Consider the following 57,671-nt stretch of genomic DNA (forward strand, 5'->3'; position numbering starts at 1 on the left):
TATGAAAAAACAACTTATTCGCCTGACGACTATCTCGATACTGTAGCGGTCTTTGGGGGAGTGAAGAAAAATATCGTATCCCGTAATTTTAAGGAAGGGGATGTGACGACGATTATGGGGGGAGTGGAGCTTAACTTTATTCAAGCTGATATCCAGGGAACAGCCATCCTTGATGTAACTCAGTTGTTCGGCGGGACCAAAATTATAGTTCCTCAACAATGGAAAATTGCCTCAGAGATGGTCGCAGTTTTTGGAGGAGTGGAAGATAAGCGGCCAATTGTTCACGGAGCTATCCCTTCAGAGGAGAAGATATTGATCATTAAGGGTACCTCCATATTTGGAGGTATTGATATCAGAAGTTATTAATAACTGAAATTTAACTTAGCTTGGCAGTTTCACCATTTTCCTCAAACCGGATCCTAAGTGTCTTTGCAATTGCATGGATATTTTGGGTGCTTATGCATGCGGCAACCTTGTACTGGTTAGGTTTTGAGGTAGGCATGGCAGCGGTTGATGCTGGAGTATCCTGTACGCTACTTTTACTTGCATCGCTCGTTGTAAGCAATACGCTACGCTTTTATACCCCCGGCAAGGAGAGCTATTTTAATATTGTTGCATGGTGCTTCCTGTTAACTCTTATAGCTGTTTTTGTAAGTCGCTTTCTTCTTCTTTATTTATATTCTGATGATAAGATCTATGCCAGGGTAGTAGAAAAGTCATTGATCATAAGAGCTTGTGTTGGTTTTCTTCTCATTACAGGTACAGCCGTGCTTAGTATTTTATGGAACACCCTACAGGATCAGAAGGAGAATGAGAAGCGAAAGACAGAAGCTGAGAGGCTGGCCCGGGAAGCCGAATTATATAATCTGCGCCAGCAATTACAGCCTCACTTTCTTTTTAACAGCTTAAATTCCATCAGTGCTTTAATTGGACGAAGACCGGAGGAAGCAAGGAAAATGATCTATCAGCTATCTGATTTCTTGAGAGGCACCTTACGGAAGGAGGAGAATGAATTTGTAACCCTGGAGGATGAATTGAATCATTTACAACTGTACCTCGATATTGAGAGGGTTCGTTTCGGACATAGGTTGGCCACTGAAATTACCAAGGAGGATTCCTGCGATACGTTAAGACTACCCGCCATGTTACTGCAACCCATTGTGGAGAACGCGATAAAGTTCGGTTTGTATGATACTGTAGGGCAGGTTTCAATTACTGTCGTTGCCCGCTGTATTCAGAATTACCTTGAGTTGCGCATCCAGAATCCCTACGACCCCGACTCGTCTCTTCCCAAAAGTGGAACCGGGTTTGGACTAACGGGCATTAAAAGACGCTTATATTTATTATTTGCTCGTACAGATTTAATTGAAACACGCGGAGAAAATAATATTTTTACGACTATAGTTCGAATTCCTCAATGATGACAAGGGCAATTTTAATAGACGATGAACCTCTGGCGAGAGAAGTTGTAAGAGAATATCTAGAAGATTTTCCGGAAATAGAAGTTGTGGCAGAATGTAATGATGGTTTTGAAGGAGTTAAAGCCGTAGCACTGCATAAGCCAGATCTGATATTTCTGGATATTCAAATGCCCAAAATAACAGGGTTCGAGATGTTAGAATTGCTGGAAGAGCGACCAGCCGTGATATTCACTTCCGCTTTTGATGAGTTTGCTATTAAAGCTTTTGAGGCCCACGCTATAGATTATTTATTGAAGCCCTTTGCCAGGGACCGGTTTAAGAAAGCGGTAGAAAAATGGTTGGAGCAGAAAAACCTTACGGAAGCCAAACTCCAAGTTCAATCATTGCTTGAAAGCTCAAATCCCGCTCCAGGGAAGACGGAGCGTATTGTTGTTAAGTCGGGAAGTTCTATTAAGATAATACCCGCCGCGGAAGTAAGATTTCTGGAAGCCTATGATGACTATGTTAAGATACATACTCCGGAGGGTGTATTCCTTAAAAACAAGACAATGGCTTTTTTTGAAAATAACCTTGATGAAAAGCAGTTTGTCAGGGTCCATCGTTCTTTCATTGTTCAGGTCTCTCAGATAACCGGCCTTACTCCTTACGAAAAGGACTCTTATAAAGTCCAGTTAAAGACAGGCGATAGCTTGCCTGTTAGTAAAACCGGCTATGGCAAACTGAAGCAATTGCTGCAGATTTAGTGGTGTAGCATTCGAAGTGGGGCATAAGACGAGTTAAGTAAAGTTGCAAAAGAAGAGCAACCTAAAACTCGATGAACTGTTTAATCTGTTGATTGGTGTATTTCACGGTATCTTCCTTAAACAATTCTCCCTCCTCATTGAATTCTTTATGAATATGGGGAATATGGAGTTTTAACGGAAGTACATGCATATTAATGTAGTGACAAACTCCAGTAAAATGTTCCACCCCTCTTATGTTCCCATATTTTCCTGTAGAAACGCCAACAAGGGCAGATTTCTTTCCTGCGAAGCTTTCAGGAAATTTACAGGCATCAATAAACAATTTAAGAATGCCTGGATAACTACCGTTATATTCGGGAATAATGAAAACGAATTTTTTCGATCTTGATACTAATTCCTGCACTGGCTCCCAAGTGGGAAGCTTGTGGTTTTCATACATCTCAGGGTGAACTAAACCTTCAGGAAGGTTTTCAAGGGAGAGGATTTCAGCAAGCTGTTCCTGCTCATAAAACTTCTTCAAATAGTATTCAGCAAGCTTCAAAGTATAGCTTCCAGGGCGGTTAGTGCTGGCAACGATGGTTATCATTTGTGGATAATATGTGTAAAACCCGTAACAGGCTCTCCGATTAAATAGTTTAAAGTTTGTATCTTAGTCGATTGTTAAAAAGTATTCGAAGACGCAAAAATAGCATTTTAATTGAGCGTTTTGGATGAATAAGATTGACAAGAATCCGTAAAATATTAGGTAAGGAATGAGTAAGATTATTGCGATTGCAAATCAAAAGGGCGGAGTTGGAAAAACCACCTCATCTATCAACCTTGCGGCAAGTTTAGCCGTTCTGGAATATCGCACATTGTTGGTAGATGCGGATCCTCAAGCGAATTCAACATCAGGTATCGGTTTTGATCCCAGGGCTATAAAAGAGAGCATTTACGAATGCATTATCAATGATGTTGATCCGCGCGACGCTATACAAAAAACAGAAACCCCAAATTTAGATCTCCTTCCGGCTCACATCGATCTGGTCGGTGCTGAGATCGAGATGATCAATCTAAATGAACGCGAGTATAAAATGCGCGCGGTATTAGATAAGGTTAGAGATGATTATGATTTTATTATTATCGATTGCTCTCCTTCTCTAGGTTTGATCACAATCAATGCTTTAACTGCTGCTAATTCTGTAATTATTCCTGTTCAGTGCGAGTATTTCGCCCTGGAAGGTTTAGGCAAGTTGTTGAATACGATAAAGATTGTTCAGAGTAGGCTAAATACCAACCTCGACATAGAGGGTATTCTTTTAACGATGTACGATGTACGCCTTCGCCTTTCAAATCAAGTTGTTGAGGAGGTAAAAACGCATTTCCAGGAGCTGGTATTCGAAACAATTATACAGAGGAATACACGTTTAAGTGAAGCACCAAGTTATGGTGTATCTGTGATTATGCACGATGCCAACTGTAAGGGATCAATTAATTATTTGAATTTGGCAAGGGAAATTATCCGTAAGAACGGATTAGTTAGAGAAGAAGAAAGTAATAAAGCAATAGTTAATTCATGACATATCAGAAAAAAACAGGATTAGGCAGAGGATTAAGTGCATTGCTTAATGATTCTGAGCCTGCTCCTGCTGCTCCTTCAAAACCTCAGTCTCAGTCTCAAGCTCCTGCTCCTAAGGAAGATAATACGTCTCCCGGAAATATCAGTTTTATCAAGCTGACTGAAATTGAAGTTAACCCTTTTCAACCAAGAACAGAGTTTGACCCCGTTGCATTAAATGAATTAGCGGAGTCAATTCAGGTTCAGGGCCTAATTCAGCCTATAACTGTCAGGAAAGTATCCGACAATAGTTATCAGTTAATCTCGGGTGAAAGAAGGTTAAGAGCATCAAAAATTGCAGGAATTGATGAAATTCCAGCTTATATTCGTACAGCGAATGACCAGCAGATGCTGGAGATGGCGCTTATTGAGAACATCCAGCGAGAAAACCTTAACTCTATTGAGGTTGCTTTAAGTTTTCAAAGGATGATCGACGAGTGCAGCCTTAAGCAGGAAGAACTTGGAGATCGCGTTAGTAAAAACCGCTCTACAGTTACAAATTATTTACGTCTATTAAAACTTCCCCCCGCTATTCAGGCTTCTATTAGAGATAATCAGATTTCTATGGGGCACGCCAAGGCTATTTTGGGTCTGGATGATGTAGATAAGCAGTTATTTATTCATGACGAAATTGTTAAGGGCGGACTTTCCGTTCGTAAAGCTGAAGAACTTGTTCGTGATATACAGCAGGAAAAGAAAAAGAAAGGACCTGCCCAAAGGCAACTTTTCGCTCCGGAGTATCGTAAGATTGAGGACGACCTCGCTTCCAAATTTGCTACCAGAGTTAAATTAAAGGTTCAGGGAAAAGGAAAGGGCGCCATAGAAATACCATTTTTGTCTGAGGATGATCTTAGCCGTATCCTTGAATTATTAGATTGGTAATGCAGCATTTTAGAGTTCTTTTACTACTGGTATTTTTTTCTGTTACTTCAACCACCTTTGGTCAGACAGATCCAAAGGTGGTGCGCGTAGATTCTACTTTAACTAATCCTGATGCAAAAAAGGACTCTGTTTTCGCCAAGAAAAAAGACTCAGTAGTAAATTTGCGTTCTGCAAATAAGCTTGAGGAAAAGCCAGCTGTAGTGAAAGATTCTGCACGACTGGCTTTAGAACGTCTTTCTAAACTATCCACCCGCCGTTCAATGATCGTTCCTGGTTGGGGGCAGATCACCAACAAGAGATGGTGGAAAGTACCTATCCTTTACGCGGGTTTTGTTGGACTGGGCTTGGTAATTGATTTTAACCAGCGGAATTATAAGGAGTTGCTGAAGGAGTTGCGTTATAATGATAGTGTCAAAGGCGATACGAGCAAGCCACAGTGGCTAAATCCTGCTTTTGCAAATTACAACTACAATAATATTATTGACGCCAAGGATTACTATCGTCGTAACCGCGACTTGTCTTTTCTTCTTATAGGAGCCTTGTATGCCGTTAACGTGATTGACGCTTATGTTGATGCAACCTTTTTCAGATTTGATGTGAGTAAAGATCTTTCGCTAAAACTTACTCCATCTTTTAACCCTTCCTACGCCTTATCGTCCGGTCCGTCCCTTTCGCCTGCCATTAAGCTTCAGCTTTCTTTCAGGAGCAGAAAAAACGATAACTACAATTGAATTTTTTGTAGCATCTTTAATGCGAATATATGTCTTCATATGGACTTGTCTTGCCTGCATCATGGTAGCAAGGACTTTTGAAGAAACAGAAAGTAAGGTTCTATCACCTGACAGATTAAACGAAAATTTAGTAAAATGAGAATAGCCCTTCTAGGTTATGGTAAAATGGGTCGCATTATTGAGAAGTTCGCTTTGGAACGCGGCCATGAAATTGTTCTTAAGATCGACGAAACCAATCTCGATCAGTTGACTACAGAAAATCTTCAAAAAGCTGATGCTGCCATCGATTTCAGTACCCCTCATTCTGTTATGGGGAATATAGATGCTTGTTTTATGGCAGGAACACCCCTTGTTGTTGGTACTACTGGCTGGTATGAACAGATGGAAAGCGTTAAGGAAAGATGTGAGGGGAGTAACAATACGCTCTTATGGGGCTCTAACTTTAGCATTGGCGTTAACGTGTTCTTTTTTGTGAATAAAATGCTTGCTAAGATCATGAATCGTTACCCTCAGTATGATGTTCAGGTAGAAGAGATCCACCATATCCATAAATTGGATTCTCCGAGTGGTACTGCCATTACTATTGCTGAAGGTATTTTAGAGGGTGTTGCTTCTAAAAAAGAATGGGTTAATAGCCTAGTAGGCGGGGCAGAGGAAGTTGTTGCAAAGCAGGAACAGCTTCTGATCGAGTCACACAGGATTGAGGAAGTTCCCGGAACGCATACTGTGATCTACAGTTCCGAAGTAGACGATATCGAATTTAAGCATACAGCTCATAGTCGCGCGGGATTTGCTTTAGGTGCAGTTATCGCTGCCGAGTGGCTGAAAGACAAAAAAGGATTTTATTCCGTTAAAGATATATTTGATTTCAATATTTAAAAAAAGCTAGATGGCATCTGATTCTTTTGGCTGGTTATTATACCTCCTGCCAATTTTAGTGTTATTTCACATTGGTTTGTGGAAGCTGTTCGAGAAGGCCGGCAGAAAAGGCTGGGAAGCTTTAATTCCGTTTTACAATGCCTATGTAATGATCGAACTTGCGGGTCGGCCTAAATGGTGGATCGTTCTTTTTTTCATTCCTGTAATTAATATTATTGCAGCTATTGCATTAATGTTAGACTTCGCGAAATGTTACGGGAAGTTCGACTTTATAGAACATGCAGGCGTTATCATAGTGCCTTTTATTATGTTCCCTATCTGGGGCTTTGATAAGAATACCCGATATTTTGGAAAGTCTTTAACAGAAGATTTTAGAAAGAAACACCCTTTTAAAAAGTCAGCAGGCAGGGAATGGGCAGATGCGATTGTGTTTGCTGTTGTTGCGGCTACCTTGATTCGTAGTTTCCTTCTGGAAGCTTACACCATTCCTACAGGCTCAATGGAAAAATCATTATTAATAGGTGATTTTCTTTTTGTAAGTAAGGTTAATTATGGCGGAAGAGTTCCAATGACACCCGTAGCTTTTCCTTTTGCTCATCACACTATGCCTGGTACTACAAACGTGAAGGCTTATTGGGATGGCATTGAGTTGAAGTACCGCCGTTTGCCTGGTTTCGAGAGTGTTGAGAGAGGAGACGTGGTCGTGTTTAATTATCCGGAAGGCGATACTGTGGTTGTTGAAACTCAGGCTGAAGCTAGTTATTATCAGTTGGTAAGGCAATTAGGTAGGGATGCTGTACGCTCAAATCCTAATTTTACTATCGTGGTAAGGCCTGTGGATAAGCGAGAGAATTATATTAAACGTTGTCTTGCAATCGGGGGTGATACACTGAAGATTGTTAATGCCCAGGTTTTTGTTAATGGCAAGCCGGCTGAAAATCCTTCTCAGGGCCAAAAGGCTTATTACGTTAAGTCAAATGGCACAGACTTCAATCCGCAAACTCTGACGGACATGAACATCTCAGTTAGCCAGGCAACCGCAGATGAGTACTATTTTAATATGACGAAGGATGAATCGGAGCAGATCAAACGCTGGTCTAATGTTAAGGAGGTTCATCCAATCGTTAAATTAGAGGGTGATTATGATCCTATGGTCTTTCCACACAACCCATCTTTCAAATGGAATCAGGACAATTTCGGGCCCTTAATAGTTCCCAAAAAAGGTTGGACAGTTAAGCTTGACAGCCTTACGATTCCAGTTTATAAAAGGGCAATACAGGTATATGAAGGAAATCAGGTTGATGAGCAAAACGGTCGGTTAATTATCAACGGTAAGCCTTCCGATTCATATACTTTTAAAATGAACTATTATTGGATGATGGGTGATAACAGGGATAACTCTTTGGACTCCCGTTTTTGGGGATTTGTACCTGAAGACCATGTGGTAGGGAAAGCATTGTTTATCTGGATGAGCTTAAATGAGAATGGTAGCTTCCTGGGTAAAGTAAGGTGGAACAGGTTATTCAAAGGAATTCATTAAATAAAAGTCTTAAACAAAAAAGCCCGGTTCAGAACGAACCGGGCTTTTTTGTTTTTATCGACTAATTCTGTCTGTCTTCCAACCATTTTCTCGCATTGGTAAAGGCTTCCATCCATGGAGAAACTTCATCCTGACGACCTGCAGGGTAATTAGCCCATTGCCATTGAAGTAATGAACGCTCAATATGTGGCATCGTTACCAGGTGGCGACCAGTTTCATCACAAAGCATAGCGGTATTGTAATCAGAGCCATTTGGGCAAGCAGGATAAGTCTCATAATGATACTTGCCTACGATCTGATATCTGTCTTCCGTATGAGGTAAGCTAAAGCGACCTTCTCCGTGCGATACCCATACCCCGAGTGTAGAACCAGCAAGGCTTGAAAGCATGACTGATTTATTTTCCTGAATAGTAAGGGCCGTAAAAATGCTTTCGTGTTTGTGGCTCACGTTATGCATCATTTTTGGCTTCTGATCATGATCCATGTTGATCAATCCCAGCTCTACAAATAACTGGCATCCGTTACAAATTCCTACAGACAGAGTATCCTCGCGCTTGAAGAAATTTTCAAGTGCAACTCTTGCTTTCTCATTGTACATAAATGCTCCGGCCCAGCCTTTTGCAGAACCAAGAACGTCTGAATTAGAGAAGCCACCAACTGCACCGATAAATTGAATATCTTCTAATGTTTCCCTGCCTGAAATCAGATCTGTCATGTGTACATCTTTCACCTCGAAACCTGCCATATAAAGTGCATTTGCTAGTTCGCGTTCGGAGTTACTTCCTTTTTCACGAATTATAGCCGCTTTAATTTTGGGCTTTCCAGATTCAATAACAGGTTTTTGGCCATTAAAGTCAGACGGGAAATTATATTTTAGTAAGTGGTTTTTGTAATTATCGTACCGTTCTCTTGCACTGGTAGCACCACTTTGTTTGATATCAAGAAGGTAAGATGTTTTAAACCAAACGTCTCTTAACTCAGCAATATCGAAGCTGTAATCTTCCTCTCCGTTCTTCAATTGAAGTTTACCTTCAGTTGTGCTTGTACCCAAAAGGTAATAAGGAACATCACTTGCTTCCAGGATGCTTTCCACCTCTGATGAGGCCTGAAATACGAGACCTATATTTTCAGCAAAAAGCACTTTGATAGTGTCTGATTCAGCTAAAGGACTTAGGTCGATATTGGCACCAAGACCATTATCTGCAAAGCACATTTCGAGCAATGTAGTAATCAAACCTCCACTTCCAATATCATGTCCTGCCTGGATCTTACCCTCTTTAATCAGCTGTTGAACTGTATTGAAAGCATTTTTGAAAGCTGCAGCATCTTTAATGTCCGGAGTTTCATTTCCTATCCTGTTTATAACTTGAGCAAATGATGATCCACCAAGCTTATAGGTATCATTAGAAAGGTTGATATAGTAAATGTTTCCTCCGTCTTTCTGTAACACCGGTTCAGTCACTTTTTGAATATCAGAGCAATTGGCTCCAGCAGAAATAATAACAGTACCGGGAGCAATAACATCCTCATCCTTGTATTTCTGCTTCATCGAAAGTGAATCTTTTCCAGTAGGAATATTGATACCTAAGTCGATAGCAAAGTTTGAACAAGCTTCTACGGCTTCATATAAACGTGCATCTTCTCCCTCGTTTTTACAAGCCCACATCCAGTTAGCTGAGAGAGAGACACTTTTTAGTCCGTCTTTAAGTGGAGCCCAAACGATGTTTGATAGGGCCTCTCCGATAGCATTACGACTCCCGGCAGCAGGATTTATAAGTGCTGAGACTGGGGCATGACCAACAGAAGTTGCTATTCCTTCTTTGCCCTGAAAATCTAGTGCCATTACACCGCAATTATTCAGAGGCAATTGTAGAGGACCAGCGCACTGTTGCTTAGCAACCCGACCACCAACACAACGGTCAACCTTATTTGTCAGCCAATCTTTACAGGCAACCGCCTCCAGTTGCAAAACTTGCTCCAGATAAGACTGCAGCTGTGTTTTATCATAAGTTACTGCCCGATAGCTGCGGTTTACAGACCTATCTTCCATTACCACTTTTGGTGAACTTCCAAACATATCCGATAGCGCCAAGTCCATCGGCTTTGCACCTGTGGTAGATGATTGGAAGGTGAAACGATGGTCTCCTGTAACGTCTCCAACGGTATACATAGGGGAGCGTTCGCGGTCAGCTATTTTTTGTAAAGTTTCAATGTCTTGTTCTCCGATCACTAAACCCATACGTTCCTGAGACTCGTTACCGATGATCTCTTTCGCTGAAAGAGTTGGATCTCCGACGGGCAGCTTATCCAAATCTATTTTTCCGCCAGTTTCTTCCACCAGTTCCGACAAACAGTTCAAATGGCCGCCAGCCCCGTGGTCATGAATGGAAACAATGAGATTATTATCACTTTCTACCATTCCTCGAATAGCGTTAGCTGCTCTCTTTTGCATCTCGGGATTAGAACGCTGCACGGCATTAAGTTCTATTCCTGTACCATGCTCTCCGGTATCAGCAGAAGAAACTGCGGCTCCTCCCATTCCAATCCGATAATTTTCACCACCAAGGATTACTATCTTGTCTCCTGTTTTAGGTTTTTGTTTCTGAGCTTGACTAGCCTTTCCGTATCCAATACCTCCAGCCAGCATTATAACTTTATCATACCCAAGCTTTCTAGGAGATTCAATGCCATCAGCTTTCTCGTCATGCTCGAAAGTAAGTACAGATCCTGTAATAAGGGGTTGTCCGAATTTGTTACCGAAATCAGTAGCTCCGTTAGAAGCCTTGATTAAAATATCCATCGGTGTCTGGTAGAGCCATTTTCTTTCCTGGGTTGCCTGCTCCCATGGGCGGTTTTTCTCAAGGCGGGATAAAGCAGTCATATAAACCGCGGTTCCCGCAAGAGGAAGCGCTCCCTGGCCCCCGGCTAACCTGTCTCTGATCTCACCCCCCGAACCTGTAGCAGCACCATTGAAAGGCTCAACAGTTGTAGGGAAATTATGAGTTTCTGCCTTCACAGAAATAACCGATTCAAATTCCTTGACTTCGTAAAAGTCCGGTACATCCGCACGCTTAGGAGCAAATTGCTGAACTACTGGTCCTTTGATAAAGGCCACATTGTCCTTGTATGCAGAAACGATATCGTTAGGGTTAGCTTCAGAAGTCTTACGAATTAGTTTGAATAGAGAGGTTGGCTTTTCTTCACCGTCAATAATAAACTTGCCGTTAAAGATTTTATGACGACAGTGTTCTGAATTAACCTGGGAAAATCCGAATACCTCGGAGTCGGTAAGGGAGCGACCAAGGCGCTTTGAAAGTTGATTCAGGTATTCAACCTCTTCATCACTTAAAGATAAACCTTCCTGTTTATTATAAGCAGCTATATCCGTTACGGGTAAAACTGCTTCCGGATTAATATTGATAGTAAAAAGATCCTGGTTAAGATCACTATACTTTTGAGAAAGCATTGGGTCGAAATCCGTGAAATCCTCTTTCACAATTTTAAACTCTTCAATCCTGATAATACCCGTAATGTCCATATTCTGGGTGATCTCAACAGCGTTAGTACTCCATGGCGTTATCATTGCAGCCCGTGGTCCAACAAAATAGCCAGCAAGTGTGCTATCAAGCTGAAGCTTGGCATTGCCAAAAAGCCATTCAAGTTTAGTAATGTCTGTGGAGGTAAGTTCCCGCTCAATTTGTACTGCGAAAACTGTATCAGGCTGATTTAAAAAGAAATGAAGCATGCTTATTTTCCTGAATCTTGATTGTTTACTGTGTAGCCACAAAGAACCTGCTTTTACATTAATATCCCTGTTATGGCATCTGCTTATGCAGGTTTTTTGAAGCGGCAAAGTTAGCGTTAAAAATCGAAAAATGCGGGTAAAAAGGTCTATAATCTGAGGGTTTTCTGGTGTGTATCTGCACCTTCGGATGTTTTGCTTAAGCTTAACAAAATAAGTAGGAGCAATAATTTAGTTCTTTTCTTTGGTGTTTCTTTGATTAGTGGTAACGAGAATTATTCTGATTCGGCAACTAAGTTTAAAATCCTAAGTTTGTAGTATGAAAAACGAAAGACCTACTATTTTGGTGGTTAATGACGACGGGATTGATGCACCGGGAATTCAAACTTTATTGCATGCAATGAAAGAGTTGGGTAATGTAGTGGTGGTAGCGCCAGATGGACCGCAGTCTGGAATGGGCCATGCTATTACTATTAGTCGTCCGCTGCGTTTAGACCGGGTTCATATTTATCCGGATGTAGAAATGTACAAAACCTCAGGTACCCCGGCGGATTGTGTAAAACTCGCTGTTAATAAGGTTCTTCAGGGTAAGAAACCCGATCTATGTGTTTCTGGTATTAATCATGGCTTAAATCATTCCATCAACGTGATCTACTCCGGAACTATGTCTGCCGCGGTCGAAGGAGCTATAGAAAGTATCCCATCAATCGGTTTTTCATATGATGATTTTACATATGATGCAGATTTTAGAAGCTGTGTGCCCTATGTTAAGGCTATTGCTAAGCAGGTGCTGGAGCATGGTTTGCCACAGGGTACCTTATTAAACGTAAATTTCCCTAAAACTAATAAGATAAAGGGGCTGAAGATCTGCCGGCAAGCGAACGCTAAGTATGCCGAAGAATTTGATGAACGTTTGGATCCACATAAGCGTAACTATTACTGGTTGACCGGTGTTTTTCAGCATAACGATAAAGGTGAGGACACTGATGTGTGGGCTTTAGAGAATGGTTATGCTTCTTTGGTTCCCGTACAATTTGATCTTACCGCACACCACGCAATTCCTTATTTAAATACCTGGAATATTAATGTTGAATCGTGATAATGTTTGGTTAGGTACCGTTTTGGGACTGGTCCTGCCGGGAATAGCTTTTTTGATAGTGGAAGTTTTAAAAATGAATGTAAACTTTCTTAAGAAGGCTGATCTGTTATATATTGGGTGCGTAGCCTTGAACCTTCTAATTATGAAGTATTACGCTAACCGATATATGGAATCAACGGCAAGAGGGATTATAGGATCTACCTTTATCTGCGCCTTCATCTTCTTTTTTTATAAAATGCAATTATGAGGTATTATCTTATTGCCGGGGAAGCATCAGGGGACCTTCATGGTGCTAACTTGATGCGTGCACTGAAGGCAGAAGACCTCAACGCTGAATTTAGATTTCTCGGAGGGGATCTCATGACTGCTCAGGGTGGAGAAATTGTTAAGCATTATAGCGACATGTCATATATGGGCTTTGCTGAAGTTGTTCTTAATCTACGAACTATACTGAGGAATATGAAGCAGGCAAAAGCAGATTTGCTGCAGTACAATCCCGACGCTTTAATTCTTATTGATTTTCCCGGCTTCAATCTTAAAATTGCCGAGTTTGCTAAGCAGCATGGTATAAATGTTTATTACTATATATCTCCGAAAGTATGGGCATGGAACCAGAAACGGGTGTTGAAGATTAAAAAGGTGGTCGACAAGCTTTTTTGTATCCTTCCTTTTGAGGTTGACTTCTATAACGGCTGGGGAATGAAGGTTGACTATGTTGGAAATCCTCTGCTCGATGCTATAGCTGCTTTTACTCCTGACAAGCAGTTCAGAGGCAGACATAACTTGACGGGAAAAAAGATAATAGCACTTCTGCCTGGAAGCAGAAAACAGGAGATTACCAAGATTCTACCTGAGATGCTGGAAACTGCCTCCCGCTTTCCTGAATATCAATTTGTTATAGCCGGAGCACCGAGCTTTAATGTAGCTTTCTATGACAAGTTTATTTTGGGGAGAAATATTCCTGTGGTTTTTAATAGCACTTACGATTTGCTAAAAAATGCAGATGCTGCCATTGTAACCTCGGGAACTGCTACTTTAGAAACTGCATTATTTCATGTTCCTGAAGTTGTTGTTTACAAAACCAGTGCTGTTTCTGTCGCTATTGCCCGAATGGTTATTAAGATCAGGTTCATTTCGCTTGTTAATTTAATAATGGACAGACTGATAGTAAAGGAGTTAATTCAGGAGGATTGTAATTCTGAAAAGATAGGTGAGGAGTTAGAGCTTTTGTTGGGGGGAAGTTACAGGGAAGAAATGTTAAAGAATTATCAGGAGCTTTCCGATCGGATGGGAGATCCGGGTGCTTCTGAGAAGACAGCACGGCTTATAGTAAAAAGCCTCGGAGAAACATAGTTCACCGAGGCTTTTTCTAATGACTTCAGGTTAAATTAACACAAATCAAAACATATCAACCTAACAAAATCTAACCACTTTATCTATCAAACAACAAATCAACCTAATTCACCTGAAGTCAACTATTTATTTCTGGAGCCTGTTTCCGCTTTGATTTCTAACCGGTACCAGGGCAGGTGTTTTCTTTCTCAAACCATTCACAAAGTCAGAAACCAATTCTTTTAATCTTTCAAACATATTAACCCCTTTTCTTAGTAATTGTAAACTTAATTAATTACGAGCCGAATTCAAAAATATTGTTCATTGCCAGATATTTAATTGATTTCTCAAGGCTTACAATACTGTTACGAACAGTGATTGTTAAAGGTTCGCTGAAAATAGAATTATTGTTCAACGTCGTCCCAGTTAAATGCCGGATTTTCTGAGGTAGTTTTTGACTTCTTCATAAGAGATTTCAGCTCCTGTACCTTCGCATAGTTTGTTGAAGCAATATTATTTTTTTCACCAACATCGCTTCTTAAGTTATATAACTCTAACACCTCTGGTTTCCCTTTGTCTTTATATCGAATCAGCTTCCAGTTTCCTTGTAAAAGCGCCTCTTTGAACCCTTTCTCGCTGAATTGCCAGTAAAGGTATTCGTGTTGTTTCTGAGTATTACCAGACAGGGCGTTTACGAAGGAAATACCGTCAATATTGCCGGGAACGGTGGTTGATGTGAGTTGGCCGATTGTTGGCATCATATCCCAAAAAGCCCATGCATCTTCCCTTGTTTTTCCTGCAGGAACTCTTCCTGGAGCTCTTACGATAAGAGGAACACGAATTCCTCCTTCATACAGGTCTCTTTTTACTCCTCTTAAGGGGCCGCTGCTATTAAAGTAAGCAGGATCTCCGCCGCCTTCTTCATGAGGCCCATTGTCGCTGGTGAAAATAATATAGGTGTCGTTTTCTAAACCGAGGTTTTTGACTTGTTTGACAATGTTGGCCACATCCTGATCAAGCCTGTACATCATTGCTGCAAAGGCTGCATGAGGCTGAGGTTGACTATGGTAGGATGCGCCGTTCTGATAATAAGGCTTTTCTGGAGGATACTTGCTGCTACCATCATCGTTCTGAAACTTCTTCATCAAATTCTCAGGTACTTTAAGCTCTGCATGAGGAAGTGTTGTTGAAAGGTATAGAAAAAAGGGCTTATTTTTGTTTTCTTTTATAAAGCCTAAAGCATGATCGAGAATTAGGTCGGGTACATATTGGGCAGAGTCTATATTCACCTTACTTAATTCCCGGTTCTTAACCTCAAATAGATGGTCTGTATAATAATGATGAGCATGTCTTTGTAAAAGATATCCATAAAAGCTATCGAAGCCTTTCAAATGCGGAGCTCCTGGTTCGTTTTCTAATCCTAGTCCCCATTTTCCAAACATTCCTGTTACATAACCATTATTTTGCAGGTGTTGAGCTAAGGTAGTATCCTGAGGGCGTAATGAAGCATTAGCATTACCGCGAATGTAAGCATGTCCCATATGTTTCCCTGTCATCAAAGCAGCTCTAGAAGGAGCACACACGGTGTTACCTGCATAGAAGTGGGTGAATTTGGTACCCTCTTGAGCCAGTTTATCGATGTTAGGTGTTTTTATAGGACTTCTTGAATTAAATGATGAGACATTACCGTATCCCAGGTCGTCGGCAAGTATGAAGATAATGTTCGGCCTTTTAACTGCGGTCTTCTGTGCCTTTGCAGTAGTAATAGAAGCTGCAAGGACAAAAAGACCTATTATTTGTTTAACGTGCATATTGAAGGATACTCTATTGGTCTTATAGGCAAACATAATGCATTGTTTATTATTCTTTTAATAAATTTTAGTTTATTAGCATCAATTTTACGATGACAGAAATGATGAAAGCTTTCCTTTTTGATTTAAACGGGACAATGATCGATGACATGGATTATCATACTGATGCATGGCATGAAATTTTAAATAATGATTTAGGTGCAAATCTTAGTCGCGAGCAGGTAAAGAAGGAAATGTATGGGAAAAATCACGAACTATTGGTCAGGGTATTTGGAGATGAAAAGTTTACAGAAGAGGAGAAAGATAAGATTTCTTTTGAAAAGGAGCGCCGTTATCAGAGCCGCTTTAAACCTCACTTGAAATTAATAAATGGACTAGCTGAGTTTTTGAAAAAAGCACATGATAGAGGTATAAAAATGGCAATTGGATCTGCCGCTATTACCTCCAATGTCGACTTCGTTTTAGATGGGGTGAATATAAGGGAATATTTTCCGGTTGTCATTAGTGCGGATAATGTTAGTGTGAGTAAGCCTGATCCTGAAACATTTTTAAAGGGAGCTGAACAACTGGGAATAAATCCGGAGGATTGTATTGTTTTTGAAGATAATCCTAATGGCGTTGAAGCAGCAAGAAGAGCTGGAATGAAATGCGTTGTTCTTACCACTATGCATGAGGAGTATGAATTTACCGGTCTTGATAATATTCTAGTCTTTGTAGATGACTATGAAGATCCTTTTTTTGAAGAGTTCTTGAAGTAGTTCATCTTTTGGATAAGGTTAGGAAACGAAGCATTTAAAAAGGGAAGGCCATTCAAAATGGCCTTTCCCGTTATCTTTTATTAAGCTTAAGCTTTGTTTATCTGATAATAAACATCACTCCATCTTAATTCATTCTTCAATGAGTAAAGATCGGTGTTCTTTCCGATTTTAACATATTCAACTCCTGCCATATCAGAGAATGCTTCCATATGCTCTGAGGTAAGGTTCTGGCTGTAACAAGTGTGGTGAGCGCCACCCGCCAGGATCCAGGCAGCACATCCTGTTTTCATGTCAGGGTATGGTTTCCAAAGAACACGAGCAACAGGAAGTTTCGGCAGGTCATTCTCTGGAGCTACTGCTTCAACTTCATTAACGATCAGTCGGAAACGGTTACCCATATCTACCATGGAGGCATTAATTGCCGGACCTGCAGCTACATTAAATACTAACCGTACAGGATCTTCTTTTCCGCCAATTCCTAATGGATGGATTTCACATTTAGCTTGTCCGTCTGCAATTGACTCACATATCTCAAGCATGTGCGAACCTAATACTAAAGGATTTGATGGATCGAAGTGGTAAGTATAGTCTTCCATGAAAGCGTTTCCACCTTTAAGACCACTACCCATAACTTTCATTGCACGAACCAAAGCAGCTGTTTTCCAGTCGCCTTCTCCTGCGAACCCGTATCCCTGATTCATCAAACGCTGAGCTGCAATACCTGGTAACTGCTTCATTCCATGAAGATCCTCAAAGGTATCAGAGAAGCCTTTATAGTTTCCAGCTTCCAGGAACGCTTTTAATCCTAATTCGATCTTTGCTGCGTCTCTTAAAGAAGAGTACCTTGCACCTCCTTTGCGAAGTACATCAACTACTGCATAACGTGCTTCATATTCTGCAGTTAATTGGTCAACTTCTGCATCGCTGATCTGATTAATAACAGCTACAAGGTCACCAATGCCGTGAGTGTTTACCGAGAAACCGAATTTCAATTCAGCTTCAACCTTATCTCCATCTGTAACTGCAACATAACGCATGTTATCACCAAAACGCACAAATCTTGCGCCTTGCCAATCATTCCAACCAGCAGCAGCGCGAGCCCAGCCATTTAATTGATCCAGTACCTCAGGATCTTGCCAGTGACCTACAACTACTTTGCGATTGATCTTCATTCTTGACATCATGAAGCCAGTTTCCCTGTCTCCATGTGCACTTTGATTCAAGTTCATGAAGTCCATGTCGATAGTAGCCCAAGGAATATCGCGATTGTACTGAGTGTGCAGATGCGCAATTGGTTTTTGAAGGGCTCTCAAGCCAGTGATCCACATTTTAGCAGGAGAGAACGTGTGCATCCAGGTAATGATACCGATAACATTTGGAGCAACGTTAGCTTCCTGGCAAATAGCAAAGATTTCTTCCGTGCTTTTCACAGTAGGTTTGAAAACTACACGAACCGGGATTTGAGAAGCATTATTCAAGAAAGCGGCGATCTCTTCAGAGTGGGCTGCAACTTGTTTTAAAGTTTCTTCCCCGTACAAGTCCTGGCTTCCTGTTACGAACCAAACTTCAAATTTTTTAAGGTCAGTCATTTTTTTATTTACGATTTACGATTTACGATTTTTCCTTTAGAGGCTATATGAAAGAAGCCCGACTTCTTCAACGAAGGCTTAAATTAGCGAATGCCCTTGATGCAAAACATACAGGGCATTCGTTAGATCCTCACATTCGTCTATTGGCCGTAGTAGGAGTTCGGCCCATGCTTTCTTTCGAAATGTTTTTTTATTAATGAGTCTTTAAGTCTTGGTGCCTGAGGGTTTATTTGCTCAGTTAAGAGAGCCATCTTCGCTACAGTTTCAAGTACCGCGCTGTTATATACAGCCTTATCTGCCGTCTTTCCCCAGCTAAAGGGTGCATGATTACCTACCAGGATCATTTCAACTTCCTCATAGCTAAGACCTTTGTCTTTGAAACAGTTCATGATTTGAAAACCTGTCTGATATTCATAATCGCCAAGGATCATATCATCACTCATCGGGGGAGCACAAGGAATATCAGCAGTTAAATGATCTGCGTGAGTAGTACCATAATTCGGGATATCTCTTTGACTCTGAGCCCATGCAGTACCATAAACAGAATGGGTATGAACTATCCCTCCAATTTTCTCCCAGTGCTTGTATAGTACAGCATGAGTTAAAGTATCAGAAGACGGACGAAGTGTCCCTTCGACCGTTTTCCCATCAAAATCTACAATCACCATTTTTTCTGGAGAAAGATCTTCGTATGGAACCCCGCTGGGTTTAATTGCAAAAACACCTAAATCACGATCGACCGCACTTACGTTTCCGAAAGTAAATAATACTAAGCCGAGTTTTGGCAATTGCATATTGGCTTTGTAAGCCTCTTCTTGAATATGTTGATATTTAGACACGTTGTATAAATAGAATTAAAATTAAGCCTGTTTTGTGTTCATTGCCTATGCTGTCTGCAAAGATTCTGAAGCGATGAAATCTTCTACCAATGCACCGGCTTCAGAATATTTCTGATAACGTTTTGCATAGATAGCAACTGCTGCAGGATTGGGATGATATTCTGCATCGAAGCCCTGTCCCATAACTTTCATAGCGTCTTCTACTTTAGGATATAAACCAGCAGCTGTTGCTGCAAACATTGCTGCTCCAATTGCACAGGTTTGCTCGGATTTATGGATTTTAATCGGCATGTTTAACACATCCGCCATCATTTGCATAATGAACGGAGACTTCTTTGCCACTCCCCCAAGGCCGATCAATCCTTTTACAGGTACCCCCTGGTCAATAAAACGGTCAACTATTTTCTTAGCGCCAAAGCAGGTTGATTCAACTAAAGCGCGGAATATCCTTACAGCATCACTTCCCAGGTCGAGGCCAAGGAATGCACCTTTAAGCAGTTGATTCGCATCTGGTGTCCTTCTTCCATTTAACCACTCGATAGCAAGTTCGCCACCTTCTTCTAGTGGTAGCTCCGCTGCGCGTTTACTTAGCTCAGGAATTATACGTCCTTCTATTTCATCGATTAGTTTTTGTGCAGTTGCGGCATCTACCAATTGAGTTTGAGACAGAAGGTGTTTTACAGGCCATGCCAGTACGTTCTTTAACCAGGCATAAGCATCTCCAAATGCGGATTGTCCTGCTTCCATTCCGATCATTCCCGGAATGATCGAACCGTTCACCTGTCCGCAAATTCCATTTACAAGAGTGTCTTTTACTTCTTCTGCAGGAGCAACCAGCATGTCGCAGGTTGAAGTTCCCATTACCTTACTCAGGTAGTATGGCTCAATCTGACCACCTACAGCACCCATATGCGCGTCAAAAGCACCAATACCGATCACAACATCGGTAGAAAGACCTAGTTTCTCAGCCCAATCAGAGGATAGTGTTCCGGCCCTTTCAGCAGATGTATATGTCTTATTAGATAATTTAGAGGTAAAGCCAGTTAAAAGTGGGTCTAAAGATGCGAAGAATTCCTCCGGAGGTAATCCTCCAAATTCCTCAGCCCAAAGAGATTTATGGCCTGCAGAACAAACGCCACGCTTAATCTCTGCAGCATCCGATCCTCCTGTTAACAGGAATGGGATCCAGTCGCAGTGTTCAACGAAAGAATGAATAGCATTTCGAACCTTTTCGTCTTCTCTTAATACGTGTAGTAATTTAGCCCAGAACCATTCTGACGAATAAATGCCTCCGACGAATTGCAAGTAGTTAATAGGGAATTTTTCTGCATGTTCGTTAATTTCAGAAGCCTCTTTCACAGATGTATGATCTTTCCAAAGAACAAACATAGCGTTTGGATTGTCTTTAAAATCTGGAAGAAGTGCTAGAGGTGTTCCTGTTTTGTCTACAGCCACAGGTGTAGAGCCAGTTGTATCAATAGAAATAGCTTTTACATTCGCTGCTACTTCTTTTCCCGCTTTTTGCAGGGTTTCTTTTATAGTGGTTTCAAGGCCTTCTACGTAATCAAGGGGATGTTGACGAAACTGACTATCGACAGCGTTGCAAAACAAACCTTGTTTCCAACGGGGATAATAGAAAACAGATGCTGCAACCTCTTCTCCTGTTAGGGCATTTACAATAACTGAGCGTACGGAATCTGTTCCGTAATCTACTCCAATAACAAAACTCTGCTGGCTCATAATTCGTTAATTCGTGTCTAATTAACACTTATTTTTCCAAAAATAAAAAACCTTTGTAAAACAATGGCAAAAATTATTAATTTCTTAAAAGGATAATGGGTTTTTTTTAGGGTCCAGGAGGAGTACTGAATCGTTCCTGCTTTTCTTAGTAAGTTTTTGTTCTTTAGGGCTTTAGCAGAGGTTAAATCCGTTTTTTAAAATTGCCTGAGAAAGTCTGCTGGTTTAACATGACTAACTGGCTTGCAATAGTTTCAAATTTTATTACTCTTCTTAGTATTAGCTCTCCAAGGCTTGCTTAGGAGTTTAAGGCTTGGGGATTAGGAATGAAGTTTAAAAAAGCCTGGAATTTATCTTTATAAATTGAAGAATCTAACCTGTAGAAATAGGCCCCTTTTTTAGAGTTTTCTTTATCTTTTTCATTTTGACGTATCAGAAGCCCGGTGGATAGAAGTTTTCGACTAAAGTTCCTCTTATCCAAAATTGTATCATACACATTTTCGTAGAGCGTCTGAATTTGAGGAATTGTAAATTTCTCTGGTAACAGCTCAAATAAGATAGGATGGAGAGCCGCCTTATATTTAAGTTTTTCTTTTGCCATCTCAACCATTGCTTCATGATCGAAAATGAGTTTCGGAGTCTTCTTTAAAGGAAACCATTCTGCATGGTATTCTTCACTTAATTGTTGTTCGTACTTATTGATATCAATAAATGCGAAATAGGTGATACTAATAGTACGTTCAATAGGGTCGCGTTTTGGTTCACCAAATACATCCATTTGCTCCATGTAAACTCCCTCAAGACCAGTAAGTTGCTTTAGAATTCGGGATGCAGCTTCTTCAGGCCCTTCATTAGGCTCAATAAACCCTCCCATTAAACTCCATTTGTTTTTTTCTGGTTCAAATCCCCGTTGAATAAGCAGCAGCTTTAGAAGTTCGCCATCAAAACCAAAAATAATACAGTCGACAGCAACAAGAATGCGAGTTTGTTTGGAATACCTGGTCATTGCAATTGTACTACAATTATATAGATATTAAATGTATATAAAGCACTAATTAACCTTTTTATCTTTTTGTATAACCGACGCCAGAATATTAAGTGTTTTGTTGACGCTTATAAATATCTTTATTACATTAGTGTTATTAATAGCCAGTTAAAGGGAATCCAAAGGCCCTTGAGATTATATTTACTATTTAAGAGGTTAACCTTCAATGAGTTTTCGGGAAGTTGTGATTTGTATAGCAGAGTTGTCAAATACATAACGTTTCTCAGATTTAGTCGTATAACGATATCTCTGGGTTCTGAATATTTTATCAAAGGCTAAGCCTTTTTTGCCGATTAGAGAAGTGAAAATGAGGAGTAAACCAAATGTAAGGGAGCTAGCCGACGAGCAAGTTAATGATGAGGCCAGGTTATGGGAAAATTTTAAGCAGGGAGACAAGTCTGCTTATGCCAGTTTCTATTCGAAATACTCATCCTTGTTATTTCGCTATGGGTGTAAGGTTACACAAGACCGGGAAATGGTCAAGGACTGTATGCATGACTTGTTTACTGAACTTTGGAAGAATAAAGCAACATTGGGCTCCCCGGCTTCTGTGAAAAACTATTTGGTAAAGTCCCTTAGGAATAAGCTTATTCGCGAAATTGCCAAACAGGCTAAATTTGTGGATGAAGAAGGTGTTCCTGAAACTCATCTTGGAATTGTCTCATCGCCCGAATTGCAAATGGTTAATAGTCAGGCTAAGTCTGAGCAGGAACGTCAACTGATTGCAGCATTGAGGAAGTTGACCAACCGGCAGAAAGAGATCATATTTTTATTGTACTACAATAACCTTACTCCCGCCGAGGTTGCTTCAATTATGTCTATTTCCGTAAGGACAATTTACAACACAACATTTTCAGCGATACAACTTTTAAAAGGCGAAATGGCAATAATTGTTATTTTAGCTTTATGCAAAGATTGCATTTAAGCAAGCTAATCTTATAATATCTTCTCCGCTTTGTTCTATTACTAGCGCTAACTTCTTCTCGCATTCAACTTACTGTTTTTTGCACTGTAACTGAAATATACAACGAGACCTATTGCAAGCCATATTAAAAATCTTACCCAGTTCGTATAACCGAGCTCTGTCATCAGGTAAAAACAGCTCAAAAGACCAGCCACGGGGATCAGTGAAAGTTCTTTTGTAAAAGAATAAAAAGCCAGGGTAATAGCAATAATTATAAATAGCAGATATGGCAGCTTTTCTCTGAATTCTTCCCAATTACCGTAATTGTGAAACATCCCAAGCAAGGGCTTATGAAACACTGCTATTCCAGCTATGAGCAAACCTGGCACTATATATTTCGAATTAATATAAGGTATTCGGAAGCGTCCGGCTCGTGCCTCCTTATCTTCTTCAAGTAATAAAACTCCCCCACATACCAGTACAAATGCGAACAGCGTTCCAATACTAGTTAAATCTGTTACTTCTGTTAGATTCATAAAGAGGGCAGGGACAGCTACAACAATTCCTGTTATTATCGTTGAGAAATAGGGGGTTTTATATTTTGGATGTATTCTTGAGAATGCTTTAGGTAGTAAACCATCTCGGCTCATCGCCATCCAGATCCGGGGTTGACCCATTTGGAAAATAAGCAGTACACTTGCTGTGGCAATAACAGCACTAATTGATATGATATAACTGATCTTGTTTAAACCGATACGCTCAAATACAAAGGCTAAAGGGTCGCCCACCTGTAATTCCTGGTAATTAACCATTCCTGTAAGTACGAGTGCAATAAGGATGTATAGAATTGTACAGATAATCAGAGAGTAGATCATCCCTTTAGGCAGATCTTTTTGCGGGTTCTCACATTCTTCGGCAGTAGTAGAAATAGCGTCAAAGCCAATGTATGCAAAAAATACCCCTGAAACGCTTTTCATCACTCCTCCAAAGCCGTTAGGGAAAAATGGAGTCCAGTTTGCAGGACTTATATAAAAGAAACCAAGGATAATCACAAAGATAACTACACCTATCTTGAGTAATACCATTGCGTTTGTAACCCGTTTTGTTTCCCTGATTCCTATATAAACAAGCCAGGTTATTAGTGCTACAATTAGGAGGGCAGGAATATCTGCAATAAGTTTTAATCCTCCAATTTCCGGTGCAGAAGTCCAGGCACTTGTTTGTTCTCTTAGGGTATCTGTTATAGTGATAGTATCTCCCTTATTGGTTAACTCTTGAACAGTTAGGTGTCCCCGGTAAGCTGAAAGATAATCCATTGTAAGATAGGAGGGAATATGAATATTAAAACCACGAAGGAGGTTTGTAAAGTATTCGCTCCATGATATTGCAACTGCAATATTGCCTATTGCATACTCCATGAGGAGGTCCCATCCAATAATCCAGGCAATCAACTCGCCGAAGGAAGCATAGGCGTAAGTGTAGGCACTTCCCGATACTGGGATCCTGGATGCGAATTCAGCATAGCACATAGCGGAAAAGCCACAGGTTATAGCGGTTATTATAAAAAGGACAGTAACTCCGGGGCCTCCGTTGAATGACGCTTCTCCGATAGTAGAAAAAATACCTGCACCAATCACTGCAGCTATTCCCATAAACGTTAGATCTTTAACTCCGAGCACCTTATTTAGATGAGACATTCCCTGCTCGGGATTTTCTCCATCACCATAGCCCGAGGATACATCAGAAAGGATCGTATTTAATGGTTTCTTACGGAAATAGTTATTTGACATGTAAATAGTGTGAATATTAACCTAACATGGATCAAACATAGGAAAAATCCTTTCTAATGCATATTCCTTAGTGTTACAAGTCAAGCACTGCAGAGATACTCCTGCACCGTTATGCATGCTTACGCCTGCGTAAAACAAGATAGGGGACAAGTAGCACAATAATCCCGGCAATTATCCATAAAATTAGACTTTTATTGCCACCTGGAGTTTTTCCAGTAGTATTTTGAGGATCAGTGAACTGCGATGCTAGATCTGCTTCCGGGGGTATTTTTATAGAATTGAAAAATGTAGTGAGTTCTGGCGCGGCATAAACTTTATGTACATCACGGTAAAGGAATTGAAAGGTATAAGTTGCACTGTTTACATGTAAAACCCTAATATTTCTGAATTGCTTTCCGCTTCCGCTATCTACAGCAAGGGTCAGATCTTTCACTTTTAGGTGTCCAAGTGTAGTATCTCTTTCTTCTGAAATCACACCTTCTTTTGCCGATAATTTTATCTGTTTCACAAAGTTATCGTAGTACTTTTGTAAATGCTTCTCCTTTTCAATATCAGGCGTGCTTTTGGAGTTGTCAGGAAGCTTAGTGACCAAGACGTTTCCAAAGGAACTTTGAGCGTTGATAAGAGTTTGACCAAGGGTGTCTTTACGGATAAAACCTTCAGGTAATGAAACCTGAACAGAGTCGTCTATCTTATATGGCTTCCAGTTTTGTGCGTAAGTAGTCGCTGATGAAAGCAGTAGTATAGTTAGTAACAGATGTATTCTTTTCATAGCTTAGAAATAATTAAACATGCTTACTTTATCAGTAACACGCTTGCTTGTTTAAACAATGGTTGTGCCATTTTTTACAGCTTCTTCCAAGGGGGGGGGCAGTAGAAAGAAGGGATAAGGTTTTTGCGCGGGTAGGAAATAGTGGGAATTAACAAGAGGCTGCTTCGATTCTCTATTTTCAAGTAGATTTGAAAGCAGCCTCTGGGTGAGACTTAGGGATTATCCTAATTTCTCTAATTCCTTATTCACGAACTTAGCAAGTTCATGAACATATTCAGTGCTAAAATCGAATCTGATTCCAGCTGCCTGATAGATTTCTTTGATGGTTTTAGTATAGCCTAATTTTAAGGCAGCCAAATAGTTCTTCAAGCCTTGTTCGGGGTTCTCTTTATAGTTTTTCCAAACTGCTATCGCTCCTAATTGCGCAATAGCGTACTCAATATAATAGAAAGGTACTTCAAAGATATGAAGTTGCTTTTGCCACATATTCTCAAGAGCTTCTTCGTATCCCTCCCAATTAGCAAAATTATTTCCGAAAGGAGCGAAGATTTGTTTCCATGCCTCTTTTCGTTCTTCTGTAGTATGTTTAGGATTTGTGTATATCCAATGCTGAAATTGATCGACAACAGCAACCCATGGTAGGGTCTTAAGAACGTCGCGAAGCTGATCTTTCTTAGCCCGATTTAGGTCATCTTCATTGTCGAAGAAGACTTCCCACTTATCCATGGAAATAAGTTCCATGCTCATAGAAGCCAATTCTGCAACTTCAGAGGGTAAATGCTTGAAATCATTTAGTTCAAGGTCGGAAGTAATGAAAGTGTGAACAGCATGTCCTCCCTCGTGAACCATGGTAGTGAGGTCACGAAAAGTGTTAGCAGAGTTCATGAAGATGAACGGTGCCCCTGTTTCAGCCAATGGGTAATTATAGCCGCCCGGTGCTTTTCCCTTGCGACTTTCAACGTCGAAAAGGTTATTAGCCTTCATTATTTTTAATCTTTCTCCGATGTAAGGATCAAGGCCTTCGAAACAGGAAATTGATTTATCAATGAGTTCCTGTCCATCTTTAAATGGCTTCAATGCAGGTTTACCCGAAATATCTACGTCCATGTCCCAGGGTCGTAGCGTATCCACTCCAAGAGCTTCCTGTCTTTTCTTTGCTTGCTTTGCCAGGATCGGCACAATCTCTTTTTCTATTGCAGCATGGAATTTATAACAATCTTTCGGCGTGTAATCGAACCTGCCAAGGGCCTGGAACATATAATCACGGAAATTCTCAAAGCCTGCATTAATAGCTACCTGATGCCGAAGTTGTAAAAGTTCATTAAATAATTCATCCAAGTGATCTTTATCCTGCAAACGACGAGCGGAAATGGCTTCCCACGCTCGTTGCCGTAAAGACCGGTCAGTGTCTTTCAAAAAGACCGACGCCTGCTCAAGCGTAAATTCCTTTCCGTCAATGGTTACACTCATAGCTCCTGTAATGGCCTGATACTTTTGTTGGGTAACTTGTATCTGTGTCAACAAAGGAACGTTCTCCTCCCTAAACAATTCAAGCGCTTTTTTTACTGAGCGAATAAAAACGAAGTATCTGGTCTTGTCCAGTTGAGCTGTATACGGACAGTTAATGAATTTTTTATTTAACTCGTTAGCTATAGGTGCTATTTTGGGTTCAATCTCAGTTGCAAAGTACTGAAAGTCTTTCAAAAGTTCCTCGTTTGCTGTGTCGCACGTCATTCTGATATAACGCCAGGCAAAGTCTTCCTCAAGTACAGCTTCTAGTTCGCTGCGTTGCTTAAGCCAGGCCTCTACATCCGTAACAGAATTCAAGCTCCTGTTTTGAAGTTCTTCAAACAGCGGCTCCAGATTCTCCCATTTTATTTCGAGGTTTTCAGGTACAAATATCCTTGGTTTTTTTTCAATGATCATGATGATTCAAAATTTAGACCCACGAAGTTAAACCAAAATTAGCTCATCTTGTTGTCAAACTCTTTTTGCTTTGTAATAAGATGAGTAGAGATGGCTGATCCCTTCTTTATAGCTGGAAGGTTTAACTGAAAAGTAGTTCTCGAATTTCGACGAGTCGAACTGATAGTTGTATTGATACTGATGATACATTTCTACAGTTCCCTCTATTGCCTTGTTTACAAGACCTAAAGCTCTTAACATAAGCTTATTCACTTTAATGAAAGAAGGTTTAACTTCAAAGAGCCCCGCGGCGAGATTTATGAAATCATAGCCTGTTATCGATCGGGCTGTAGGGAGGTGCCATATCTGATTATCACTTCCGGGATTTTGCCCCAGCAGATACATAGCTTTTCCGGCGTCAGGAACATAGGTAAAAGAATGCAAGGTCTCTGGATTACCCAACCACATAGCCTTCTGCTTATTAGTATACTTATCCAGAACCATCATATCAAAGAAGCTGTTCATTGTATCTGTAGCTCCGTAAAAATCCGCACCTCGCGCAATACTGGCATGTATATCACCAGCTTTAACTTTTTCCATCAGTCTGGTAGCTATTTTGGTCCTTACTTCACCCTTCTCGCTGCATGGGTTGTACGGAGTTGATTCTGTCATCGGTCCATCTACTTTTCCATACATATATACGTTATCGAAAAAAATTAGTCGGGCCCGAGTAGCTTCGCTGGCTGTAATTACATTATCCATTACCTTTGGCCATTGTTCCTTCCAGACAGTTTTATCGTATAACAGGCCTGCCGTCAAATAAATTACATCAGAGCCTTTAGCTGCTCGAACAACCTCCGTCTCATTTAAAAGATCTGTTTTAATCCAGGTTTCTGTTGGACGTGTTTTAATTTCTCGTCTTGATGCCAGATTCGTTTTAATTCCTGATTTTTCCAGTTCTTTAGCCAGTGCGTTGCTTATTGGTCCGCCTGCTCCTAAAATTGTATGCATTGCTTTGTTTTTTAGTATATTACAAAGCTAGTGTTGCCTTTGAACGCGGGACGTTAACAAAAGATAATAAAATAGGGCTTTTCAACTGGCAGCAAACCTCAAGCCGGTATTAGGCTTGCTTACTCTCCTTCGTATCCGGGAAAGGGAAACGGGTGTTATTCCAAGATAATTAGCTATATAATGTTGTGGAATGCGTGTAAGAATAGGACTGCCGCTTTCAAGCAGACTAACATATCTCTCTTCCGGAGTTTGAATGATGAAAGCAGTGACCCGATCGTCGTAGCAGCACAACACCGTTTCTGCTACAACACGTCCAAAGCGTTCCATTTTCATATTTATCCGCTCGTCTTCTAAAAGCTTTTCAAGGGATGATTTATTGAAAATGATAGCCTGGGTATTTTCAATTGCTTCTATATAGGCTGCAGATGGTTTTTGAGTAAGAAAGCTTTTATACGCGCTTACCATCTCGTTCTCCAAACTGAAGTAATTCGTTATCTCTTCTCCGTCCTTTACATGATAATATCTGATCGCTCCTCGTAAAATAAAGGCAACCTCGTTACAAACTTTTCCAGCTTCTATAAGAAATTCCTTTTTCTTTATTTTCTTCAATTGTAGTTCATTGCAGAAGATCTCCCATTGTTCATCGGTAAAGACCACAAACTGCTCAAGGAACCTTCGGTAAACTAATAACTGTAGCTGACTTGGTTTTTGCATAAGAAGAAGATTGAAATCCTACGTGCAGGTTTTACTATTTTCTAAAATAAATATCCAATAGAAAAAAGACGGCGAATATTACAGAGGCAATCCCATTTGTAGTTCCAAAAGCAAGGCCCACTTTGCTTAGATCATCTGGTTTCACTAACTGGTGCTGGTAGATCAAAAGTCCAATGAAAAAAACAATACCTGCAATATAAAATCCTCCCAAATGAGCTGCAAAAAGGGGAATTGTAATAAAAATTACACAGAATACATGTAAAAGTGAGGAAACCAAAAGTGCCTTCTTTCGTCCCAAAACTGAAGGAATAGAATAAAGATTAGCACTCTTATCAAATTCGTCATCCTGAAGAGAATAAATGATGTCAAATCCGCTGACCCAACAAATTACAGCAAGGGAAAAAAAGATAGGAAGCAGTGCAAATTCGCCAGTTATAGATAGATAAGCACCAAGAGGCGCTAATCCCAGGCCTACTCCAAGTATTAAATGGCAAAGAGGCGTAAATCTCTTGGTATAGCTATAACCTAAAACTACAGCCAGGGCTACCGGAGAAAGATAAAAGCAGAGATTATTGATAAAATACGTAGTAAAGACAAATAATATACAGTTTGACAAAGTAAAGAACAAGGCACTTTTTGCAGCTATACGTCCTGCCGGAATGTCTCTTACAGCAGTGCGGGGGTTCTTAGCATCGAAGTCGCGATCCAAATACCGGTTAAAAGCCATCGCCGCATTTCTGGCACAAACCATACAAAGGATCATAAGACCTAGTTTAATCCAGCTAAAAGTATAATCCGTTGTACTTAAAGCCAGAAAAAAGCCTATAAAAGCGAAAGGCATCGCAAATATGGTGTGGGCAAAAAGAACAAGACTAAGATATTTCTTCATTTTATACTGTTGCTTAAATAGGAGATACGAACCGGGAGTTGACATCATCGATAAAAGCAAGTAATTCCTCTCTTCCGGTTTTTTCTTCCGAAGAAGTAGTAAACTCTTGAGGAACTTCTTCAAAATATTGAAGCATAGCTTTTTTGAATGCACTTATCGTTTGTTCTGTTTTCAATTTACTCTGTTTGTCGGCTTTTGTGAAAACCAGGACAAATGGAATTCCCTGCTCACCTAACCACGAGCAAAAATCCAGATCAACCTTTTGAGGTTCCAATCTGCTGTCAACCAATACAAAAACGCATTGCAGATTTTCTCTGTTTTTTAGATAGTAGCGGATGAAACGCTCCCACTCGCCCCTGTTAGTGCGCGAAGTTTTGGCAAAACCATAACCCGGAAGATCCACCAGATACCATTTCTCATTAATAAGAAAGTGGTTGATCAACTGTGTTTTGCCTGGTGTCTGGGAGGTCTTTGCTAATCCCTTCCGCTGAGTGAGCATATTGATGAGAGAGGATTTGCCTACATTGGACCGGCCAATAAAAGCATATTCTGGTAGTGCCGGTGCCGGAAGTTTATCCGTCCGTGTATTACTACATTTAAATTCTGCTGTACGTATCTGCATCGTAGCAAAGGTAGGTATTTTAAAAGGAGTCATCAATTTTGAAGCAATAGCGAACTTTCGATTGCGCCAGCTTTCTGACTTCATCAGCAAAAGCCTATCTTTGTGCCAGTATGCCCCAAACAGTTACGCCATATAAAGACGATAAAGCTACAAAGAAAGAGCAGGTAGCTACGATGTTCAATAACATCTCCAAAACCTACGATTTCCTTAATCATTTTCTCTCACTGGGTATTGATATCATTTGGAGAAAAAAGGCAATAGGAGAGTTAAAGAAGGATCAGCCCCAAAATATACTCGACGTAGCCACTGGCACGGGAGACTTTGCTTTTGAGGCTTTGCAGATCTTGAAGCCGCATAAGATCACCGGTGTGGATATTTCGCAGGGGATGCTTGATATTGCCCAGCAGAAGATCTTGAAAAGGGGATTGCAGCACAAGTTTGAAGTGAGATTAGGTGATTCGGAAAAATTATTGTTTGATGATAGCACGTTCGATGCGGTAACAGTAGCATACGGTGTAAGGAATTTCGAAAATTTAGAAAAAGGTTTATCAGATATGCTTAGGGTGTTGAAACCCGGAGGTAAAGCTGTGATACTGGAGTTTTCAAAGCCACGAAATTTCCCCATTAAGCAACTCTACAGTTTTTATTTTCATTATGTTACTCCAGCTGTTGGTAAGATCTTTTCTAAAGACAATAGCGCTTATAAATATCTGCCAGAATCTGTTGAAGCATTTCCTGATGGAAAGAGATTTACTGATTTAATGGAAAAAGTTGGTTACAGAGAAACTAAAAACCGTCCTCTGGCGTTTGGAATTTGTTCCATTTATACCGGTATTAAATGACGAAATCCCGCAGCTTCCTCCTCTTATTCTTGTTTTTTTCTGTAATTTCCAAAGCACAAAATAATGGAGGAGGGGTTGATGATGAACCATTACATTTCGGATTTACCTTTCAGTACATAAATGCGGAATATAAGATCTATAAGAAACCCGATTGGTATACGCTTTACACTTCTCCGGACAACCAGCAGCCAATACCCGTCGGCACGGATGAACGGTTAATGAGTATCACTTCTCCGAAAACTCCGGGCTTTGGGTTAGGTTTCGTTTCAGATTTGAAAGTTGGTAGTCACGCTAATCTTCGTTTTACTCCTCTATTGGTCTTCACTGACCGAATGCTGAACTACCAATACCGCAATCCTGAGAATTTTCAGCAGAAAAAGATTCAGTCAACTCTTGTCGATTTTCCCTTAGGCATAAAATTAAAGTCGGATAAGCGAGGAAACTTCAGAGCTTATATTCTGGGTGGGGCAAAGTATTCCATGGATATTATTTCAAAGAAGAAAATTGACGATACAGAATTGTCGGATATCAATAAACTAGTTAAAAATAAAACCAGCTTCTTGTCTTGGGAGACGGGTATAGGTTTCGACTTATATTTTGAGTATTTCAAAATGTCACCAGAAATAAAGTTTTCGCAATCAATGGGAAACGTATTGAAGAATGACGAGAAACCTAACGCGTATACAAAGCCACTCGACAAGCTCTTTTTGCGTAGTTTTCAGTTTAGCTTGTATTTCGAATAAGTAAAACTTTCTAATTTTAATGAACCTTTGCTGGGTTTATAGTAATTTCGGCCTTTCAATTTCTTAAGGATGGCACAAATTGCGTTAGTTACAGGAGCAACTTCAGGCATTGGAGAAGCATGTGCAAGGATCTTCGCAGAGCAAAAGTTTAATCTGATCATTACAGGAAGACGTACCCAGCGCTTGGAGAAACTTTCGGATGAATTGAAAACAGCTTATGGAGTTGAGGTTAAAGCTTTAACGCTAGACGTTAGAGATTGCTCTCAGGTTCAAGATCAATTGAATTCCCTTAACGAATCCTGGAAGAAGGTTGATGTGTTAGTGAATAATGCTGGCTTAAGTCAGGGTTTGGAACCAATTCAGAACGGAAGTTTTCAGGACTGGGATACCATGATAGATACGAACATAAAAGGCCTTTTATATGTAACAAAGGTGGTTTCAGCCTGGATGATTGACCAAATGAGTGGCCATATCGTCAACCTTGGTTCGATAGCAGGTAAAGAGACTTATGCAAATGGTAATGTATATTGTGCAACAAAACATGCCGTTGATTCTTTAAATAAAGCAATGCGAATCGACTTACTTCCATACAATATACGCGTAACCGGGATCCACCCGGGCGCGGTAGAAACAGAATTCTCGGAAGTTCGGTTTAAAGGAGATAAAGAACGGGCGAAAAAAGTTTATCAGGGCTTTGACCCTTTAACAGCCCGGGATATTGCTGAAACTATCTGGTTTGCTGTATCGAGGCCAGCTCACGTTAATATCAGTGATTTATTAATTATGCCTACAGCCCAGGCTACGGCAGGAAATATTAAAAAAATGACAGAATGAGTGAAGGATAGAATGAGTGAATATTTGCGCTTTGTATTCCTTCTTTCATTCTATCTTCAATCCTTCACCCATTAATTATAAAAGAATATGTTAGAACAAACAATAAATCAGGAAATAAAATCAGCTATGCTAGCTAAAAACGAAGCCAGATTACGTGGTCTTCGTGCTATCAAAGCAGCTTTATTACTGGCAAAAACTGAAAAAGGAGTATCTGCTGCTATCACGGAAGATGACGAAATAAAGGTTTTGCAAAAACTTGCAAAGCAACGTAAAGAATCTGCAGATATTTATAAAACTAACGACAGGCAAGATCTTTACCAGGTAGAAATCGAGGAGTTGGAAGTTATCGAAGAGTTTCTTCCAAAACAACTAGGAAGAGAAGAACTTGTAGCTTTCATAAAAGATATCATAGCAAAAACAGGAGCTTCTTCAGTGAAGGACATGGGAAAGGTGATGGGAACAGCAAATAAAGAACTGGCTGGAAAAGCAGACGGAAAGACTATATCTGAAGTCGTTAAAGAACTGCTTTCTTAATAATTGTAATGCACATGCTGCAATCAAGCATGAAAAGATTACTTTTATTTGAAAATAAATCGATACATTAAGACAAACGTTTGTTGAGAAACGATGAGTTTTGCTATTAAAGAAGAAAACGGATTTAAGTACATAGAAGAAGGTGAAGGGGAAGTCCTTTTACTTCTTCACGGATTATTTGGCGCGCTAAGTAACTGGGAGGATGTTACGAATCAATTTAGTTCACAATACAGAGTAGTTATTCCACTCCTTCCTATTTACGAATTACCCCTCCTTACTACTGGTGTAACTACCCTTGCCAAGCACGTACATAAATTCGTAAAGTTTAAAAAACTTCAAAATATCAATGTGTTAGGTAATTCTCTGGGGGGGCATGTTGGATTGATCTTTACTTTAAGTCATCCGGAATTTGTAAAGACATTGGTGTTAACCGGTAGTTCCGGATTATACGAAAACTCCTTTGGTGGTTCATTCCCGAGAAGAGAAAGTTACGACTTTATTAAAGAGAAGGTAGCTTATACATTTTATGATCCCCAATTTGCAACAAAGGAATTAGTTGACGAAGTTTTTGGGGTTGTGAATGATCGTAATCGGGTGATAAGGATCTTAGCGATGGCTAAATCGGCTATCAGGCATAATATGGCAAAGGATTTGCACAAGATCACCATACCAACATGTCTCATATGGGGCAGAGATGATAAGGTAACTCCACCAGAAGTTGCAGAGGAATTTCATCAGTTGCTTCCGAATTCTGAATTGAATTGGATCGATAAATGCGGGCACGCACCTATGATGGAACAACCTGAGGAGTTTATCGTTTATCTTAAAAGGTTTTTAGACAGAGTACTTTTAAAGTAATGGAATGATTGCACGCGAACTCATATCAGACGTTATACCACCAGTGAAAACTTCTGACAGTATTCAGAAAGTAATAGAACGTATGGCCGAGTTCCGTGTTAACCACATGCCTATAGTCGAAAATGATCTCTTTATTGGCTTGATTTCAGATAACGATCTGATCGAAGCTCATGATTATTCGGAATCTATCGCCAGTATAAACCTTTCCCTGAATAATACTTCGGTACTTCAGGACCAGCATATTTACGAAGTGATAAGGCTTTTCGATGAGAAGCGCCTTACCCTTGTACCGGTGATAGACGATAACAGAGCCTATCTCGGTGTTATATCTATCAACTCCATGGTCGAATATTTCGCCTCTATCACTTCTGTTAAAGAACCTGGAGGTATTATAGTTTTGGAGATTAATAACCGAAATAATTCTCTGGCTCATATAGCCCAGATCGTAGAGTCTAATAATGCTCGCATATTAAGTTCATATCTTACCTCATTTGCTGATTCTACCCGTGTTGAAGTGACTCTTAAAATTAACAGAACAGATATTTCGTCTATCGTTGCATCATTTATCAGGTACGACTATTCAGTAATAGCCACTCATAATGATATAAAGGCAGACGACAGTATTTCGGGCCGATACGATCAGCTAATGAATTATCTTAACCTGTAGCGTCGCCAATTTTTAAATCACCATCAATAGTAAATATTAAAGAATGAAGATTGCAATCTACGGCAGAGAGTTCAGTAATACCACGCTCCCTTACGTTCAGCAGGTATTTGATTGTCTGATGAGATTTGCAATCGAACCTGTAGTGTATCACAAATTTGCCGAATTTATTGCAGGTAAAGTTTTCTTTCCTAAAAACCTCGAAACCTTCGAGAGCTATTTCGACATTAAGGGTAAGGCTGATTTTCTGATCAGTTTAGGTGGAGACGGAACAATGCTTGATACAGTTACCTTGATACGCGATTCAGGTATTCCAGTTATTGGGATAAATCTTGGTCGCCTGGGCTTTCTTGCAAGCATTAGTAAGTCCAATATAAATTCGGCTATAGAGTGTCTGATAAAGGGAGATTATAGTTTAGACACCCGCGAACTTTTAAGCCTTCATGCAGAAACAGATGTATTTGGCGATGAGAATTTCGCTTTAAATGATATAACTATTCATCGGAGAGATAATTCTGCGATGATGATTATTCATACTTATCTGAATGGTGAGTTTCTAAATTCTTACTGGGCCGATGGCCTTATTGTTGCAACACCCACTGGTTCAACAGCTTATTCTCTTAGCTGTGGGGGGCCTATTATATTTCCTCAATCAGGCAATTTTGTTATAACACCGGTATCACCGCATAATCTTAATGTCCGTCCGGTTATTCTATCCGACTCCAATATTCTGTCTTTTGAATTGGAGGGTCGGAGTTCAAAGTATCTTCTATCATGTGATTCCAGAACTGAAGTCATAGATAGTACTCTTAAGTTCAGTGTAAAGCGGGCTACCTTCAAAATTAATCTGATCCAGCTGAATAATGAAAGTTACTTATCTACGTTAAGGAACAAATTGCTTTGGGGTATAGATACCCGGAATTATTAGAACCAGTTTATTCAGGCATCAAACAATTTGATGGTTAATCAAATTTAAAGAAGTATTGTTAACAAATCCCAAATTAGCTAGAGTGTTTAGAGCTTATCTTTCAGTATTCCTGTTTTTTGCTTCGTCATTCTTATCCTTGCATTCATTTGCTCAAAGCTGGGATCTGGGAGGATTTGTAGGGGGTGCAGCTTATATGGGAGATCTTAATCCGGTAAATCCTCTTAAAGTTAATAATTTGTCCTTTGGAGGCCAGGTGAAAAGGTGCTTTAATCCTTATTGGGCACTTAAGTTAGCTGTAACAAGTGGGAAGATAGAGGCCTATGATGCTGATTCAAATGATCCCTTTGCCAGGCAAAGAAATCTTAGTTTTTATTCCAGCCTAACCGAGGTTAGTTTGCAGACGGAGTTTAATTTCTTTAATTATGTTCCATCCGTAAGCAAGAAGTTATATACCCCATTTCTTTTTGCAGGACTTGGTCTGGTTGGCTTTAATCCAAAGACAAAGTTGAATGGTGATACCTATGAGTTGCGAAATTATGGAACGGAGGGACAAAATCCTTCAGTGCCCTATCGTAATTATGCTGTCACACTGCCTTTTGGAGCGGGAGTAAAGTTTAATGTAAAAGGTAATTGGAGCCTGATTGCTGAAGCAGGATATAGAACAGCATTTTCAGATTACCTGGATGATGTTAGCAAAACATACCCTGATCCTGCTAAATCATCTGAAATCACAATGGAATTAGCCGACCGTTCTGAGAATAAAATCGGATTTCCTTACTCTCAGCGGGGCGATGGCCGCAGTCGCGATTCATATATGTTTGTAGGCTTATCCCTTACCTATTCCATTTTTAAAAATGGATGCCCTGTTGTGGCATACTAGATCTCTTCAAGCTAAATAATTTTCTTGACCGAAAACTCACTAAGTTTCTTACCTTTACGCCCCAAATAAACGAACAAAACTTTTACAAAAAAAGGGTTTTCTGCTTAAAAACAAGATGGGTTTACTGGAACAATTAGATAAAAACAAGTTACCAAAACATATTGCAATCGTTATGGACGGTAACGGAAGATGGGCCAAGGGAAAAGGTAAATTACGTGTCTTTGGCCATCATGAAGGTGTTGTTGCCGTAAGGGATGTGGTTGAAGGTGCTGTTGAAGCAGGTGTACCTTATATAACCCTGTATACCTTTTCTACCGAAAATTGGAACCGTCCAAAACTTGAGGTAATGGCTTTAATGGAGCTGCTCGTAGCTACAATAAACAAAGAGACGAAAACACTAATGAAGAATGGCGTTCGTTTAAATGCTATAGGTAATTTAAACTTGTTGCCTGAAAGATGTCGTCGGGAACTAATGGAAGCTATCGAGAAAACTTCTGCAAATACTAGTTGTACACTAACTCTTGCTTTAAGCTATAGTTCCAGGGCTGAAATAGTTGAAGCTACCAGGAAAATTGCCGAGCAAGTTAGATTAGGGGTACTTGATCCTTCTGATATCAACGAAGAAATATTTTCAAATTCCTTGTCAACCGCAAATATTCCTGATCCTGAACTAATGATTCGTACAAGTGGTGAATATCGTATAAGCAATTACTTATTGTGGCAAATAGCTTATGCAGAACTATATTTTACACAAAAACTCTGGCCTGATTTCCGACGAGAAGACTTGTTTGAAGCAATTTTAGATTATCAAAAAAGAGAGCGCCGCTTCGGTATGACCAGTGAGCAAGTGAACTAAATTTTTCTTTTAACACCATTTAACATCTGTAAAAGTTATTTTAGCGACGTTGAAAATCCAAATGAATAAATACTTAATTACTTTATATCTTATCGTATTTAGCGCTGTAGCATTCGGTCAGATTGGAAGGCCCAACCAACAGGGACCGCGAAGACCCACTACAGGCAATGATGAAATAAGCTACCTCAACCCAAAGGAATATGTGATTGGGGGCATTGACGTGACGGGTACGCAGAATCTGGACAAAGACATCCTCATCCAGATCTCAAAATTAACTCCTGGCGACAGAATTGAAGTTCCTGGTGATGCTACGGCAAACGCAGTGAAAAATCTGTGGGCTCAGGGGCTCTTCGACGATGTTAAACTTAACGTTTCGCGAGTTAATGGTGACTCTATCTTTTTTGACATCTCCGTTGTTGAACGTCCCCGTTTAACTAGGATCGATCTCGTCGGCTTGAAGAAAGGTCAGGCAGATGATATTCGCGAGAAGTTGAATGACAAAAAGGGTAAGATCGTTAATGAGGCATTATTAAGTAACAGTACAGCCATTATTAAGAAGTACTTTAATGAGAAAGGGTACCTGTATGCAGAAGTAAGTTTTAATCAAAAGAAAGACCCAGCAGACGCGAATAACGTAATTCTGGAGATAAAGGTTGATAAGAAGTCGAAAACCAAGATTAGCGACATCAAATTTGCAGGAAACGATGAATTCTCTTCTCGTGAACTGAAGAAGTTCATGAAAAAGACCAAGGAGAAATCTCCAATAAATATTCTCCGTTCCAGTAAGTTCCTTCAGGACAAATATGAGGAAGACAAGCGAAACCTGATTGCAAAAATGCAAGCCAAAGGTTATCGTGATGCAGAACTTTTAAGTGATACTGTTATTAAAAATAACAACGGAACAGTTAATCTAGCCCTGAAAGTTTATGAGGGACCGAAGTATTATTTCGGGGATATTAAATTTGCAGGGAATGCTGTTTACACTACAGAGTACCTGATGAATATGCTGGGTATTAAAAAAGGTGACGTGTTCAGCGAAGAGAAACTTGAAAAGAAACTTCGTGGAAGCCAAAGCGGTGACGATGTATCTTCGGTTTACCTCAACAATGGTTATCTTACTTTTAACGTTGATCCGGTTCAGACTAAAGTTCGTAAGGATACTATCGATCTTGAACTAAGAATTTTTGAAGGGCCTCAGTATACTATCAATAAAGTTTCCCTAAAAGGAAATGATATTACACATGATAAGGTAGTTATCCGTGAGATCCGTACTAAGCCAGGGCAGAAATTTTCTAAAGAAGCTGTAGTTCGTACTACACGGGAGATTGCGCAACTTGGGAACTTCGACGAACAGAAGACTGATGTTCGTCCTATTCCAAATCCTTCGGATGGTACAGTAGACATCGAGTATACAGTTGCCGAAAAACCTTCGGATCAAATAGAACTTTCTGGTGGTTTTGGTGGTGGTCGTATCATCGGTACCTTAGGTTTGACTTTCAATAACTTTTCCGCGCGAAACTTATTCAACCTGAAAGAATGGAAACCGCTACCGAAAGGAGACGGTCAGAAATTAAGCATACGGGGTCAAACGAATGGAAAGTACTATCAATCATATAGTTTCTCATTCTCAGAACCTTGGTTAGGCGGGAAAAAACCAGTTTACTTTGGAATAAGTGCTTTTACATCACTTAGTACTTACGGAACTAGTATCTACTCAAACAAAACCAGTCCTACTGATCCAAGGATACGTCTTAATGGTGTTACCTTCAGCTTAGGGCAACGTTTGAAATGGCCTGACGATTATTTCCAGTTGAATACCGCTGCAAACTTTGAACAGTACAAATTGAGAAATTATTCAGGTTTCCTTTTCAGTACAGGTACTTCCTATAATTTTAACATCAGTCAGCAGATCAGCAGGAACTCGGTGGATGCACCAGTATATCCTACATCAGGTTCACATATCCGTTTGACCGTTCAAGCAACACCTCCGTATTCTTTGTTTAATAATATCAATTATCAGGCAGCCGAAGCCAAGGATAGATACAAGTTTACAGAGTACCATAAATGGAAGTTCGAGTCTCAATGGTATCAGCGAATGGCTGGAAAGTTAGTGCTTAAAGCTCAGGCGCAGTTCGGTTTCCTTGGGATGTATAACAAGGCAGTTGGTCCTTCAGCATTTGAAAGGTTCAGACTCGGTGGTGATGGAATGCAGGGTTATAGCTTCCTTCAGGGTTCAGAAATCATAGGTTTACGCGGTTATCAAAATAATGCAGTAATACCTGAAGGTTCAAATCCTTCGATTGCTCAAAATTCAGGTAGTCCGATCTTCAACAAATATATTCTTGAACTGCGTTATCCACTAACCTTAAGTCAGCAAGCTCAGGTATTCGGATTGATCTTCGCAGAGGGTGGTAATACTTGGGATCGTTTTAAGGACTTTACACCATTTAACGTTCGTCGTTCTGTAGGTGTGGGTGCCAGAATCTTCCTTCCGATCTTCGGTCTTCTGGGTATAGATTATGGTTATGGCTTTGATAAGATCCCTGGTTTACCTGATGCAAATAAAGGTCAGTTCCACTTTAGTATCGCTCAGCAGCTAAATGGCGGGTTCTAAAAGAAAATATATTAGAGTGCGATTAAACTATCCGCTTGTAATTCAATCATAAAGGAAATAAACCTAGTATTGAGGGAGAATTCGATGAAAAAGATTTTATTAATTTGTTGCTTTACATTAATTTCAGGACTTTCAGCTTTCGCTCAAAGATTTGCATATGTCGATAGCGAGTATATTCTGAAACATATACCCGAATATTTATCGGCTCAGAAGCAACTGGATGCTTTATCACAGCAATGGCAGAAGGAAGTAGACGGAAGATTTGCAGACGTTGAAAAGATGTACAAGGCTTATCAGGCCGATCAGGTACTATTGACGGACGAGATGCGTAAACGCCGCGAAAATGAGATTGTAGAAAGGGAAAAAGAAGCAAAGGAATTTCAAAGACAGAAATTCGGTTTTGAAGGAGAACTATATCAACAGCGCGTAAAATTAGTAAAACCAATACAAGAAAGGGTCGCAAAGGCCGTAGAAGCTGTAGCTGAAAATGCAGGACTTGATATGGTCTTTGATAAAAACAGTAACGTGATAATGCTTTATGCAAGTTTACGTTTAGATAAGAGTAATGATGTTATCACACGGCTGGGTTATAAGCCAGGTACATTAGCGAAGTAAGAGTTTAGAACAACATAATTTATTTTTTTAAAGACAGAATGAAAAAAGTATTTAAAGTAGCCGTAGTTGCAGTTGGATTATTTTTAGCGGGCACTTCAGTTAATGCACAGCAAAAATTAGGACATATTGATTCTGGTACCCTTTTGCAATCAATGCCAGAAATGAAAGCAGCAGATGCTACAATGAAGGCATTTTCCGAGCAAAAGGAGAATGTGATCAAGCAAATGGATGCTGAGCGTCAGAAAAAGATCACTGTTTATCAGGATAAAGCTCGTAACTTGAGTGAGGCAAATAAAGAGGCTTTAGGTAAGGAGCTGGAAGTTCTTGTAAAGGAAATTCAGGATATGGAAAAACGTATAACTGAAGGTCAGCAAAAAGCACAACAGGAGTTGCAAGCTAAACAGGGCGAATTATATCAGCCGATCTACAAGAAAGCCGAGGACGCAGTTAGAGCTGTTTCAAAGGAAAAAGGTTTTGCATATGTATTTGATGTATCTCAGCCTGGAGTAGTATTCTTTGATGGTGGTGAAGATATTCTTAAATTAGTTCAGGCTAAACTAGGTATTTCTCCCTCTGCAACTGCAGCGGCTCCAAAAAAGTAACTTAAAATAAATCGTATAAATAGAAAAAGCGGAGACAGCATCTCCGCTTTTTCTATTTATATCCTCACCATTCTATCATCTCATTCTCAATAATCAATAAATTTCAGAGTTTTTGCTGCTGATTCCGTAAGTTTGGCTCAAATTTCAGAATTGAACTTTTTCGTTACATATATCCTCGTAGCAATACTGCTTTTCTCTTTTACTGCGTTATTTGCCCTTTTTGCGGTATATGCAGAAAGGAAAGTTTCCGCCTTTATTCAGGATCGACTGGGACCGATGGAAACAGGAAAGTTTGGAAGCTTGCAAACGCTGGCAGATATTCTGAAGATGCTCCAAAAAGAATTTATTATTCCCCGTGCGGCTGACAAGGTTCTTTTTGTTGTTGCTCCTGTAATAATTTTTATCTCTGTTTACATGGGATTTGCCAGTTTGCCCTGGGCACCAGATCTTATACCTTCTAAAATAAATCTTGGTGTTTTCTATGTTTTTGCGATTGTCTCTGTTGAGTCAGTTGGAATCTTAATGGCCGGCTGGGGCTCAAATAATAAGTATTCTTTACTTGGTGCCCTCCGTTCTGTAGCCCAGGTAGTATCCTACGAAATTCCGGCAGGTATAGCCATTATATCAGCTGTAATGATTTCACAAAGCCTCGATCTACAAGAGGTATCGCGATTACAGGGAATTCTTACGGATCAAACAACTAAGTTCTTCGGTTTCTGGGACGTTACAAAAGTAGGAGGCATCTTCGCCTGGAACATCTTTCAGGCTCCCCATTTGATAATAGCCTATGTTATTTACTTTATAGCTTCATTAGCTGAATGTAACCGTGCCCCGTTTGATATCCCGGAGGCTGAATCTGAACTTGTATCTGGTTTCCATACCGAATATACCGGTATTCGATTTGCCTTCGTCTTCTTGGGAGAATATTCGATGATGTTCCTGGTTGGAATGTTCGGTGTACTTCTATTTCTTGGTGGATGGAATACTCCACTTCCTAATATCGGTTCTGTCACTTTAGCTGATTGGACTACAGGTACAGCCTGGGGTATAATCTGGATAGTTGCAAAAGTATTGTTGGTAGTATTCGTTCAAATGTGGATACGCTGGACGCTTCCGAGGTTGCGTGTAGACCAGTTGATGGACCTTTGTTGGAAAGTATTAACACCACTGGCATTTTTATGTATGCTAATCTCCGGGGTCTGGAGATTGTTAGTGATGTAGATAAAGAGATAAGGAATTGAGAATTGATTATTAAGAACACTATATCGTCTTTTGTCACTGCTTGGAAAGGCTTAGCGCTTACCTTGAAGCATTTTTTGGCTGCGGGGAAGAAGAGGCAGACCTTGGATGTTAAGAAGGATAATTACTTTGCTGAGCAAGAGGGCATTGTAACTGTACAATATCCTAAGGAGAAAATACCCATCCCTGAAGTAGGCCGGTACCAGTTGCACGTTGAAATTGACGATTGTATCGTTTGTGATCTCTGCGCCAAAATTTGTCCCGTCGACTGCATAGAGATCGAAAGTATAAAAGGAACAGGACCCTTGGGGCAGACCTCCGACGGAACAGTTAAACGTTTGCATGCAGCGAAGTTCGACATTGACATGGCCAAATGCTTGTATTGTGGTTTATGTACTGTAGTTTGTCCTACTGAATGTATTACGATGACTAATCAGTACGATCGTACGGTAACCAACGTGGCTGAGCTAACTTATAAGTTTTCTGACATGACCCCAGAGGAGGCAGAGGAAAAGAGGCAGGAGTTGGCAAAACAGCAGGCAGAGAAGCAGGCTGCCAAAGAAGCTGCAATGAAAGCAAAAAAAGGAGAATAAGAAGAGATGAATTTAGAACAGGTCGTTTTCTACGTGTTTGCTGCTGTGGTATTGTCTTCGGCATTACTGGTAGTAGTCTCACGCAATCTTGTACGATCTATTTTCCTGTTTTTTATAACCTTATTTTCAATGGCAGGGGTTTTCGTTTTTGCCCTGGCTGATTTTGTTGCATTAACTCAATTAGTAATTTACGTAGGAGGAGTATTGGTGCTAATGATATTTGCCTTCCTTCTTTCTAATAAGCATATCTTAGATAATCCGGAATCACTGAAAACTAAGTTGTTTGGATTTCATAATTTGCCCGCCATCCTGGTGGCATTTTTATTCTTTGGTATTTTACTTTGGTGTATCTCTTTGGCTCAGATAGATCAACTTGCCTGGATACAAGGCTCGGCTGGAAATACATTGGAGGTAACTGATAACACTATTCATAATATTGGTATTACTTTAATGACAAAGTATCTGCTTCCATTCGAAGTGGTATCTATATTTCTGTTAATGGCGCTTGTTGGAGCAGCTCACCTGGCAAGAAAGGAGCGAAAACCATGATCCCTCTTTCTCATTACATGCTAATTAGTGCAGCCTTATTTAGTATAGGCATTTATGCCGTTCTTTCAAAGCGCAACGCTATAATGATCTTGATAGGGATTGAATTTATGCTTAATGCGGCAATCCTTAATTTTGTAGCTTTTAGTAAGCACGATAAGTTTGCGGCCAGCGGACAAGTGTTTGCTCTATTTGCAATCGTACTGGCAGCAGCTGCTGTTGCAGTTTCACTGGCTATTATTTTAAATGTATACAAGTACTATAAAACAATAGACCCAACTAAAATAGATAAATTAAGAGATTAATTTGGACACATTTACGAAGGAAACCATAAGTCTTCTGGCTCTGATAGCCACTCTGTTACCGCTGTTTTCATTTGCGGGTATACTGTTGGTACCTGGCAGCAGGGATCGGGGTTCTTTCTTTTCTATCCTTAATATTGCAACAAGCCTGCTCATATCTGTTGTTATCTTCCTGAACGTTTGGAATAAACAGCCCATTCATCAACAATTTGATTGGTTTATTATTGGCGACTGGCGTTTTAAAATTGGCATCCTTATAAATAACCTCTCAGCATTAATGCTTTTGCTGATCTCGTTCATCGCTACGCTGGTCCATGTCTATTCGACCAAGTATATGGAGGGAGATCCCTATATATTCCGTTATTGGGCTTACTTAGGCTTGTTTTGTTTTTCTATGTTTGGGTTGGTTATTACCGACAATCTTTTGCTGCTTTACATGTTCTGGGAGCTTGTAGGATTCTCTTCCTACCTTCTTATAGGTTTTTGGTTTACAAGGGAAACAGCAGTGCAGGCAAATAAAAAGGCATTCCTTATGAACCGGCTTGGTGATTTAGGTTTTCTCACGGGTATCATGATTGTGTTTTCCCAATTCCAAACCCTTGATGTTAATCTTTTATTCAGTGAGGGGGGCTTTTTCAAAAGATCCCTTGTACAGGGCGACTTGTGGTATTTTAGCTCTAACCATATGCCGGCTGTCTGGCTAACCATCGCAGGGCTCGCTTTTTTCTTTGGTGCAACCGCCAAATCCGCCCAGTTTCCATTGCATACCTGGTTGCCCGATGCGATGGAAGGCCCTACATCTGTATCCTCTCTGATCCATGCTGCAACGATGGTTGCAGCGGGTGTTTTTCTTATTGCGAGGATCTACCCGATCTTTAATCCAACAGTTCTTATAGTAATAGCATCAATAGGTGCATTCACTGCTTTTATGGCCGCTACCATAGCTCTGACCCAGAATGACATCAAGCGGATCCTGGCCTACTCAACAATTTCACAGCTTGGCTTCATGATGTTAGCAATGGGGGTAGGGGCAGTGGCGCCTGCAATTTTCCATCTTGTAACTCACGCGTTTTTCAAATGTCTGCTTTTTCTGGCAGCAGGGGCTGTTATACATGAACTGCATCACCTGAAGGATAAGAAAGGATTGGATTTCGATCATCAGGATATCCGTAATATGGGTGGGTTAAGGAAGTTTATGCCCATAACATTTATTACAATGTTACTGGCCTCTTTAGCTTTAATAGGACTACCCTTTACCTCTGGCTATTTATCAAAAGACGCTATTCTCATTCAGTCTTTTGAGTGGGCCGAATCTCAGGGTTCAATAGCCAGGATAATTCCTTATACCGCATTATTTGCATCCTGGATGACTGCCTTTTATGTAGCCAGACTTATTTTCAAAGTGTTCTTTGGAGAATTACGTCTTAATGTACTATTCGGTCAAGCGTTTTCGTTGCATGAAGCCCCTGTGGCAATGAAGTCGGTACTGGTTGTGCTTGCTATATTTTGCCTTTTTCCCCTATTCTCTTTAAATCCATTCCATGCCAGCCATGCCTGGATAATAGAAGGCCTTCCTTATTTTTCAACTACTCCAACTGTTGAATCCTATCATATATTAATTCCAGCAGTTGTTTCAATTGCAGCTATTATACTAATTCTGATAGGGTACAAATGGTACGGTAAAAATGAAAAAGCCCCTGATTATACCAAGGCAGCAGTATTTCGATTTTCTCAGGAGCAATGGTATCTCAATCGCCTATACAAAGTTATGTTTGTTGACAGTGTACTTGGACTAGCACGCACAGCTTTCAGCTTTGATAGAACCATTGTTGACGGTATTGTTAACTTCTCCGGTAAGATTATTATAGTCCTGTCTGCCGTTTCTGAATGGCTTGACAGGAAGGTAGTAGACGGTTTGGTCAATGGTGTAGCCTCTGTCGCTAGGACAATAGGGAATTTCGTAAGACATTTTCAAACAGGACGACTTCAGCATTATCTCCTGTTTATGATTTTAATATTACTCACTTTTTTTGTTTTAAAATATTTTAGCCAGGCCATATGAGTTTGCTTTCTCTGTTGATTTTTCTTCCGATAGTGGCAGGTATACTTATTCTGTTGCTACCCTCTGCATGGCAGCAGCGTTATAAATATGTTGCACTCGGAGCTGTTTTGCTACAGATGTTAATAAGCGCTTATATCTATATCAATTTCGATAATACGTTATCTGGAATTGCTGATCAGAGCACATTTCAACTGGTAGAAAGGATTCCCTGGATCCGCTTGAACCTGGGTGCTCTGGGAAATCTTGAAATAGATTATTTTCTCGGGATTGACGGATTGTCCATGCCTTTTCTTGTACTAACCTCCCTGGTGATGCTCGTTGCTTTACTCGCGAGCTGGGACATACAGAAGAACTTGAAGGGCTATTTTGCTTTATTCCTTCTGCTTGATTGCGCGGTAATGGGTGTCTTTTCTGCACTCGATTTCTTTCTGTTCTATATTTTCTACGAGTTAATGCTCCTGCCTCTGTACTTTCTTATCGGAATGTGGGGAGGTGTGCGAAGGGAGTATGCGGCTATCAAATTCTTCCTTTATACCTTGCTCGGTTCTGTGTTCATGTTGCTAGTGATTATTGGATTGTATTTTTCAGTTACTGATCCTGAAACAGGCGGTCACACATTTAATATGCTTCACATGATGAATCCAGCTAATTATGCTCAGGATTCTATTTTTTCAGTAATTGCAGGCCAAGAGATATTTGGTGTTTCAGCAAGGCTTCTGGCATTTATCGTATTATTTGTAGCTTTTGCCATCAAAGTTCCTATTGTGCCTCTGCATACCTGGCTTCCTGATGCCCACGTAGAAGCACCGACCCCTGTCTCCATAATCCTTGCTGGTGTATTACTTAAAATAGGAGGGTATGGAATATTAAGGGTGTGTTTAAGTATTTTTCCTGATGCTGCTATTCAGTCAGCATGGTGGCTCGGGTTGATTGGAGTAGCGTCCATCCTTTACGGAGCCTTAAATGCTCTTGCCCAGAGAGACCTTAAACGCCTTATAGCTTACTCTTCTATTTCTCATATGGGCTTTGTTCTACTAGGTATTGCTTCTGCAACATCAGAGGGAATAAGTGGGGCGATGATGCAAATGATCAGTCACGGTTTTCTATCCTCAATGCTATTCTTCCTTGTAGGGGTTATATATGAAAGGGTACATAACCGTGAAATACCAAATTTCCGGGGTTTGGCTCTAATTATGCCCAGGTACACAGTATTTGTAATGATCGCTTTTTTTGCCTCTTTAGGATTACCTGGTTTTTCTGCTTTTATTGCAGAGGCCTTTAGCCTGATAGGTGCTTTTAACTCTCAAAGTATAAACGGACTGCTACCGAGATGGATGGCCGTGGCGGGCTCCGTAGGAATTCTTTTAGGAGCGTCCTATCTGCTATGGACTCTTCAAAGAATGTTCTTTGGGGAAACCCGGCTATGGGGAGGTGATGAATGGAAAGCTAAGCTTACTGATGTAAATGGCAGGGAAGTTTTTGCCTTAACATCTCTTGCTCTCATGTCTCTTGCTCTGGGTATTTTACCCTCACTCGCTTTTGATAAAATGAATGCTTCTGTATTGGAGCTTATTCAGTTAATGAACATACGATAAATGAACGAATACCTGCCATACCTTTCCGAATTACTATCTGAAGCGTTATCAGGTATCTCTTTTATATTGCCTGAGATCGCTCTTGTGCTTACATTCCTGTTGGTAATAGTTGTAGATCTTTTTATTCCTGGAAAGAACTCTGTGAATACCTCCGCGATAGCTCTAACAGGTATTATTATTTCAGCTTACCTAAACTATCAGCAGTCTTTATCTATCGAAAAGGGTCTATCCCTTTTTTCCGGAAGCATTGTGCTGGATAGAGTAGCAATAGGATTTAAGCTTATTTTTGCTTTTGTTACTGTACTATTCGTTGTATTCATAAAGGGTAATACAGCGCTTAAGAGACATAATAAGGGACTGGGCGATCTATACATGCTTCTTCCTGCTGTGCTTTTAGGCCTTAATTTAATGGCAATGGCCAGTAATCTTTTAATGGTTTACATTTCCATCGAGATGGTTTCTATTGCATCTTACCTCATGGTAGGATATGTATCGGGAGAAGGCAAGCAGACTGAAGCTTCCATGAAATATGCTTTGTTTGGTTCCGCATGTTCAGCTATTATGCTTTATGGGATGTCCCTCCTTTATGGTTTTACAGGAACAATCAGTTTGTCTGATGGAAATATAATAGCTCAGTTGAGTCATATTGCTGAACCCGCTATAGCTTTAGCTATATTACTCACTTTGGTTGGCATCGGCTTTAAGCTCTCTTTCGTTCCTTTGCATTTCTGGAGTCCAGACGTTTATCAAGGCGCTCCAACACCGGTAACAGCCTTTCTTTCTACTGCACCGAAAATTGCAGGTTTTGCTATCCTTATAAGATTTCTGATTCCCTTTTACGGATATGGTGCAGCAACGGGAATTCAGGTTTTTGACTTCGAGACTACCATTACCGTCATTGCCATTGCCACTATGATCCTTGGTAACTTCGCTGCTATCTGGCAAAATAATATAAAACGTATGCTTGCTTATTCTTCTATAGCACATACTGGTTTTGCTTTGATGGCCATCGTTGCTATTTATCAAAATGGAATACGATCGCTTCTCTTTTATTTTACAGTGTATGCCATCATGAATATGGCAGCTTTCATGATTGCAGATCAGGTAGAGCAACGGACTGGGGAAGATGATGTAAGGAAGTATAAAGGGCTTGGGAAATTCATGAAGGTAGAGATACTTTGTTTTGTAGTGATATTGGTTTCATTAACAGGTCTGCCTCCCACCGGAGGATTTATAGCAAAGCTTTTCATTTTCACTTCGGCTTTTGAAAAATATCAGGCATCTGGGTCCGTCTGGGTCCTTTCATTATTAGTTACAGGTGCCATTACAACCGTAGTTTCTCTTTTCTATTACTTCAAAATTCCGTTAAACGCTTATTTGAGAGAACCAGATAGAGAATACCCGGTATCATCCGGTCTGAATTTCATCTCATACGTTATTCTGGCACTTACAATTCTGATTATTGTACTGGGATTATTCCCCTCAATACTTGCATAAGGATGATTTTTTCCTTTCATTGTTATAACACTTTATTCGTTTTAAACTGTAATTTTGCATACTCATAAGTAGTCATGAGTGAATCGATAAAACATGAGTGCGGCATCGCCCTCATCCGTCTCTTAAAACCCCTTTCTTATTATCAGGAAAAATACGGAACGTCGCTTTATGGTTTGAATAAACTGTATTTGCTGATGGAAAAACAGCACAACCGTGGTCAGGACGGTGCTGGTATTGCTACCATCAAATTCGATGTTGCACCAGGTAACAGATATATCAGCAGGCATCGTGCGATGGGTTCTTCAGCCGTATCCGAGATCTTCGAGTACGTTCAGAAAAAGTTTGCAGATATTCCTGCCGATCTGCTACAAGACGCTGAATGGTTAAAAGAGAATATCAGCTTTACCGGTGAAGTGTTAATGGGACACTTACGGTATGGAACTCATGGAAAGAACAGTATTGAAAACTGTCATCCTTTTCTCCGCCAGAATAACTGGATGAGCCGTAACCTCGTAATTGCAGGGAATTTCAACATGACAAATGTGGACGAGCTTCTTGAGCAGTTATACGAGCTTGGTCAGCATCCGAAAGAGAAAGCTGATACCGTAACCGTGCTCGAAAAGATCGGTCACTTTCTTGATGATGAAAATCAAAAGCTTTTTGATGAGTTTAAGAAGCAAGGTTATAGTAACATGGAGATAAGTCACCTTATTGCTGATAACCTTGATGTTGCAAAGATCTTACGTCGTTCTGCTAAAACCTGGGATGGCGGATATACCATCGAAGGAATTTTTGGTCATGGTGATGCTTTCGTAATGCGTGACCCTGCAGGTATTCGTCCTGCTTACTATTATATAGACGATGAAGTGGTTGTGGTAACTTCAGAACGTCCGGCTATTCAGACTGCCTTCAACGTTCCTTTTGATTCTGTGAAGGAAATCAAACCGGGACATGCTTTAATCATTAAGAAAAGTGGAGCAATCACTGAAGAACAGTTCAGAGAGCCGCTGGTTCAAAAGTCATGTTCATTCGAAAGGATATACTTTTCCCGCGGAAGCGATGCTGCGATCTATCGTGAGCGGAAGCAACTAGGGCGTCTACTTTGTCCTCAGATTCTGAAGTCAGTTAATAACGATTTGAAAAATACCGTCTTTTCTTTCATTCCAAATACTGCCGAAGTAGCATTTTATGGAATGGTTGAAGGGCTGCACAAGTATATTAAGCAACTTCAGAAAGATACGCTGCTTAAGAGAGCAGACAAAATCTCAGACGAAGAATTGGAAGAGATGCTGAATCTTGCTCCAAGGGTTGAAAAGATTGCTATTAAGGACGCTAAATTACGTACTTTTATTACTCAGGATGCCGATCGCCAGGACATGGTTTCGCATGTTTATGATACAACCTATGGGCTTGTAAAGGCCGGCACTGATAATCTCGTTGTCATTGATGATTCAATCGTTCGGGGTACTACCTTAAAACAAAGTATCCTTAAGATCCTTGACAGACTTGGTCCTAAGAAGGTAATTATTGTCTCTTCAGCTCCCCAAATTCGTTATCCGGATTGTTATGGTATAGATATGTCCAGAATGGGTGAGTTCGTTGCTTTTGAAGCAGCTATTAAGCTTCTTAAAGAAACTGGCAGAGAGCACATCATCTGGGAGACCTATGAGAAGTGTAAAGCTTCGCTCGACATGGATAGAAACGATGTTGAGAACTATATCAAAGCCATCTATGCTCCATTTACCGATGAAGAAATATCGGCTAAGATCACACAGATCATATCTCCTAAAGGAATAAAAGCAGAAGTACAGGTGATTTATCAGACTCTTGATAATCTTCATACCGCTTGTCCCTCACACCTTGGAGACTGGTATTTCTCAGGTGATTATCCGACACCAGGAGGAAACCGGGTAGTGAACCGTGCTTTTATGAACTGGGTAGAGGGTAAAAATCAGAGAGCCTACGTGTAGGGAATATCAGAATGAATGAATGATAGAAGGAGGGAATGATTCTTTCCTTCTACATCACAAGGCTCCAGATCAATTTCAGTGCAAATATTAAGATAAGGCAACCAGCAACCTTGTTAAGCATAATGATCGTCTTTTCCTTAATTCTATATCGAAACTTATTGGCATAGTATGCTTTCAACGTATCCATGCTGAATTGTGTGAGGAGGATACAACCAAAGAAAGGGATGATCTCGTTGGAATCCAGCTTCCCCTTAACCGAGATCAGGCTGCTCGTAACACTTACCCAATACAATAAAAGGGAAGGATTGAATATACACATCAAAAAACCCTTAAAGAAGTAACCAGTATTACGTTTGGTAGAAGTTGTATTATGGTAATTGATCTTTACTTTTTTAAACAAATAGTAACAACCAATTCCGATAAGAACAACACTTCCCGTTACCCCTATTGCCACGCGGTATTGATTTTCAAACTTGATAAATGACGACCCGTAAATAGCGAGCGCAACATATATAAAGTCGCTTAAAACTACCCCTGCTGCAAGCCACATGCCCGCGTGAAAACCCTTTTCTATGCTCGTTTTTAACAGTGCAAAGAAAACCGGTCCCGTTGCAAAAGACAGCACTATTCCAAGTCCAATACCAGATAAAATCGATTCAAGCATATATAACTGGCCCGTTGCAAATCTGCGAATATCTGATTTTTAACGTAATTATCAATACTCAGATAAAGATAGACTAAAATGAACGCGTCACATAGCCCGAAAAGCCTATCCTATTCAACCTGCAGCCTTTCCTTTTGTTGTTGGTTTTTACTTCATTATAATTATATTGCTTGTTAAATATAAAACAGACTAATTATATGCAGAATAGAGAGGCACAAACAGGCACTGGTTCAAATCCTATCATCATCATAGGTGCTTTATTTTTTATCTTTGGATTTGTGACCTGGTTGAACGGAACCTTAATTCCGTACCTTAAAATAGCCTGTGAGCTAAAATCTGATACAGAGTCTTATCTGGTTGCCACTGCTTTTTTTATAGCATATACAGTTATGGCCCTGCCTTCGTCTTACGTCCTGAGTAAAACCGGATACAAGAAGGGCATGGCACTAGGACTGGTAATTATGGCTGTGGGTGCAATTCTTTTTGTTCCGGCAGCAAATGCCAGAAGCTTTGATATGTTTTTAGTTGGTTTGTTTATCATCGGAACGGGTCTGGCATTGCTACAAACAGCTTCTAATCCCTATGCCGCAATACTGGGACCACCAGAAAGCGCGGCAAGGCGTATCAGCATCATGGGGATCTGTAATAAAGTTGCAGGTATCATTGCTGGTTTGGTTTTCGGATATATTGCTCTTAGTGATTCAGACGGAATAGAAAAACGGCTTGCAGAAATGAATGATGTGGCACGGGCAACCGCGCTGGATGAGTTAGCTTCGAGAGTTATTGTACCCTACATGATCATGACTGCAGTCTTGTTATTTCTGGCATTCGCAATTCTGAGATCATCGTTGCCAGATATAAAAGACGAAGATGATGCAAAGGCTTCGGCAGAGGTTCGGCAGAAGAACAGTATTTTCAACTTCCCTCATTTATGGCTGGGTGTACTTGCGTTGTTTCTTTACGTTGGCGTAGAGGTTATGGCGGGTGACACAATTATTAGTTATGGTAAAGCAATTGGAATTCCATTGTCGATTTCTCGTTTTTTTACCCAGGGAACACTAGCTTTTATGCTGCTTGGTTATGTAATAGGCATTGCAACAATGCCGAAATATTTATCTCAGCAAAAAGCACTTCAGTTATGCTCTATAAGCGGGGTGATCTTTAGCATTGCAACCATTTATACTACTGGTTACGTTTCTGTCTTTTTCCTCGCTTTGCTTGGATTATCTAATTCTTTAATGTGGCCCGCAATTTTTCCACTGGCTATAAATGGTCTTGGACGTTTTACGAAAACAGGTTCAGCTCTTTTAATAATGGCTATTGCCGGGGGGGCTATCTTACCTCTTTTTTATGGAAAGTTCTCAGAATACTTAACTACTCATTTCGGTTCGGCAGTCGCGGTTTCGAAAGCCTATTGGATAATGGTGCCTTGTTATTTATATATCTTGTATTACGCCATCTCAGGGCATAAGGTAGGCTTAAATAGAAATTAATACTTTTGGAGAAAAGATCACAGAGTGAAGAATAAGCCCTCCTTTAGTTCCATATTTATGAACTTAGCTTCTGACCTCGCTTTACGCTCGCATTGCGTAAAGGCACAGGTAGGAGCAGTACTTACAAAAGATACCCGCATTATCTCTATTGGATATAATGGCCCCCCTGCTGGAACCCATAATTGTGACGAGGAGTGGCCGGATACCGGATGCCCGCGTGACGCTCGTGGTAGCTGTTCTCTTGCTTTACATGCCGAAGAAAATGCCATCCTCTATGCCAGCAAGAACGGCGCAGATCTGGAAGGCTGCACACTCTATGTTACCCTTTCACCATGCTTGCCTTGTGCACGACTCATATTTTCATCTGGCATCAGAAAGGTTATCTATAAAAACTCTTATGCAGAATATAAAGGGCTTCCTTCTGACGAAGGAGTTGATTTCTTAAATAAGTTTGGAGTGGAGACTCTAAAGTCCGATACAGCAAGTCCCTAAATCTTAACCAACTCCTTGCTAAGTCTGTACAATTTATCTCTGGCCATCAGATCGTATGCCTGAGCGCGTGCTTCTGCAATATCCTTTTTGTTGAAGTAGGCTCCTGTTATATTCTCCGTTTGCGGTGAAGTGGCAACATGCAAAACTACTTCTGTTCCTTGTTCTACAGTTGTTTCTGCTGAACCAAAAGCTTCAAGTACCATCTTTGTATTCATTAGCTTTTCAGGATGTAATGCGTTAACCCTTATTTTAGTGTCCTTCATTTGGCCAGCTAAAGTGAAAGTAAACATTATTTGGGCAAATTTACTTTGAGCGTAAGCTTTCCTGGAGTTATAATTGTGCTCGAGCATAACGTTATTGAAGTCAATCTCGTGTTGTGCTTCCGATGATACGTTTATGATCTTAGTGACCTCTTTTTGTTGCAAGACAGGCAATAGGAGATGAGTCAGAAGAAAGGGAGCCAGATAGTTAACTGCAAAGTTTAACTCAAATCCGTCCCGGCTCAAATGTCTCACATCGTCTTTCTGATATATGCCTGCATTATTGATCAGCATGTCTATATTTTGATACTCTTTTAGGACAGCTGCTCCTAAATCCCGTACACTTTGAAGAGATGAAAAGTCTGAATTATAGTACTTTATATTTTTGTTTCCAGATAAAGAAATAATTTCCTCTAAGATTTTTTGGCCTTTTAAAGGGTCTCTTCCATGCAGTATTATCCTTGAACCTAGTTCTGCAAGCTTTAAAGCCACATTTTTGCCGAGACCATCAGTGGAACCGGTAATAAGAACTGTCTGATCTGCAATCGCTTTCATGAAAAAATATTTTATTGGAATAACTTTTGTTTACATAGACTTGTTTTAATAAGAATTTAACTAAACAATAGACTATGAGAAGTTTTGTGCCAGCGTCGTTAGAAGAGAGTTTAATGAAGTTTTCAGCGTCATCCGATTTGACTCGCCCTATGCCAGAAACTAAATACACTGCCCATGGTGGTTGGTTTGGCCTTGAATGTTCTGATAGTCAGGAGTCAACTAAAAAAGTAACAAAGAAAAGATTTGTAAAAGGAGCCCGGGCATAACCGGCTATAACCATACTGTTTAAAAAAAATACAGAGAAGTTGAAAGGATATCATCCTTTCAACTTCTTGTTTTTTATAGCAGTTAATTCAACTGCCTGATCCTAGTTCTTCCAATAAAATAGTTCCAACAGCGTCGATAGTTTGGGCAACAATTTCATCTGGCGTCCCTTCAAACTGTAAATGTGTCTTCCAGGCTTTATCCTTAACATAGCCATGAACAAACATGGTTCCTACAGGCTTTTCAGGACCTTCTGAACCACCTTCTGATGCCAGTCCCGTAACTGCGACAATAACATCGGCAGGGATAAGCTTTTTAACTCCCTCTGCTAAAAGCTGAGTTACTTCCGGGGATTCTGCACTATACTGATCAATTACCTCAGCAGGTATATTAAGAAGGCTTTCTTTCACACTTCTATCATAACAGACAATGCTTCCTTTTACCACCTGACCGCATTCAGGAACAGAGGTAAAGTCATATATAAGGCGCCCTGTAGTAGCGCTTTCAGCAAATGCTATCGTTAGATCCTGGGCAAGCAGTGCATGACATACTGCAATAACTGATTTTGAAGGCATATATTAAAATCTATTTTCTACAAGAGAACGGTTTGAAAGGGCTAAGGTTTGAGTAAAAGGCGCTTAACTTGCTTTTCCTTTCAATTCCCAATGGTCTTTAATGATCTTTCCTTGCTCATCCTTGGCTAACCGGCGTGTATACCGTTCTCCCTTTACTTGTCCCTTATTATCAAGCTTCCCAATAAAAAGTAATATTGGTAGTCCCTCTTCGTTGGTTTTAAATGCTAAATCATTCCCTTTATATACAGAATTGATCATAGCCGAAGGCTCATAAGTTTTATTCAATAATTTCAAGAGTCCGTCGTTCAATGCCATAATTCTTTAACTAATTTGAATAGTTTAGCGTTTTAATTTTTCTGATATATTTACTGTAAACAAGAGAATCTATGATAAAAAGCCTTTCATGCCTGTTTGTTGCCGCCTTCATCGGAATAAGTGTTCAGGCTCAAACTACAGCCAAACCATCTAAATTGCCTCCAAATATGTTCCAACATAAGCTTGCAAATGGTCTGGATATCCTGGTTGTAGAAGATAATACTGTTCCCCTTGCAACGATAGAAATTGCTGTTAAAAATGGTTCCTATACCGAAACACCCGAGTATAATGGGTTGAGCCATTTATACGAGCACATGTTCTTCAAGGCAAACAAGGACTATCCCAGTCAGGAGGATTTCCTGAACCGGGTAAGTGAGTTAGGTATACAGTTTAACGGAACTACAAGCTACGAACTGGTTAACTACTACTTTACTTTGCCTAAGTATAATCTGGTTGAAGGTTTGAAATTTATGAATTCAGCTATCAGATATCCAAAATTTGATGCCGCGGAAATGGCAAAGGAAAATGTGGTAGTAGATGGAGAATTTCAACGGAATGAATCAAATCCTTATTTTGCATTGAACGATGAAATGAACCATCGTTTGTGGGGAGATTTGTATAGTCGTAAAAACACCATTGGTGATCACCAGGTAATTCGTTCAGCCACACCAGCTAAAATGGATACGATAAAGAACAGGTACTACTGGCCAAATAATTCTCTCATTACTGTCGCCGGCGATGTTAAGCATGAGGATGTATTTAAAAATGTTGATGCGATTTTCAGTACATGGACTCCTTCTGGCTTTGATCCGGCTAAAAGATGGCCGGTGCCCGAGTTTAAACCACTTCAAAAGACAGATTATTTTATTGTAGAATCTGATTTGTCAAGAGTTCCTTTGGTGATGATGAACTGGCACGGACCCGATACAAGAACTGATCTTCAGGCAACCTATGCTGCCGACGTATTTTCTTACATCATCAATCAAAATTCATCTAAGTTTAGTAAGGCTTTAGTTGATGCCGGTCTGGCCTTGCAGGTTAATATTGGTTATTTAACCCTCGCTCATACTGGTCCGATCAGTGTATTTGTTGTACCTAATCCTAATAAGATCCGGGAATGTATGGCCGAAGTGAAGAAACAGATGGCTTTGTGGGATTCGGATGATTATATTACCAATGAACAAATAGAGACAGCTAAAAGACAATTGGAAATTAGTCAGGTAAAGGAAGCAGAGATTACTTCTGAATTTACACATACTATATCCTTCTGGTGGGCAGCCGCATCCATTGATTATCTGAGTACCTACGTTGATAACTTGCGTAAAGTGAACCGGGATGACTTGAAACAATACGTAAGGAAATATATTAAGAACAAACCTTATGCTGCCGGTATGTTGATCAGTGCAGAAGCGAGACAACAATTGAAACCTGATACTTACTTTAAAGCTGACTAAGTACTACCACTAAAAACTACATAAATGAAAAAGACATTTGTCAATATAATCCTCCTTTTTATCACTGCTAATCTTTTCGGTCAAAGTACAACTACTTCATTTACCGTTGCGGGAATTAAGGTGATCCTTAAACCAACTATTAAAGAGGTAATCGATGTAAATATGTATTACCGTGGAGGGGTAGCTAACTACCCTACTACTAAGGCAGGATTAGAAAATCTTGTTCTCGCTGCTACAGCAGAAGCCGGGACTAAAAAATACAATGCCAATGCCTTCCGTGATAGAGCGGATATGTACGGAATTGATCTGGGAGGTTCATCTGGTTATGATAACGGTATGATCAGCATGACTTGTATCTCTCGTTTTTTTAATCAGGGCTGGGATCTATTCGCCAGTGCAGTAGCTAATCCAGTGTTTGAACCCCGGGAAATTGATATGCTTAAAGAAAAGATCATCTCAGGAATTAAACAATC

55 protein-coding genes (2 of these 55 running past the window's edge) are annotated in these 57,671 nt (G+C 40.2%); 37 read left to right on the forward strand and 18 right to left on the reverse strand.

The window, feature by feature from the left end:
* The 3 genes in view from J4N24_RS17710 to J4N24_RS17720 are tightly spaced (at most 20 nt apart) and all read left to right on the forward strand, a layout consistent with a single transcriptional unit that may run on beyond the window.
* Window positions 1-366: the 3' portion of a LiaF transmembrane domain-containing protein gene (locus tag J4N24_RS17710; RefSeq protein WP_207535051.1), read on the forward strand. The gene continues 462 nt to the left of window position 1, outside the view; 366 of the gene's 828 nt are visible here — the last part of the coding sequence; its start codon lies beyond the left edge, outside the window; its stop codon occupies window positions 364-366.
* Window positions 367-386: 20 nt separating this feature from the next.
* A complete protein-coding gene (locus tag J4N24_RS17715) occupies window positions 387-1,421 on the forward strand; it encodes a sensor histidine kinase (protein ID WP_242691698.1) in 1,035 nt (344 codons plus the stop codon).
* Window positions 1,421-2,164, forward strand: a complete 744-nt coding sequence (locus J4N24_RS17720) for a LytR/AlgR family response regulator transcription factor (protein WP_207535113.1) — start codon at window positions 1,421-1,423, stop codon at window positions 2,162-2,164. Before J4N24_RS17715 ends, J4N24_RS17720 begins: the two co-directional genes overlap by 1 nt.
* Window positions 2,165-2,225: 61 nt before the next feature.
* On the opposite strand, the gene J4N24_RS17725 is transcribed toward J4N24_RS17720, so the two are convergent.
* A complete protein-coding gene (locus J4N24_RS17725) occupies window positions 2,226-2,750 on the reverse strand; it encodes an NADPH-dependent FMN reductase (protein WP_207535052.1) in 525 nt (174 codons plus the stop codon).
* Between the two features lie 166 nt (window positions 2,751-2,916).
* Here J4N24_RS17725 and J4N24_RS17730 point away from each other — a divergent pair, with 166 nt between their 5' ends.
* From J4N24_RS17730 to lepB, 5 genes are all read left to right on the forward strand, one after another.
* Window positions 2,917-3,723, forward strand: a complete 807-nt coding sequence (locus J4N24_RS17730) for a ParA family protein (RefSeq protein ID WP_207535053.1) — start codon at window positions 2,917-2,919, stop codon at window positions 3,721-3,723.
* Window positions 3,720-4,643: a ParB/RepB/Spo0J family partition protein gene (locus J4N24_RS17735; RefSeq protein ID WP_207535054.1), complete on the forward strand. Its 924-nt coding sequence runs from the start codon at window positions 3,720-3,722 to the stop codon at window positions 4,641-4,643. Before J4N24_RS17730 ends, J4N24_RS17735 begins: the two co-directional genes overlap by 4 nt.
* Window positions 4,643-5,374 carry a DUF5683 domain-containing protein gene (locus J4N24_RS17740; RefSeq protein WP_207535055.1) on the forward strand — a complete coding sequence of 244 codons (732 nt, stop codon included), beginning with the start codon at window positions 4,643-4,645 and terminating at the stop codon, window positions 5,372-5,374. The genes J4N24_RS17735 and J4N24_RS17740 overlap by 1 nt, the downstream gene beginning before the upstream one ends.
* 135 nt (window positions 5,375-5,509) lie before the next feature.
* A complete protein-coding gene (dapB, locus tag J4N24_RS17745; RefSeq protein WP_207535056.1) occupies window positions 5,510-6,253 on the forward strand; it encodes a 4-hydroxy-tetrahydrodipicolinate reductase in 744 nt (247 codons plus the stop codon).
* 10 nt (window positions 6,254-6,263) lie between these two features.
* Window positions 6,264-7,793 carry a signal peptidase I gene (gene lepB, locus J4N24_RS17750; RefSeq protein WP_207535057.1) on the forward strand — a complete coding sequence of 510 codons (1,530 nt, stop codon included), beginning with the start codon at window positions 6,264-6,266 and terminating at the stop codon, window positions 7,791-7,793.
* Between the two features lie 61 nt (window positions 7,794-7,854).
* Here the strand turns inward: lepB and purL are convergent, their stop codons facing one another.
* Window positions 7,855-11,538: a phosphoribosylformylglycinamidine synthase gene (gene purL / locus J4N24_RS17755; RefSeq protein WP_207535058.1), complete on the reverse strand. Its 3,684-nt coding sequence runs from the start codon at window positions 11,536-11,538 to the stop codon at window positions 7,855-7,857.
* Window positions 11,539-11,854: 316 nt separating this feature from the next.
* On the opposite strand from purL, the gene surE reads away from it, so the two are divergent.
* Complete coding sequence (surE, locus tag J4N24_RS17760; protein WP_207535059.1) at window positions 11,855-12,634, forward strand: 5'/3'-nucleotidase SurE; 780 nt, start codon at window positions 11,855-11,857, stop codon at window positions 12,632-12,634.
* A gap of 243 nt (window positions 12,635-12,877) precedes the next feature.
* On the forward strand, window positions 12,878-13,987 hold the full coding sequence (gene lpxB / locus J4N24_RS17765; RefSeq protein WP_207535060.1) for a lipid-A-disaccharide synthase: 1,110 nt from the start codon (window positions 12,878-12,880) through the stop codon (window positions 13,985-13,987).
* Window positions 13,988-14,370: 383 nt separating this feature from the next.
* Here the strand turns inward: lpxB and J4N24_RS17770 are convergent, their stop codons facing one another.
* A complete protein-coding gene (locus J4N24_RS17770; RefSeq protein WP_242691699.1) occupies window positions 14,371-15,813 on the reverse strand; it encodes an arylsulfatase in 1,443 nt (480 codons plus the stop codon).
* Window positions 15,814-15,869: 56 nt separating this feature from the next.
* Here J4N24_RS17770 and J4N24_RS17775 point away from each other — a divergent pair, with 56 nt between their 5' ends.
* A complete protein-coding gene (locus J4N24_RS17775; RefSeq protein WP_369806239.1) occupies window positions 15,870-16,535 on the forward strand; it encodes an HAD family hydrolase in 666 nt (221 codons plus the stop codon).
* 86 nt (window positions 16,536-16,621) lie between these two features.
* On the opposite strand, the gene araA is transcribed toward J4N24_RS17775, so the two are convergent.
* From araA to J4N24_RS17795, 4 genes are all read right to left on the reverse strand, one after another.
* A complete protein-coding gene (gene araA / locus J4N24_RS17780) occupies window positions 16,622-18,124 on the reverse strand; it encodes an L-arabinose isomerase (protein WP_207535061.1) in 1,503 nt (500 codons plus the stop codon).
* Window positions 18,125-18,264: 140 nt separating this feature from the next.
* The gene (locus tag J4N24_RS17785; RefSeq protein ID WP_207535062.1) at window positions 18,265-18,963 is read right to left on the reverse strand and encodes an L-ribulose-5-phosphate 4-epimerase; all 699 of its coding nucleotides are present in this window, start codon (window positions 18,961-18,963) and stop codon (window positions 18,265-18,267) included.
* A 45-nt stretch (window positions 18,964-19,008) separates the two neighbouring features.
* Entirely contained in the window at window positions 19,009-20,703 is a 1,695-nt protein-coding gene (locus J4N24_RS17790; protein WP_207535063.1) for a ribulokinase, read from the reverse strand.
* Window positions 20,704-20,998: 295 nt separating this feature from the next.
* The gene (locus J4N24_RS17795; RefSeq protein ID WP_207535064.1) at window positions 20,999-21,706 is read right to left on the reverse strand and encodes an NUDIX hydrolase; all 708 of its coding nucleotides are present in this window, start codon (window positions 21,704-21,706) and stop codon (window positions 20,999-21,001) included.
* Between the two features lie 346 nt (window positions 21,707-22,052).
* Between J4N24_RS17795 and J4N24_RS17800 the strand changes: the two genes are divergently transcribed.
* Window positions 22,053-22,670, forward strand: a complete 618-nt coding sequence (locus tag J4N24_RS17800; protein ID WP_207535065.1) for an RNA polymerase sigma factor — start codon at window positions 22,053-22,055, stop codon at window positions 22,668-22,670.
* A 47-nt stretch (window positions 22,671-22,717) separates the two neighbouring features.
* Here the strand turns inward: J4N24_RS17800 and J4N24_RS17805 are convergent, their stop codons facing one another.
* The 7 genes from J4N24_RS17805 to yihA all read right to left on the reverse strand — a co-directional run bounded on the left by J4N24_RS17805 (window position 22,718) and on the right by yihA (window position 30,352).
* Complete coding sequence (locus J4N24_RS17805; RefSeq protein WP_207535066.1) at window positions 22,718-24,439, reverse strand: APC family permease; 1,722 nt, start codon at window positions 24,437-24,439, stop codon at window positions 22,718-22,720.
* A gap of 109 nt (window positions 24,440-24,548) precedes the next feature.
* Window positions 24,549-25,211 (reverse strand): hypothetical protein, encoded by a 663-nt coding sequence (locus J4N24_RS17810; RefSeq protein ID WP_207535067.1) that lies wholly within the window; start codon window positions 25,209-25,211, stop codon window positions 24,549-24,551.
* Between the two features lie 219 nt (window positions 25,212-25,430).
* Window positions 25,431-27,137, reverse strand: a complete 1,707-nt coding sequence (locus tag J4N24_RS17815; RefSeq protein WP_207535068.1) for a M3 family oligoendopeptidase — start codon at window positions 27,135-27,137, stop codon at window positions 25,431-25,433.
* A gap of 54 nt (window positions 27,138-27,191) precedes the next feature.
* Entirely contained in the window at window positions 27,192-28,127 is a 936-nt protein-coding gene (locus J4N24_RS17820) for an NAD-dependent epimerase/dehydratase family protein (RefSeq protein WP_207535069.1), read from the reverse strand.
* Between the two features lie 81 nt (window positions 28,128-28,208).
* Window positions 28,209-28,841 carry a Crp/Fnr family transcriptional regulator gene (locus J4N24_RS17825; RefSeq protein ID WP_207535070.1) on the reverse strand — a complete coding sequence of 211 codons (633 nt, stop codon included), beginning with the start codon at window positions 28,839-28,841 and terminating at the stop codon, window positions 28,209-28,211.
* Between the two features lie 34 nt (window positions 28,842-28,875).
* Window positions 28,876-29,730 (reverse strand): UbiA-like polyprenyltransferase, encoded by an 855-nt coding sequence (locus J4N24_RS17830; RefSeq protein WP_207535071.1) that lies wholly within the window; start codon window positions 29,728-29,730, stop codon window positions 28,876-28,878.
* Window positions 29,731-29,743: 13 nt separating this feature from the next.
* Window positions 29,744-30,352 carry a ribosome biogenesis GTP-binding protein YihA/YsxC gene (yihA, locus tag J4N24_RS17835; protein ID WP_207535117.1) on the reverse strand — a complete coding sequence of 203 codons (609 nt, stop codon included), beginning with the start codon at window positions 30,350-30,352 and terminating at the stop codon, window positions 29,744-29,746.
* A 110-nt stretch (window positions 30,353-30,462) separates the two neighbouring features.
* On the opposite strand from yihA, the gene ubiE reads away from it, so the two are divergent.
* The 20 genes from ubiE (at window position 30,463) to J4N24_RS17935 (ending at window position 51,126) form a co-directional block, all read left to right on the forward strand.
* Entirely contained in the window at window positions 30,463-31,194 is a 732-nt protein-coding gene (ubiE, locus tag J4N24_RS17840; protein WP_207535072.1) for a bifunctional demethylmenaquinone methyltransferase/2-methoxy-6-polyprenyl-1,4-benzoquinol methylase UbiE, read from the forward strand.
* Complete coding sequence (gene porT / locus J4N24_RS17845; protein WP_207535073.1) at window positions 31,191-31,937, forward strand: type IX secretion/gliding motility protein PorT/SprT; 747 nt, start codon at window positions 31,191-31,193, stop codon at window positions 31,935-31,937. The genes ubiE and porT overlap by 4 nt, the downstream gene beginning before the upstream one ends.
* Before the next feature lie 69 nt (window positions 31,938-32,006).
* On the forward strand, window positions 32,007-32,771 hold the full coding sequence (locus J4N24_RS17850; protein WP_207535074.1) for an SDR family oxidoreductase: 765 nt from the start codon (window positions 32,007-32,009) through the stop codon (window positions 32,769-32,771).
* A gap of 87 nt (window positions 32,772-32,858) precedes the next feature.
* Window positions 32,859-33,305, forward strand: a complete 447-nt coding sequence (locus tag J4N24_RS17855) for a GatB/YqeY domain-containing protein (protein WP_207535075.1) — start codon at window positions 32,859-32,861, stop codon at window positions 33,303-33,305.
* Between the two features lie 93 nt (window positions 33,306-33,398).
* On the forward strand, window positions 33,399-34,163 hold the full coding sequence (locus J4N24_RS17860) for an alpha/beta fold hydrolase (protein ID WP_207535076.1): 765 nt from the start codon (window positions 33,399-33,401) through the stop codon (window positions 34,161-34,163).
* 4 nt (window positions 34,164-34,167) lie between these two features.
* Window positions 34,168-34,830, forward strand: coding sequence for a CBS domain-containing protein (locus J4N24_RS17865; RefSeq protein WP_207535077.1), 663 nt, complete (start codon window positions 34,168-34,170; stop codon window positions 34,828-34,830).
* A gap of 43 nt (window positions 34,831-34,873) precedes the next feature.
* Window positions 34,874-35,755: an NAD kinase gene (locus J4N24_RS17870; protein ID WP_207535078.1), complete on the forward strand. Its 882-nt coding sequence runs from the start codon at window positions 34,874-34,876 to the stop codon at window positions 35,753-35,755.
* Between the two features lie 82 nt (window positions 35,756-35,837).
* Entirely contained in the window at window positions 35,838-36,635 is a 798-nt protein-coding gene (gene porG, locus J4N24_RS17875; RefSeq protein ID WP_207535079.1) for a type IX secretion system protein PorG, read from the forward strand.
* 115 nt (window positions 36,636-36,750) lie between these two features.
* On the forward strand, window positions 36,751-37,491 hold the full coding sequence (uppS, locus tag J4N24_RS17880) for an undecaprenyl pyrophosphate synthase (protein WP_207535080.1): 741 nt from the start codon (window positions 36,751-36,753) through the stop codon (window positions 37,489-37,491).
* Between the two features lie 61 nt (window positions 37,492-37,552).
* A complete protein-coding gene (gene bamA, locus J4N24_RS17885) occupies window positions 37,553-40,105 on the forward strand; it encodes an outer membrane protein assembly factor BamA (protein WP_207535081.1) in 2,553 nt (850 codons plus the stop codon).
* A gap of 84 nt (window positions 40,106-40,189) precedes the next feature.
* Window positions 40,190-40,720 (forward strand): OmpH/Skp family outer membrane protein, encoded by a 531-nt coding sequence (locus J4N24_RS17890; RefSeq protein WP_207535082.1) that lies wholly within the window; start codon window positions 40,190-40,192, stop codon window positions 40,718-40,720.
* A gap of 38 nt (window positions 40,721-40,758) precedes the next feature.
* A complete protein-coding gene (locus tag J4N24_RS17895; protein ID WP_207535083.1) occupies window positions 40,759-41,322 on the forward strand; it encodes an OmpH/Skp family outer membrane protein in 564 nt (187 codons plus the stop codon).
* A gap of 150 nt (window positions 41,323-41,472) precedes the next feature.
* Window positions 41,473-42,543: an NADH-quinone oxidoreductase subunit NuoH gene (nuoH, locus tag J4N24_RS17900; protein WP_207535084.1), complete on the forward strand. Its 1,071-nt coding sequence runs from the start codon at window positions 41,473-41,475 to the stop codon at window positions 42,541-42,543.
* A 23-nt stretch (window positions 42,544-42,566) separates the two neighbouring features.
* Window positions 42,567-43,154, forward strand: coding sequence for a 4Fe-4S binding protein (locus J4N24_RS17905; RefSeq protein ID WP_369806240.1), 588 nt, complete (start codon window positions 42,567-42,569; stop codon window positions 43,152-43,154).
* 6 nt (window positions 43,155-43,160) lie between these two features.
* Window positions 43,161-43,703 (forward strand): NADH-quinone oxidoreductase subunit J family protein, encoded by a 543-nt coding sequence (locus tag J4N24_RS17910; protein ID WP_207535085.1) that lies wholly within the window; start codon window positions 43,161-43,163, stop codon window positions 43,701-43,703.
* Window positions 43,700-44,005, forward strand: coding sequence for an NADH-quinone oxidoreductase subunit NuoK (gene nuoK, locus J4N24_RS17915; protein ID WP_207535086.1), 306 nt, complete (start codon window positions 43,700-43,702; stop codon window positions 44,003-44,005). Before J4N24_RS17910 ends, nuoK begins: the two co-directional genes overlap by 4 nt.
* A 1-nt stretch (window position 44,006) precedes the next feature.
* Complete coding sequence (gene nuoL, locus J4N24_RS17920; protein WP_207535087.1) at window positions 44,007-46,064, forward strand: NADH-quinone oxidoreductase subunit L; 2,058 nt, start codon at window positions 44,007-44,009, stop codon at window positions 46,062-46,064.
* Window positions 46,061-47,659, forward strand: coding sequence for a complex I subunit 4 family protein (locus tag J4N24_RS17925; protein ID WP_207535088.1), 1,599 nt, complete (start codon window positions 46,061-46,063; stop codon window positions 47,657-47,659). Before nuoL ends, J4N24_RS17925 begins: the two co-directional genes overlap by 4 nt.
* A complete protein-coding gene (locus tag J4N24_RS17930) occupies window positions 47,660-49,156 on the forward strand; it encodes an NADH-quinone oxidoreductase subunit N (RefSeq protein ID WP_207535089.1) in 1,497 nt (498 codons plus the stop codon). It begins immediately after the preceding gene.
* A 74-nt stretch (window positions 49,157-49,230) separates the two neighbouring features.
* A complete protein-coding gene (locus J4N24_RS17935) occupies window positions 49,231-51,126 on the forward strand; it encodes an amidophosphoribosyltransferase (protein ID WP_207535090.1) in 1,896 nt (631 codons plus the stop codon).
* A gap of 49 nt (window positions 51,127-51,175) precedes the next feature.
* On the opposite strand, the gene J4N24_RS17940 is transcribed toward J4N24_RS17935, so the two are convergent.
* Window positions 51,176-51,790, reverse strand: coding sequence for a LysE family translocator (locus J4N24_RS17940; RefSeq protein ID WP_207535091.1), 615 nt, complete (start codon window positions 51,788-51,790; stop codon window positions 51,176-51,178).
* Window positions 51,791-51,987: 197 nt separating this feature from the next.
* Between J4N24_RS17940 and J4N24_RS17945 the strand changes: the two genes are divergently transcribed.
* Together J4N24_RS17945 and J4N24_RS17950 are read left to right on the forward strand one after the other, a co-directional pair.
* Entirely contained in the window at window positions 51,988-53,283 is a 1,296-nt protein-coding gene (locus tag J4N24_RS17945) for a sugar MFS transporter (RefSeq protein ID WP_207535092.1), read from the forward strand.
* A 57-nt stretch (window positions 53,284-53,340) separates the two neighbouring features.
* Entirely contained in the window at window positions 53,341-53,775 is a 435-nt protein-coding gene (locus J4N24_RS17950; RefSeq protein ID WP_207535093.1) for a deoxycytidylate deaminase, read from the forward strand.
* Here the strand turns inward: J4N24_RS17950 and J4N24_RS17955 are convergent.
* Window positions 53,772-54,590, reverse strand: coding sequence for an SDR family NAD(P)-dependent oxidoreductase (locus J4N24_RS17955; protein ID WP_207535094.1), 819 nt, complete (start codon window positions 54,588-54,590; stop codon window positions 53,772-53,774). The two genes, J4N24_RS17950 and J4N24_RS17955, sit on opposite strands and share 4 nt — an antisense overlap.
* A gap of 74 nt (window positions 54,591-54,664) precedes the next feature.
* Between J4N24_RS17955 and J4N24_RS17960 the strand changes: the two genes are divergently transcribed.
* Window positions 54,665-54,856 (forward strand): hypothetical protein, encoded by a 192-nt coding sequence (locus tag J4N24_RS17960; RefSeq protein WP_207535095.1) that lies wholly within the window; start codon window positions 54,665-54,667, stop codon window positions 54,854-54,856.
* Between the two features lie 87 nt (window positions 54,857-54,943).
* On the opposite strand, the gene J4N24_RS17965 is transcribed toward J4N24_RS17960, so the two are convergent.
* Window positions 54,944-55,429, reverse strand: a complete 486-nt coding sequence (locus tag J4N24_RS17965; protein ID WP_207535096.1) for a CinA family protein — start codon at window positions 55,427-55,429, stop codon at window positions 54,944-54,946.
* A gap of 63 nt (window positions 55,430-55,492) precedes the next feature.
* Complete coding sequence (locus tag J4N24_RS17970; protein WP_207535097.1) at window positions 55,493-55,744, reverse strand: hypothetical protein; 252 nt, start codon at window positions 55,742-55,744, stop codon at window positions 55,493-55,495.
* Between the two features lie 71 nt (window positions 55,745-55,815).
* Here J4N24_RS17970 and J4N24_RS17975 point away from each other — a divergent pair, with 71 nt between their 5' ends.
* On the forward strand, window positions 55,816-57,198 hold the full coding sequence (locus tag J4N24_RS17975) for a M16 family metallopeptidase (protein ID WP_207535098.1): 1,383 nt from the start codon (window positions 55,816-55,818) through the stop codon (window positions 57,196-57,198).
* A gap of 24 nt (window positions 57,199-57,222) precedes the next feature.
* Window positions 57,223-57,671, forward strand: partial view of a M16 family metallopeptidase gene (locus J4N24_RS17980; protein ID WP_207535099.1) — the 5' portion only. Its footprint extends 850 nt past the window's final position; only the first 449 of its 1,299 coding nucleotides appear in the window; its start codon is at window positions 57,223-57,225; its stop codon lies off the right edge, out of view.

The sequence above is a fragment of the Desertivirga arenae genome (assembly GCF_017355785.1).
In the GTDB taxonomy this organism is placed as follows: Bacteria; Bacteroidota; Bacteroidia; order Sphingobacteriales; family Sphingobacteriaceae; genus Desertivirga; species Desertivirga arenae.

Bases quoted from the DNA above. Each gene is read 5' to 3' on its own strand.
- J4N24_RS17890 (WP_207535082.1), top strand. From the start codon at position 40,190: ATGAAAAAGATTTTATTAATTTGTTGCTTTACATTAATTTCAGGACTT.
- nuoK (WP_207535086.1), top strand. From the start codon at position 43,700: ATGATCCCTCTTTCTCATTACATGCTAATTAGTGCAGCCTTATTTAGT.
- J4N24_RS17810 (WP_207535067.1), bottom strand. From the start codon at position 25,211: ATGAAAAGAATACATCTGTTACTAACTATACTACTGCTTTCATCAGCG.
- J4N24_RS17825 (WP_207535070.1), bottom strand. From the start codon at position 28,841: ATGCAAAAACCAAGTCAGCTACAGTTATTAGTTTACCGAAGGTTCCTT.
- dapB (WP_207535056.1), top strand. From the start codon at position 5,510: ATGAGAATAGCCCTTCTAGGTTATGGTAAAATGGGTCGCATTATTGAG.
- J4N24_RS17830 (WP_207535071.1), bottom strand. From the start codon at position 29,730: ATGAAGAAATATCTTAGTCTTGTTCTTTTTGCCCACACCATATTTGCG.
- J4N24_RS17855 (WP_207535075.1), top strand. From the start codon at position 32,859: ATGTTAGAACAAACAATAAATCAGGAAATAAAATCAGCTATGCTAGCT.
- J4N24_RS17965 (WP_207535096.1), bottom strand. From the start codon at position 55,429: ATGCCTTCAAAATCAGTTATTGCAGTATGTCATGCACTGCTTGCCCAG.
- surE (WP_207535059.1), top strand. From the start codon at position 11,855: ATGAAAAACGAAAGACCTACTATTTTGGTGGTTAATGACGACGGGATT.
- J4N24_RS17975 (WP_207535098.1), top strand. From the start codon at position 55,816: ATGATAAAAAGCCTTTCATGCCTGTTTGTTGCCGCCTTCATCGGAATA.
- ubiE (WP_207535072.1), top strand. From the start codon at position 30,463: ATGCCCCAAACAGTTACGCCATATAAAGACGATAAAGCTACAAAGAAA.
- J4N24_RS17790 (WP_207535063.1), bottom strand. From the start codon at position 20,703: ATGAGCCAGCAGAGTTTTGTTATTGGAGTAGATTACGGAACAGATTCC.
- J4N24_RS17820 (WP_207535069.1), bottom strand. From the start codon at position 28,127: ATGCATACAATTTTAGGAGCAGGCGGACCAATAAGCAACGCACTGGCT.
- J4N24_RS17720 (WP_207535113.1), top strand. From the start codon at position 1,421: ATGACAAGGGCAATTTTAATAGACGATGAACCTCTGGCGAGAGAAGTT.
- J4N24_RS17930 (WP_207535089.1), top strand. From the start codon at position 47,660: ATGAACGAATACCTGCCATACCTTTCCGAATTACTATCTGAAGCGTTA.
- J4N24_RS17850 (WP_207535074.1), top strand. From the start codon at position 32,007: ATGGCACAAATTGCGTTAGTTACAGGAGCAACTTCAGGCATTGGAGAA.
- J4N24_RS17740 (WP_207535055.1), top strand. From the start codon at position 4,643: ATGCAGCATTTTAGAGTTCTTTTACTACTGGTATTTTTTTCTGTTACT.
- J4N24_RS17865 (WP_207535077.1), top strand. From the start codon at position 34,168: ATGATTGCACGCGAACTCATATCAGACGTTATACCACCAGTGAAAACT.
- J4N24_RS17860 (WP_207535076.1), top strand. From the start codon at position 33,399: ATGAGTTTTGCTATTAAAGAAGAAAACGGATTTAAGTACATAGAAGAA.
- J4N24_RS17935 (WP_207535090.1), top strand. From the start codon at position 49,231: ATGAGTGAATCGATAAAACATGAGTGCGGCATCGCCCTCATCCGTCTC.
- J4N24_RS17735 (WP_207535054.1), top strand. From the start codon at position 3,720: ATGACATATCAGAAAAAAACAGGATTAGGCAGAGGATTAAGTGCATTG.
- J4N24_RS17950 (WP_207535093.1), top strand. From the start codon at position 53,341: ATGAACTTAGCTTCTGACCTCGCTTTACGCTCGCATTGCGTAAAGGCA.
- J4N24_RS17770 (WP_242691699.1), bottom strand. From the start codon at position 15,813: ATGTTTGCCTATAAGACCAATAGAGTATCCTTCAATATGCACGTTAAA.
- J4N24_RS17910 (WP_207535085.1), top strand. From the start codon at position 43,161: ATGAATTTAGAACAGGTCGTTTTCTACGTGTTTGCTGCTGTGGTATTG.
- J4N24_RS17925 (WP_207535088.1), top strand. From the start codon at position 46,061: ATGAGTTTGCTTTCTCTGTTGATTTTTCTTCCGATAGTGGCAGGTATA.
- J4N24_RS17945 (WP_207535092.1), top strand. From the start codon at position 51,988: ATGCAGAATAGAGAGGCACAAACAGGCACTGGTTCAAATCCTATCATC.
- lepB (WP_207535057.1), top strand. From the start codon at position 6,264: ATGGCATCTGATTCTTTTGGCTGGTTATTATACCTCCTGCCAATTTTA.
- J4N24_RS17730 (WP_207535053.1), top strand. From the start codon at position 2,917: ATGAGTAAGATTATTGCGATTGCAAATCAAAAGGGCGGAGTTGGAAAA.
- J4N24_RS17955 (WP_207535094.1), bottom strand. From the start codon at position 54,590: ATGAAAGCGATTGCAGATCAGACAGTTCTTATTACCGGTTCCACTGAT.
- J4N24_RS17775 (WP_369806239.1), top strand. From the start codon at position 15,870: ATGACAGAAATGATGAAAGCTTTCCTTTTTGATTTAAACGGGACAATG.
- lpxB (WP_207535060.1), top strand. From the start codon at position 12,878: ATGAGGTATTATCTTATTGCCGGGGAAGCATCAGGGGACCTTCATGGT.
- araA (WP_207535061.1), bottom strand. From the start codon at position 18,124: ATGACTGACCTTAAAAAATTTGAAGTTTGGTTCGTAACAGGAAGCCAG.
- J4N24_RS17870 (WP_207535078.1), top strand. From the start codon at position 34,874: ATGAAGATTGCAATCTACGGCAGAGAGTTCAGTAATACCACGCTCCCT.
- J4N24_RS17960 (WP_207535095.1), top strand. From the start codon at position 54,665: ATGAGAAGTTTTGTGCCAGCGTCGTTAGAAGAGAGTTTAATGAAGTTT.
- uppS (WP_207535080.1), top strand. From the start codon at position 36,751: ATGGGTTTACTGGAACAATTAGATAAAAACAAGTTACCAAAACATATT.
- J4N24_RS17970 (WP_207535097.1), bottom strand. From the start codon at position 55,744: ATGGCATTGAACGACGGACTCTTGAAATTATTGAATAAAACTTATGAG.
- J4N24_RS17895 (WP_207535083.1), top strand. From the start codon at position 40,759: ATGAAAAAAGTATTTAAAGTAGCCGTAGTTGCAGTTGGATTATTTTTA.
- J4N24_RS17795 (WP_207535064.1), bottom strand. From the start codon at position 21,706: ATGACCAGGTATTCCAAACAAACTCGCATTCTTGTTGCTGTCGACTGT.
- purL (WP_207535058.1), bottom strand. From the start codon at position 11,538: ATGCTTCATTTCTTTTTAAATCAGCCTGATACAGTTTTCGCAGTACAA.
- J4N24_RS17940 (WP_207535091.1), bottom strand. From the start codon at position 51,790: ATGCTTGAATCGATTTTATCTGGTATTGGACTTGGAATAGTGCTGTCT.
- J4N24_RS17805 (WP_207535066.1), bottom strand. From the start codon at position 24,439: ATGTCAAATAACTATTTCCGTAAGAAACCATTAAATACGATCCTTTCT.
- porT (WP_207535073.1), top strand. From the start codon at position 31,191: ATGACGAAATCCCGCAGCTTCCTCCTCTTATTCTTGTTTTTTTCTGTA.
- J4N24_RS17800 (WP_207535065.1), top strand. From the start codon at position 22,053: ATGAGGAGTAAACCAAATGTAAGGGAGCTAGCCGACGAGCAAGTTAAT.
- J4N24_RS17815 (WP_207535068.1), bottom strand. From the start codon at position 27,137: ATGATCATTGAAAAAAAACCAAGGATATTTGTACCTGAAAACCTCGAA.
- J4N24_RS17725 (WP_207535052.1), bottom strand. From the start codon at position 2,750: ATGATAACCATCGTTGCCAGCACTAACCGCCCTGGAAGCTATACTTTG.
- yihA (WP_207535117.1), bottom strand. From the start codon at position 30,352: ATGCAGATACGTACAGCAGAATTTAAATGTAGTAATACACGGACGGAT.
- bamA (WP_207535081.1), top strand. From the start codon at position 37,553: ATGAATAAATACTTAATTACTTTATATCTTATCGTATTTAGCGCTGTA.